The following is a 55549-nucleotide window of genomic DNA, read 5'->3' on the forward strand; positions in this document are numbered from 1 at the left end:
CGCGCCGCCGGCCTGGCATTACGAGTAGGGGCGCTCGCGCAGGCGGGTGTGGTGGTCGACCACGGTGTCGATCACTTCGCGCAGGATGGTTTCGGCTAGCGCGGGCGGCACGCCCGCCTCTTGCGCCAGGCGGCGGATGCGCGCGACCTGCTGCTCTTCGCGCTTGGGATCCACCAGGTCCATGCCAAGGTCGCGCTTGAGCTCGCCGATCATGTCCGTGCAGCGGAACCGCACGCCCAGCAGCAGCATGATCTGCTGGTCGATTTCATCGACCTCGGCGCGCAGCGACGCCAACTCGGCTTTGGAAGTATCGTTGTCGGCCATGAGTATCAACCCTGAACAATGTCGAGTTTGGCGATGCCCAGCGCCAAGGTCTTGGCGCCCACGTCGCGGAACTGGATTTCAGCCTGGGCGTCCTGCCCTGCTCCGCTCAAGCCGATGATCGTGCCCTCGCCGAACCGCGCGTGGTGCACGCCCTGACCTACACGATACTGCTTGTCGCCCACCGTGACGCCGGTGGTGACGCTGCGCGCTTGACGCGGCGCAATGGTATTGGTGGGCTTGCGACCGAAAGCGTCGCCGCGATTGCCGCCGCCCCAGCCAGCGCCCGTGCCGCCGACCTGGGCCAGGCCGGCCTTGGGCGACAGCCACTTCAGGTGCTGTTCGGGGATTTCTTCCAGGAAGCGCGAACGCATCGCGTAGCGCGTCTGGCCGTGCAGCATCCGGCTTTGCGCCAGGCTGATGTACAGACGCTGGCGCGCGCGCGTGATGGCCACGTACATGAGGCGGCGCTCTTCTTCCAGTCCGGAAGCTTCCAGGACGCTGTTCTCGTGCGGGAACAGCCCCTCTTCCAGGCCGGTGATGAAAACCGCGTCGAACTCCAGGCCCTTGGCGGCGTGCACGGTCATGAGCTGGACGGCGTCCTGGCCTTGCTGGGCCTGGTTGTCGCCCGCTTCCAGCGCTGCGTGCGACAAGAATGCCGCCAGCGGGGTCAGACCGTCGGACGCCACGACCGGCGCGTCGACCACGCCCGCGTTCAGCGTGGAGGCCGTGTCCTGTTCGGGCACCACGCCGGCAGGCATGCCGTCGTAGTTTTCCTCGGACGCGAACACCGCCGCTGCGGTGACCAGTTCGCTCAGGTTTTCCAGGCGTTCCGCGCCTTCGCGTTCGGCCTTGTAATGCGCGTTCAGGCCGCTGGCCTCGAGCATGTGCTCGACCATTTCCGGCAGCGGCAGGTCGCGGGTCTCTTCGATCAGGCGATGGATGAGTTGCGCGAACTGCGCCAGGTTGGAGCCGCCCTTGCCGGGCACCAGGGCCACGGCCGCGTACAGGCTGGTGTCGTGCGCGCGCGCGGCGTCGCCCAATTGCTCCAGCGTGCGCGCGCCGATGCCGCGCGTGGGAAAGTTGACGACCCGCATCCACGAGGTGTCGTCGTGCGGGTTGGCCATCAGGCGCAGGTAGGCCAGCGCGTGCTTGATTTCCTGGCGCTCGAAAAAGCGCAAACCGCCATACACCTTATAGGGAATGCCGGCGGAAAAGATGGCGTGTTCCAGCACGCGCGACTGCGCGTTGCTGCGGTAGAGCACGGCGATCTCGCGGCGCAGGCTGCCTTCGCGTATCAGCGAACGGATTTCGTCCACGATCCACTGCGCTTCCATGCCGTCGGACGGCTGCTCGATGACGCGCACCGGCTCGCCGTCGCCCTGCTCGGTCCAGAGATTCTTGCCCAGGCGGCCGGTGTTGTGGCCGATCAGCGCGTTGGCCGAATCCAGGATGTGGCCGAAGGAACGGTAGTTCTGCTCCAGGCGGATCACGGTGCCGCGCGCATAGTCGCGCTCGAAGTCGGCCATGTTGCCGACGTTGGCGCCGCGGAAGGCATAAATCGACTGGTCGTCGTCGCCCACCGCGAAGATCGCGGCGCCGCCGCCAGCCAACAGGCGCAGCCACTTGTACTGCAGCGTGTTGGTGTCCTGGAACTCGTCGACCAGAATATGGCGGAAACGGCGCTGATAGTGCTCGCGCACCGGCGCATTGCGCGACAGCAGTTCGTAGGCGCGCAGCAGCAGCTCGGCGAAGTCCACCACGCCCTCGCGCAGGCACTGGGCCTCGTAGAGCTGGTAGATCTCGATCAGGCGGCGGCGATGGGCGTCATAGGCTTCCACGTCGGCGGGACGCAAGCCCTCTTCCTTGGCGCCGTTGATGAAGCGCTGCACATCGCGGGGAGGGTACTTTTCGTCGTCGACGCCGTTGGCCTTCATCAGGCGCTTGATCGCCGCGAGCTGGTCGGTGACGTCCAGGATCTGGAAGCTTTGCGGCAGGCCGGCATCGCGGTGATGCGCGCGCAGCATGCGGTTGCACAGACCGTGGAAGGTGCCGATCCACAGGCCGCGCGTGTCGATCGGCAGGATGGCCGACATGCGCGCAAGCATTTCGCGCGCCGCCTTGTTGGTGAACGTGACCGCCAGCAGCCCAAAAGGCGAGGCCTGGCCGGTTTGAATCAGCCAGGCCATGCGGGTGGTGAGCACCCGGGTCTTGCCGCTGCCCGCCCCGGCCAGGACCAGGGCGTGCTGCGGTTCTAACGTTACTGCGGCGCGTTGTTCAGGATTGAGCTTCTCTAGCATCATGCCGCGTAGCGGCGCAGACGTTGAGCGAATTGCTCGAGCCCGGCGATGCCGCTTTGCTGGGCGCGCTGGCACCAGGCCTGCAGGTCATGAAGAAGCTGTTCGCTGCTGGCGCTGGAGCTTTCCCAGATGCGGCCGAGTTCGCGGCGCATCTGCACCAGCGTGGCCAGCGACTTGTTGCGGGCGATGGCTTGATCCACGGCGGCAACCTGTTCGGGCTGGAGGATGTCCTCGTTGCGGTGGATGGCGCGGCGCACGCTGTGCAGCTTGGTCCAGTCGCACTCGGCGCTGTCCTTGTTGCGCGAATCCTTCAGCTTGGCCAGCTCTTCACGGGCGGCGCTCTTGATCACGTCCGCATAGCGGGCCATGACTTCGTAGCGGTGCGTGATCACGCCCTGCAGGGTGCGCAGGTCGATGCCGGTCTTGCTGTCGTCCAGCTTCAGCTTGGGCGCAACCTTCTTGATCTTGGCCAGGCCGAAGAACTTCAGGATGTTGATGTAGCACCAGCCGATGTCGAACTCGTACCACTTGGCCGAGAACTTGGCCGACGTGCCGTGGGCGTGATGGTTGTTGTGCAGCTCTTCGCCGCCGATCACGATGCCCCAGGGGAACACGTTGGTGCTGGTGTCCGGGCTGTTGTAGTTGCGGTAGCCCCAGTAGTGGCCGATGCCGTTGACGACGCCGGCGGCCCAGAAGGGGATCCAGGCCATCTGCACGGCCCACACGGTGACGCCGATGGCGCCGAACAGGGCGATGTCGATGGCGAGCATGGTCAGCACGCCCCACAGGCTGTGCTTGCTGTAGACGTTGCGCTCGAGCCAGTCGTCAGGCGTGCCGTGGCCGAACTTGGCCATGGTTTCCTTGTTGTTCGATTCTTCGCGGTACAGTTCCGCGCCGCGGAACAGCACCTTCCAGATGCCGAACAGGATGGGCGAATGGGGATCGCCTTCCTTTTCGCACTTGGCGTGGTGCTTGCGGTGAATGGCCACCCATTCCTTGGTGACCATGCCGGTCGTCATCCAGAGCCAGAAACGGAAGAAGTGCATGACGGCCGGATGCAGATCCAGACCACGGTGCGCTTGGCTGCGATGGAGAAAGACCGTGACCGACACAATCGTGATGTGCGTCACAACCAGAGTGAACACGACAACCTGCCACCAAGTGGCTTGGGTCAGACCGCCGGCAATGAAGGAAAGGATGTAATCCATAAAGCTGTAAGGAGCCTCGCTAGAGAAGTGCCTGGAGTTTAGCTTACCTTGGCTGACTTATGACAAGGTAGTTTCAAAATAGTTTTTGAGCGAAATCAAGGACTAAGCCCCGGTTTTTCAGGGCAAAAAGCCACTCTCGCAACCAAAAACGCAGGTTGCGAGGCCGAGCCTTGCGGCACGCGGCGCTAGGGCCGTCCTCCCCAGGGTAGGTGGGGGGCATACGCGAAGGCGCAAGGTTTGGGCTCGATTTCACCGTTAAAGTTCCTGTCAGCTTGGCGTCCGGTCTTGAAGCGGACTTGCGGCTGGCGCACACTGCGGGTGCTTTACCGACCAAACTGTCTCTTTTGTCCCACTGATGTTGCTGAAAAAAATCCGTCCCCAATTTTTTTACGCCCTGGCCGCGCTGGGAACCGCCCTGCCCGCGGCCGTTTCCGCGCAAACGCTGAAATCGGGCGACGTCGCCGTGCTGGCCTCGTACTACGAGATCCGCGGATCGGACTGCCTGGCGCTGCGCGCACCGCGCGTGTCGCTCACCATGACGCCGCGCCTGGGCAAGGCCAACATCATGCAGACGCGGGGCCAGTCCAGCGATTCCGGGCGTTGCGCCTACCAGACCGTGCCGGTGTCCCAGGTGGTCTACCAGGCTGACCAGGCGGGCAATGACAGCCTGGCCTGGGAAGTGAAGTACCAGAACAAGACCCTGGGCACGCGGCGCTACAGCGCCACGGTGGTGGTGACGCCGGGTCCCTGACCCGGCGCCCCCGATCAGGCCGGCTGGTCCTGCGGACCGGCCGCGTCGTCCTCGGACGTTGCTTCAGCCGCAGCCTCATCCGCTTCCGAGGCTACTTCGGCCGCGGTCGCCGCGCCCTTCTTCTTGCGCTCGAATACCGCGGCGAAAAAGCCGTCGGTGCCGTGCACGTCGGGGCGCAGCTGCACGTAGGGGCCGTCCAGCTTCAGGTTTTCACAGCGCGCGGCCAGGATCTCGGCCGCGTCCAGGCGCTCGAAATCGGGATGGCTGGCGAGGAAACGCTCGGCCTGGACCTCGTTTTCCTCGGCCAGCAGGCTGCAGGTGGCGTACACCAGGCGGCCGCCCGGAGCAACGCAACGCGCCGCGCTGTTGAGAATGCGTTCCTGCAGCTGACCCAGTTCGGCCAGCGCCTCGGGGTGCTGGCGCCATTTCAGGTCCGGATTGCGGCGCAGGGTACCGATGCCGCTGCAAGGGGCGTCGACCAGCACGCGCTGGGCCTTGCCGGCCAGACGCTTGACGCGGGCGTCGTTTTCGCTGTCGATGACCACCGGCACCACGTTGGACAGGCCGCTGCGCGCAAAGCGCGGCTTGGCGCGCTGCAGGCGGGCCGCGGACACGTCGAACGCGTACAGGCGGCCGGTGGAGCGCATCAGCGCGCCCAGCAGCAGCGTCTTGCCGCCCGCGCCGGCGCAGAAATCGATGATCATTTCGCCGCGGCGCGGCGCCACCAGCAGCGCCAGCAACTGGCTGCCCTCGTCCTGGACTTCGATGCTGCCGTTCTCGAACTGCGGCCAGCGGTTGATGGCCGGACGGCCTTCCATGCGGATGCCCCAGGGCGAATAAGGCATGGCGACAGGCTCGTAGCGCCCGGCGCCCTGCTGCAATTCGGCCAGCATCGCGTCGCGCTCGACCTTCAGCGGATTGACGCGCAGGTCCAGGCTGGCCTGGCGGTTCAGCGCCTCGATCAGCGTTTCCGGGCTGTCCATGGCGCCCAGGCGTTCGTCCAGCCAGTCAGGGATGCTGCCGCGCACGGCGCGCGGCAGGGTCGCCAGGTCGATCTGCGACACGCGCTGCAGCCATTCGGCTTCGCCGGCGTCCATGCCTTCGGCCAGCGCCTCGGCGCCCAGCGTCGCGGCCAGTCCCAGGATGGCCAGGCGGCGCGAAGCGGGACCGACGCCGCTTTCGCCGAACTGGCGGTAGCGGCGCAGATGGCGCAGCACGTCGTAGACGGCCTCGGCGACCTCGGAGCGATCGCGCGCGCCCAGATTCGGATGGTTGCGCAGCCAGTGCGACAGGGCCGCGTCGGCCGGATAGGTCCATTGCAGGATTTCGCCCAGGACGCGCTGGACCTGGTCGATGCGGATCGCCGCGTGCGATTGGCGCGGGCGGTTGAATTGAGGTTTGGGCGGACGGTCCTGGCCGCCGTCGCTGCCGCCGCCGCGCGGGCCGCCATACTGGCCGCGCTCGCCGCCGCGATCATCGCCTCGCGGCGAGCCATAAGACGGACGCGAGTCCGAGCGGCCATCACGACGATCCGAACCATAGGAGGCGCGCTCGCCGCCACGGCCTTCGCCGCGCGGAGCGTCATAGGACGGACGCTGGCCCGGGCGGCCTTCACGGCGTTCCGAACCGTAGGAAGCGCGTTCGCCGCCACGGCCTTCACCGCGCGGGGCGTCGTACGACGGACGCTGACCCGGACGGCCTTCACGGCGTTCCGAACCGTAGGAAGCGCGTTCGCCCCCACGACCTTCGCCGCGCGGGGCGTCGTACGACGGACGCTGACCCGGACGGCCTTCACGGCGTTCCGAACCATAGGAAGCGCGCTCGCCGCCACGGCCTTCGCCGCGCGGGGCGTCGTACGACGGACGTTGGCCCGGGCGGCCATCACGACGTTCCGAACCATAGGAAGCGCGCTCGCCGCCACGGCCTTCGCCGCGCGGGGCGTCATACGACGGACGCTGACCCGGGCGGCCTTCGCGGCGTTCCGAACCATAGGAAGCGCGTTCGCCGCCACGGCCTTCGCCGCGCGCCGGGTCGAAGGACGGACGCGGGCTCGGACGGCCTTCGCGGCGGTCCGAACCGTAGGAGCCGCGTTCGCCGCCACGGCCTTCGCCGCGCGGCGCGTCGTAGGACGGGCGCGGCGTCGGGCGACCGCCGGAGCGCTCGTCGCGGCTGCCGCCGGAACGGTCGTCACGGGCGCTGTCGCGTGCGATCGGCGCGCGCGCGTCGCCCTTGGGGCGCGAGAAGAAGGACCGACCGTCGCGGCCTTCGGACGCGGCCCTGGCGGCGCCTGCCGGACGGGAACGCGGGGATTGGGGTTTGGTCATGGTGTATTCCAGTGGGGCGGAGGGCTTCCGCCCGAAAAATTCGATTCGGGGCCGCTCAGGCGGCCGGCGACCAGGCGAAAAGGCGATCGGGATCGCCCTGCACGTTGACGCGGTGGTCGCTGGTCAGGGTAACCCGGCCTTCGGCCAGCCAGCGCACCGCCGCCGGGAAAGCCCGGTGTTCGACCGCCAGCACGCGCTCGGCCAGGGATTCGGGCGTATCGCCCGCCAGGACCGGCACGCAGCCCTGGGCGATGATGGGGCCGTGGTCCAGCACCGGCGTGACGAAGTGCACGGTGCAGCCGTGCACGCGCACCCCGGTCGCCAGGGCCTGGGCGTGCGTGTGGAGCCCGGGAAACGCCGGCAGCAGCGACGGGTGGATGTTGACCAGCCGGCCGGCGTAGTGATTGACGAAGCCCGGGGTCAGCACGCGCATGAAGCCCGCCAGGATGACGTAATCGGGTTCGTAGCGGTCGATTTCGGCGGCCAGCGCGGCGTCGAAGGCTTCGCGGCTGGCGTAGTCCTTGTGGTACAGCGCGCCGGTGGGGATGCCCTGCTGGGCCGCCCACTCCAGGCCGGCGGCGTCGGGCTTGCTGGCGATGACGGCGGCGACTTCGGCCGGCCAGCCTTCATTGCGGCAGGCCTCGGACAGCGCCTGCATATTGCTGCCGCGTCCCGAGATCAGGATGACGATGCGGCGCTTGGTGGTAGATATTTCCGGCAAGATAAGGAATTCCAAGGGAAATCGGGCCCGTCCGCCCTACGCAATCCCGCGCGCGGCGACAGCCTGGACGCGCGGCAAGTAAGGACAGGAACAAACCCGGAATCCAAAATTGTAAACTCTCGCTCGTGAAACCATCGCTGCGCATCTACCGATCCCTGCCCCCGCCCGACCGGCGCGCCCCTTGCGCGCTGACGATCGGCAATTTCGACGGCGTCCACCGCGGACACCAGGCCATGCTGGCGCGCGTCTGCCAAGTCGCGCGCGACCGCAACCTGACGCCCGCCGTGATGACCTTCGAGCCGCATCCGCGGGAGTATTTCGCCACCCTCAACCAACGCCCTGAGCTCGCGCCCACCCGGATTTCGGGTTTGCGCGACAAGCTGGCGGCGCTGGCGCGTTACGGCATCAGCCAGGTCGTGGTGGAGCGTTTCAACGCCCGTCTGGCTGAAATGTCGGCCAACGCCTTCATCGAACAATTGCTGGTCCAGGGCCTGCACGCCAAATGGCTGCTGGTGGGCGAAGACTTCCGCTTCGGCCACAAGCGCAGCGGCGACATCGACCTGCTGCGCGAGGCCGGCCTGCGCCATGGCTTCGAGGTGCAGACCCTGGCCGACGTGACCGACCAGCAAGGGCACCGGATATCCAGTTCCGAGGTGCGCACCGCGCTGGCGGTGGGCGACCTGGAACGCGCCCGCCACCTGCTGGGCCACCCGTACCACATCAGCGGCCACGTGATCCACGGCCAGAAGCTGGGCCGCACGCTGGGCTTTCCCACCATGAACCTGCGGGTGGCGGAGCGCTGCGCCGCGCGCTCGGGCATTTACGTGGTGCAGGTCTACGGCCTGGCCGAGCGGCCGCTGCCGGCGGTCGCCAGCCTGGGCGTGCGCCCCACGGTCGAAGACCGCGGCCGCGTGCTGCTGGAGTCGCACCTGCTCGACGAGACTGTCGACGCTTACGGTAAACTCGTACGCGTCGAATTCCTGCAAAAGCTGCGGGACGAAGAAAAATTTCCTGACCTCCCTTCCCTGACTGCCGCCATCGCCGAAGACGCGCGAAACGCGCGCGCCTATTTTGCCGTTCATGGACTATAAAAAGACCCTCAACCTGCCCGATACCTCCTTCCCCATGCGGGGCGACCTTGCCAAGCGCGAGCCCGCCTGGATTTCGCAGTGGGAGGAAAACCACGTCTACCAGGCGATCCGCGCCGCCAGCCGCGGCCGGCCGCGCTTCGTGCTGCACGACGGCCCGCCCTACGCCAACGGCGACATCCACATCGGCCACGCGGTCAACAAGATCCTGAAGGACATCATCGTCAAGAGCCGCAACATGGCCGGCTATGACGCGCATTACGTGCCGGGCTGGGACTGTCACGGCATGCCGATCGAAATCCAGATCGAAAAGAAGTACGGCAAGCACCTGCCCGTGGCGGAAGTGCAGTCCAAGGCCCGTGCCTACGCGCTCGAGCAGATCGACCGCCAGCGCAAGGACTTCAAGCGCCTGGGCGTGCTGGGCGAGTGGGATCGTCCCTACATGACGATGAACTTCAGCAATGAAGCCGACGAAATCCGCGCGCTGGGCCGCATCCTGGACAAGGGCTACGTGTTCCGCGGCCTGAAGCCCGTGAACTGGTGTTTCGACTGCGGCTCGGCCCTGGCCGAAGCCGAGGTCGAGTACGCCGACCGCGTCGACCCGGCGGTGGACGTGGCCTTCCCGTTCGCCGAGCACGCCAAGCTGGCCAGCGCCTTCGGCCTGGACTCGGTGGAAGACGGCGCCATCGTCATCTGGACCACCACGCCCTGGACCATCCCGTCCAACCAGGCGCTGAACCTGCATCCCGAAATCGAATACGCGCTGGTGCGCGTGACGCCGGTTCCCAAGTTCGGTCCGCTCCTGCTGATCGCCAAGGAACGCGTCGAAGCCTGCCTGAAGGCCTGGAACCTGGAAGGCGAAGTGATCGCCACGGCCCCGGGCGCGGCGCTGTCGGGCATCGAATTCCGCCACCCGCTGGCGCAGTTCAATGCCGCCTACGACCGCAAGTCGCCCGCCTACCTGGGCGACTACGTCACGGCCGACTCCGGCACTGGCGTGGTGCACTCGGCGCCGGCCTACGGTATCGAAGACTTCATCTCGTGCAAGGAGCACGGCATGAAGGACACCGATTTCATCAGCCCGGTCATGGGCGACGGCAAGTACGTGGACAGCCTGGCGCTGTTCGGCGGCCTGTCCATCTGGGACGCCAACCCCAAGATCGTCGAAGCGCTGACGGAAGCCGGCGCGCTGATGCACGTGGAAAAGCACAAGCACAGCTACATGCACTGCTGGCGCCACAAGACCCCCATCATCTACCGCGCCACCAGCCAGTGGTTCGCCGGCATGGACGTGGCCCCCAAGGACGGCGGCCCGACCCTGCGCGAATCGGCGCTGGCCGGCATCGACGCCACCGCCTTCTACCCGGCCTGGGGCCGCGCCCGCCTGCACGCCATGATCGCCAACCGCCCCGACTGGACCTTGTCGCGCCAGCGGCAATGGGGCACGCCGATGGCCTTCTTCGTGCACAAGGAAACCGGCGCGCTGCACCCGCGCACCGCCGAATTGCTGGAACAGGTTGCGCAGCGCGTCGAGCAAGGCGGCATCGAAGCCTGGCAGACCCTGGACCCGCGCGAACTGCTGGGCGACGAAGCCGATCAGTACGAAAAGAACCGCGACACGCTGGACGTGTGGTTCGACTCGGGCAGCACGCACGCCACGGTGCTGGGCGGCAAGGACGGCGACTTCGCCGGCTCGCACGGTGCTGAGCTCGCCTGGCCCGCCGACCTGTACCTGGAAGGCTCGGATCAGCACCGCGGCTGGTTCCATTCGTCGCTGTTGACCGGCTGCATGCTTTACGGCCAACCGCCCTACAAGGCCCTGCTCACGCACGGCTTCGTGGTGGACGGCCAGGGCCGCAAGATGAGCAAGTCGGTGGGCAACGTGATCGCCCCGCAAAAGGTGTCCGACTCGCTGGGCGCGGAAATCCTGCGCCTGTGGGTGGCTTCCACCGATTACTCCGGCGAGCTGTCCATCTCCGACGAGATCCTGAAGCGCGTGGTCGAAGGCTACCGCCGCATCCGCAACACGCTGCGCTTCCTGCTGGCCAACCTGGCCGATTTCGACGCCGTGACGCAGTCCGTGCCCTATGGCGAGCTCTTCGAGATCGACCGCTACGCGCTGGCCATGACCGCGCAGATGCAGGCGGAAGTCCAGGCCAACTACGAACGCTACGACTTCCACCCGGCCGTCTCGCGCCTGCAGACGTTCTGCTCGGAAGACCTGGGCGCGTTCTACCTGGACATCCTGAAGGACCGCCTGTACACCTCGGCCGTGGACAGCCGCGCGCGCCGCTCGGCCCAGACGGCCCTGCTGGACATCACGCAGACGCTGCTCAAGCTGATGGCCCCGATCCTGTCCTTCACTGCCGAAGAAGCCTGGAAGGAACTGGTCAACTCGGCCTTGAAGAATCAGGCCGACGCCGCCCGCACCACGATCTTCACCGAGGTCTACCACGCCCTGCCGCCGTTCGCCGACGCCGACGCCCTGTCGGCCAAGTGGACGCGCCTGCGCGCCATCCGCGCCGAAGTCCAGCGCAAGCTGGAAGAAGTGCGCACGGCCGGCGACATCGGCTCCTCGCTGCAGGCCGAAGTGGACCTGTACGCCAACGGCGCCGACCAGGAACTGCTGGCCAGCCTGGGCGACGACCTGCGCTTCGTGCTGATCGTCTCGCGCGCCACGGTGCACGCGGGCGAAGGCGAGACCCGCATCGAGGTCACGCCGTCCACGCACAAGAAGTGCGAGCGCTGCTGGCACTGGCGCCTGGACGTGGGCCAGGACGCGGACCATCCCGAGATCTGCGGCCGCTGCGTGTCCAACCTGTTCGGCTCGGGCGAAGCCCGCGACAAGGCTTGAGCATGGCCCGCCCCTCCGAACCCGGAGTGACGGGCGCCGCCGCCCCCGCCCGCGCCGCGCCTGCGCGCGTGGGCGGCTGGCTGGCGCTGGCACTGCTCATCATCGTGCTGGACCAGCTGACCAAGGTCTACTTCAACACCTCGTTCCAGTATGGCGAGCGCGTCAACGTGCTGCCGGTCTTCGACTTCACGCTGATGTACAACCGCGGCGCCGCCTTCAGTTTCCTGGCGTCCGAGGAAGGCTGGCAGCGCTGGCTGTTCACCGGCCTGGGCTGCGTGGCGGCGGTGGTCATCACCATCATCCTGCGCCGCACCCATGGCCAGCCGCGCTTCAGCCTGGCGCTGACCCTGATCCTGGGCGGCGCCATCGGCAACGTCATCGACCGCGTGGTCTATGGCCACGTGGTGGACTTCCTGCTGTTCTACTGGAACAACTCCTACTTCCCCGCCTTCAATCTGGCGGACGTAGGCATCACCTGCGGCGCCGTGCTGCTGGTGCTGGACGAACTCCTGCGCGGCCGCAAGGCCAAGACCCAGGCCTGAAGACGGCCCGGCCGGGGCGCGATGCCCCGGCTTGCTCCCGCATTTCCCACGGTTTTTGTCCTGTTTGATGCCCCCTGAACGCATCGCGAACGGCGCAATGCCGCAATGCAGAATAAAATCACCGTCCGTTCCTCGTTTACACGGCGCTGAACCCGCCGCCTCCCTCATGCTCGACCTCGCCCGCAAACGCATCGTCCTCGGCCTGACCGGCGGCATCGCCTGCTACAAAATCGCCGAACTGGTGCGGCGCATGACCGAACAAGGCGCCACCGTCGACGTGGTGATGACCGAGGCGGCTACGCACTTCATCACGCCGGTCACGATGCAGGCCCTGTCGGGCCGCCCGGTGTTCGTGGATGCCTGGGATGCCCGCGTGCCCAACAACATGGCGCACATCGACCTGACGCGCGGCGCGGACGCGGTGCTGATCGCGCCGGCCAGCGCCGACTTCATGGCCAAGCTGGCGCACGGCATGGCCGACGACCTGCTGTCCACGCTGGCGCTTGCGCGCGCCTGTCCCCTGCTGGTCGCGCCCGCCATGAACCGCGAGATGTGGGCCAACCCGGCCACGCAGCGCAATGTGGCGCAGTTGCGCGCCGACGGCATCAGCGTGCTGGGTCCGTCCGCCGGCGAACAGGCCTGCGGCGAAACGGGCGACGGCCGCATGCTGGAAGCGCATGAACTGCTGACCGACCTGATCGCCTTCTTCCAGCCCAAGCTGCTGGCCGGCCGCCACGTGCTGCTGACCGCCGGCCCCACGTCCGAACCCGTGGATCCGGTGCGCGTGCTGAGCAACCGTTCGTCGGGCAAGACCGGCTACGCGCTGGCGCGCGCCGCCCGCGAAGCCGGCGCCCGCGTCACGTTGATCACCGGCGCCACCTTCCTGCAGGTGCCGCGCGGCGTCACCGCGCTGTCAGTCACCACCGCGCGCCAGATGCACGACGCCGTGATGGCCAGCGCGGCCGACGCGGACATTTTCATCGCCGTGGCCGCCGTGGCCGACTGGCGCGTGAAGAACGTCAGCAACCAGAAGCTGAAGAAGACCAGCGAAGGCGGCGGCGCGCCCGTGATGGAATTCGAACCCAATCCGGACATCCTGGCCGAAGTGGCCAAGCTGCCCAACGGCCCCTGGTGCGTGGGCTTCGCGGCCGAAACCGAGAAGCTGGCCGAGCATGCCGAAGCCAAGCGCACGCGCAAGGGCATACCGCTGCTGGTGGGCAACCTGGCGCACAAGGTCATGGACGCGGACACCACCGAACTGGTGCTGTTCGACGAGCAAGGCACCCATCCCCTGCCCGCCGCCGACAAGCTGGACGCGGCGCGGCGCCTGATCGCCGAGATCGCCGCCCGCTTCCCGAAGTAAAAGCCAGGCCGCGGTTCCGGCCTGGCTGCTGACCAACCCCTGTTTCCGGACAGGGGTTTTTCTTTGCCGCGGGCTTGCCGCTCATGCGGCCGTCGTCAGTGGATATGCTCCTGCGAGGAACGATCCTCGCGCTCCATCTGCAGCGTCGTATGGTGCAGATGGAAATCCGCCTGCAGACGTTCCTCGATGGCGCGGCGCACCTGTTCGCCGTCGGCCCCGGCCGCCAGCACCACGTGGCCCGTCAGCATCGGATTGCTCTGCGTCACTGCCCACAGGTGTATGTCGTGAATCGAGACCACGCCGGCCGTGTCGGCGATGGCCTCGCGCACGGCCTGCAGGCTCATGCCCGGCGGCACGCCCTCCAGCAGGATGTTCACGCATTCGCGCAGCAGCATCCAGGTGCGCGGGAACACCATGAAGCCTATGCCGACCGCCAGCGCCGAATCCACCCAGCGCCAGCCCGTGAACCAGATGAGCACGGCGCCGAGGATCACGCCGATCGAACCCAGCATGTCGGCCCAGACCTCCAGGTAGGCGCCCTTCACGTTCAGGCTTTCGTCCTTGGCGCCAGCCAGCATGCGCATCGAGATCAGGTTGACGATCAGCCCGACCACGGCGACCGCCAGCATCCCCAGGGACTGGATGTCCGCCGGCGCCGACAGGCGCTGGTAGGCCTCGTACAGGATGTAGAACGCCACGCCCAGCAGCACCAGCGCGTTGACCGCCGCGGCCAGGATCTCGAAGCGGGCGTAGCCGTACGTACGCATCAAGTCAGCCGCCTTGCGGCCCGCGCGTATCGCCACCAGCGCCAGCAGCAAGGCCATGGCGTCGGTCATCATGTGCATGGCATCGGAAATCAATGCCAGGCTGCCCGTGATCATGCCGCCCGCGATCTCCACCAGCATGAAGGTGCCGGTCAGGCCAAAGGCGATCCAGAGGCGGGATTCGGGCAAGGCGCGGACGTCGCCGTGCTGATGGCTGTCGCTCATGGCTGTCCTGATCGTGGAAAGGCTCCATGACAAAGCCTGTAGCGGCTTCAGAGTCAAGCACGGCGGCGCGCGCCATGAAAAAACCCTCCGTGTTACCGGAGGGTTTTTGTTGGGCAACCCGGCTTACTGCTCCAGGCTGATGTTGGCCGCCTTGACGATGTCGGCCCATTGCTGGCGGTCCTTCTCCAGGAACTGGCTGAACTGCTCGGGCGTCATGCCGGTGACCGGCTCGGAACCCAGGCCGGCCATCTTCTCGACCAGCGCGGGCTGCTTCAGCACGTCCTGCATGGCCGCGTAGTAGGCGGCCAGCACGTCGGCCGGCAGGCCGGCGGGCGCGAACACGCCTTGCCAGGTCGGCATGTCGAAGCCCTTCAGGCCCTGCTCGTCCAGCGTCGGCACGTTGGGCAGTTGCGGCGCGCGCTTGATCGAGGCCACCGCGATGGCCTTGACCTTGCCCTGCGAAGCCAGCGGCGCGGCGGTGGAGATGTTGTCCATCGTCATGGCGATGTGGCCGCCCAGCAGGTCGGTGATGACGGGCGCGGCGCCGCGGTAGGCGGCATGCGGCACCTTCACGCCCAGCTTGTACAGCATGGTCTCGGCGATCAGGTGGTTGGAAATGCCCACGCCGGCGGTGCCGTAGGTGGCGGTCGGCGTCTTCTGGAAATATTCCTTGAGTTCGGCCAGGTTGTTGGCCGGCACATCCTTGTTGACGATGACCACGTTGGGCTGCACCGCGGCCAGCGTGATGGGCGTGAAGTCCGACGGTTTGTAGTTCGTGCCCTTGGGGTTCAGGACATGGGTGATGGCCATGGACCCGGCGGCGGCGATGCCGATGGTGTAGCCGTCGGCCGGCGACTGGGCCAGGCGGTAGGCCATGATGTTGCCGCCGGCGCCAGCCAGGTTTTCGACCACGACGGGTTGGCCCAGGCGTTGCGACAGGGGCTCGGCCAACAGGCGCGCCAAGGTGTCGGCGGAACCGCCGGGCGCGAAGCCCACCAGCAGGCGCACCGGCTTGACGGGCTTCCAGGCGTCGGCGGCGAAGGCCGGCGCGGCCGTCAGGGCTGTGACGGCGAACAGTGCGCCAGCGGCGCGATGCAGATTACGGCTGAACATGAAAAACACTCCCAACGATTGATTGACGAAGCCCGCTTCGTCTCCTCTCGCCGCTCGCCTGTCCCCGCCGCGCCGCGCATCGGTGTGCGCGGCAAGGTTGCGGGACGGGTTCGGCGGCGTTATTCCAATACTTGCGCCAGCGTCTGCGCCACCATGCGGTTGGACAGCAGCACCGGCCGGCCGGAGGCCTGCGCCACGGCCTGGCGCATGCGCTCGGCGTAGCCCATGCAATGCATGACGATCAGGTCGCAGGACGCGAGTTCGCGGCCCGCCCGCTCGAAGTTGAGCGCGGCCTGGGCCGCGTCGGCTTCGTAGGGGGAGGCATGCACGACCACGGTCTCGCAGGACAGCGGCACGACCATGTGGAAGGCGTCGACCTGCGCCTCCAGCGGCACCACCAGGCCCACCTTGCGGCAATGCTCGGCCAGGCCTGCGACCAGGTGGTCCACCACCTGTTGCGGCTCCACCACCAGCGTGCGCATCGGCGCGATCGCGGTGCCGGTGCACAGCGGCACCAGCACGTCGTAGCCCGCGGCGTCGGCCTGGCGCATGACTTCGGCCAGCCGCGCCTCGGCGGCGGCCGCGTCCAGTTCGATCTGCGAGCCGTCTCGCAGGCGGGTGGCAAAGCGGTATTCGCCCGGCTTGGGCGCGAGCGCGGCCAGGCCGGCGGCATCCAGTCCGTCGAGCGCGCCGAATTCGTCGATGCGCACTTGCGCGCCCAAGAGCGGCGCCATCTCGGGCACCACATCGCTGCGCGGCGACTGGCCGATGGTGAAGAACGCCACGCGGCGCGGCTGCGCGCTCATGCCTCGCCCGCGCTTTCGCGGCCCACGGTCTGCAGATGCGCCATCGAACCGTAGCGGCTCTGCAAGGCGGCCCATTCCTTGTCGTCGACGAAGCTCATCGCGCCTTGCCCGTAGAGCTTGGCGATCTCGATGCAGAAACGCATGGCGACGTCGGCGTCCACGGCGTTGGTCACGCCCGTGGCGCAGCCCGGCACGGTGGTTTGCGCGGTCAGCGCCACGCCCACCACCGGCGCGCCGGTGACGATCGTGGGCTGCATCAGCGAGTTCACGTGCTGCAGGCCGTTTTCGTAGGGCGTGATGTCCTGCGTGGTCAGCGGCAAGGTCAGCGGCAGCTCGCCGCTGACCCAGCCCATGACGTCCAGCATGGTTTCGGGGATGCGCAGCAGATAGCCCTGGCGCGCGACTGGCGTCAGCGCCACGCCGCGCTTGTTGACAAGGCGGTTGCCGCGCGTGGTGTCGACGGACAGGATCGCGTCCATGCGCGGGTCGACCTCATGCGACATCATCTCGCGCATCGGGAACGGCGAACGCATCATCGGCACCGGATGATGCGGCCGCGTGCCGGCGCGCGGACAGATGTGGGTGCGGATGCGCACCGTGCCCGGCATGACGTCGCCTTGGCGCGCCATGGCCATCAGCTTGAACGCCGCGGCAATCGCGACCACCGCGCCATCGCTGTCGGACACCAGGCCGGTGACCGCCGGACGCGCGCCGATGCCGCCAAGGCGGCCGACGATGCCGAGTTGCGGCGCGGTTTCGTCGAGGCCCGGAATGACGATGGACAGGAATTCGGTGGCCGCGCCGTCGCGCTCCAGCCGGGTCACTTCGACTTCGCAGTTGCCCGCCGCGCGCAGTTGCTCGGCCACGGCCTCGCCCGTGATGTAGGCGGAGGACAGCAGTTCGATGGCGTCGATCACATGCTTCATGCCGGGATCTCCACGGGGCCCGGACGGAACACGCGCGGCTCTTCGTTGCCGAGGAACAGCGGCGCATCGTGCGGGCCGACCAGGTCGATCCGGTTGCCGCGCACGCGCAGCGCGGAGCCTTCCGGCAGGCCCAGCACGGGCATCCGCGGATTCAGCGTGCAGAACTCGGCCAGGCGTTGGGCGCGGGTTTCGCCGCGATGTCCGGGAGGATGGGCATTGGTGTAGTGCGGATTGATCTGGAACGACAGCAGGTCCAGGGCGTCGAAGCCTTGCGGATCCGTGATGGGCATGTCGTTGGTGGTGCAGATGCTGGGGCAGCTCAGGTTGGAGCCGGCGCTCCAGCCCAGGTAGGCCGCGCCCTCGCGCACGCGGCGCGCCACGACGTCCAGCAGGCCTAGTCGGCGTAGCTGGCCCAGCAGATTGAAGGTGTTGCCGCCGCCCACGATGATGATGGCGGCGCCTTCCAGCGCGGCCACCGGATCCTCGGCGCGATGCAGCCCTTGGATGGCCAGGCCGGTATCCGCCAGCGCCGATGCCACCAGCGCGGTGTAGTCGTCCCAGTCGCGCGTGACGCCGGCGTACGGCACGAAGACGGCCGGCGCGCCTTGCGGCAGCGACGCGATCAGTTCGCGGATGTCGGGCAGCGCGTGGACCAGATAGCCGGCGTCGCTGCTGGAATTGCTGAGGAGCAGTAGGTTCATGTGGAGGATTTCCGTAAGGGGATTTTCTGGGTGTCCGGCGGCGCGGACGCATCTGTGGGCCTGAAAGCGTTCAGGCCAGCCAATAGGGATCGTTCAGTTCGCGGCCCAGCGCCCCCACCTGCCGCAGCACCGACTCGCGCAAGCGCGCGACGCGGGCGGCATCGGCCTGGAAGGAAACGAAGGACAGGCACAGGCCGCGCAGTTCGCCGGTGGCGGGATCGCGCACGGCGGCTGCCACCGCGCCTATGCCCGGCATGGCCTGGTCAATGGCCACGCCGCAATGGTCGGCGCGGGTCTGCGCGACCAGGCGGGCCAGTTCGCCGACCGTGGCGGGACAGTCGCGGCCTTCGGTGGGCAGCGGCTGGTCGGCGTCGGCGCCGTAGAGCGCCTGGAACTCGGTTTCGCTCAGGCGCGACAGCAGCGCCCGGCCCATGGCCGTGCCCGAGGCGGCGCGGCGCGAACCGGGCGGCGACAGCACCTGCACCGGGTGCGAACCGTTCAGGCGCTGCAGCACCACGGTTTCGCGCTGGTTCAGGGTGGAGAGATAGGCGGTCAGGCCGCTGTCGTCGGACAGCCGAGCCAGCACCGCGCGGCAGGCGTCGTCCAGCGGCGTGGCCGCCATGCCCGCGCGCACCGCCTGGGCCAGCATGGTCCCCGCGCGGTAACGGCGCGTGGCGGCGTCCTGGTCGAGCAAGCCGTAGTGCTGCATCTGGTTGAGCAGGCGCGACGCGCTGCTCTTGGGCATGGACAGGCGCGCCGCCACTTCCGTGAAGCTCAGCTCCGACGCGCCTTCCGCGTACAGCCCCAGCACGCGCTGGACGCCATCGAGAATACTCATGCTTGTTCCATAAAACGGAACTTATGTTCCTGTAACTTGAACAAGAATAATGCGGGGCTCGTCGGCGGTCAATACGGAAGGACCATGAAAAAGCCCCGGCGGTCGCCCCCGGGGCCTGGTCGCGGGAGCTGCGAGCGCCCGCGTTGACCAACGCAATGCTTCAGACCATCGGCCGCCCGTCCTGCGGCGCCTCGCAGAATTGCAGGAAGCGATGCAGCGGCGTCTGCCGTTCGGCGGCACGCTGCCACGCGAGGACCGTAGGCGGGTTCTGTACACCCAGCTCGACCGGCAGGATGACCGCCTCGGCCCCGACGGTCAGACGTAGTGCCGCGGCCAGCGGCAGCATGACCAGGTAATCCGTGGTGCGCACGAATTCATCGGTGAGCAGCAGATCGCTCACCTGGATGCCGCGCGGCGGCAGTTCCAGGTCGCATCCCAGGAACAGCGCGGTCAGCTTGTCGTGCATCATCGTGCCCGGACGCGGCTTGCACCAGGGTTCTGCGTGCAACTCGCGCAGCGTAAGGCGGCGGCGGGCGGCCAGCGGCGACAGCCGGGCGTTGGCGACGACCACCAGCGGCTGCGGCGGCACCAGCCGCAAGCGTCCCAGGCCAGGCGCTATCAGCTCGGGCGTGTCGTAACACACCAGCGCGTCCAGCTTGTCGTCCAGCAGCAGGTCCGCCATGGCGCGGTATCCGCCGGCCTGCACATCGAGCGCGACGCCGGGCTGCGCCTGGTTGAAGGCATGGATCAAGGGCGCAAGAGTCAGTTTGCCCATGTCGGTCGCCACGCCGATGCGCAAGTCGCCCAGACGGCCGCTGCGCACATCCGTAACGGCCTGGGCCAGTCCGCGGGATTGCGCCACCACGGCCTCCATCATGGGCAGAATCTGGCGGCCCATTTTCGTCGGACGCTTGGCATTGCCGATGCGCTCGAACAACTTGAAACCCAGCTGCGATTCGAGCTCGGCCAAGGTCTTGGAGACCGCGGACTCGCTCACGTTCGCGGCGGCGGCCACCTCCTTGGCCGACGGCGCATCGCGCAGCGCCAGCGCAATCTGCAAATGCCGCAGCTTCAGGCGCGAGGCCAGCGACTCGATAGGCTGCGGCTTGACCATTTTCTCAACCCCTTAGTCGAATAATTCACTATACGGTAAACCCTTGCGGACCGATGATAGCGGCATAGCGCGTGGCCATGAGCCGATCCGCGGCCGGCCAGGCCTCAGGAGCAATAGAGCGCAAACAGGAGACCGCCTTGCCAGCCCGACCCCGCCTTCTTGCCTTTATCCTTGCCGCCGCGACCGCGGCGGGCCTGCAACCCAGCGCGATGGCCCAGGAGCCAGCCAGCGGCGACAAGCTCGTGCGCCTGGTGGTCGGCTACGCCGCGGGCGGCGCCGCCGACGCGGTGGCTCGCGCCTATGCCGAACAATTGCAGGCGGCGGGCTACGCCAACGTCATCGTCGAAAACCGCCCCGGCGCATCGGGACGCCTGGGTTTCGACGTGGTGAAACGCGCCAAGGCGGACGGGCTCACCCTGTACCTGGGTTCGTCGCCGATGTTCGTGATCTTTCCGCTGACCTACAAGAAGCTGGGATACGACCCGGACCATGACCTGCGCCCCGTCGCCCTGGTGGCCGACGTGCCCACCGGCGCCGTCACGGGCGCCGCCCAACCCTACGGCAACATGGCCGAATACGTGCAATGGGCCAAACAGGCGCGCGCCAAGGCGACCCTGGGCCTGGCGACGCAAGGCAGCCCCGGCCAGTTGGGAACGATAGAAATGGGCGGCCAGAACGGCCTGGAGGTCGTGCCCGTGCTCTACCGCGGCGCGGCGCCGATGCTGGTGGACGTGGCGGGCGGCGAAGTGTCGATGGGCTGGGATGCCGTCGCCAGCATGCTGCCGCTGTACAACGCCGGCAAGGTGAAATTCCTGGGCGTGGCAGGCAGCCGCCGCCTGCCCACGCTACCCAATGTGCCGACGCTGCTGGAACAGGGCTACCCGCAGTACCAGCATGCCGCCAGCTGGTATGGCGTGTACGCGCCCGCGGCCACGCCGGACGCCACGATCGCCCAGCTGGAACAGGCTTTCGTCGCGGCCGGCAAGCGGCCAGCGCTGGTGGAAAAACTGCAGACCGCGGGCTTCCTGGTCGAACCCCAGGACGCGCAGGCCGCCAAGCGCCGCATCGGCGTCGAACGCGCGCACTGGGCCCCCATCGTCAAGGCCGCCGGCATTTCCTTCGACGAATAAGGCGGAACGTGGTTTCGATGAGCGACTCTCTTTGCGACTTGAGCGCGGTCGAGGCCGCGCGCCTGGTCCGAACCAAGGCGGTGTCTCCGGTCGAGCTGGTGCGCGCCTCCCTGGAACGGGCCGAGCGGCTGCAGCCCGTCCTGAACTGTTTCATCACGCTGTGCGCGGAAGAGGCCATGGCCGAAGCCCGGCTTGCCGAAACCGCGCTGATGCGCGGCGATGCTGCCGGCCTCTTGCATGGCCTGCCCTACACGGTGAAGGACCTGGTCAATACCGCGGGCGTGCGGACCACCTTCGGCGCGTTGCCGTTCAGCGCGAACGTGCCGGCCGAAGACGCCGTGGCTGTCGCGCGGCTGCGCCAGCAAGGCGCGGTCCTGATAGGCAAGACCACGACGCCGGAGTTCGGCTCCAAGTCCATGACGGATTCGCCGCTGTTCGGCCATACCCGCAACGCCTGGAACCTGGAACGCACCTGCGGCGGTTCCAGCGGCGGCGCAGCGGCGGCGACAGCGGCCGGCATCACGGCGCTGGCGGTGGCCAGCGATGGCGGCGGCTCCACCCGCATCCCCGCGGCGTGCAACGGCGTGGTGGGATTCAAGCAAAGCCTGGGCGCGATCCCGCACAGCCAGGCGCAGGACGCCATCGGCAACCAGACCTACGTGACGCCGACCACGCGCACCGTGGCCGATACCCGCTTGATGATGGCGGCCATGGCCGGTCCGCATGACTGCGATCCATGGTCGCTGGGCATACCCAGGGCCGACTACGCCGGCGCCGCGACCAGTCCCGAAACGCTGCGCGGCAAGCGCGTCCGCTATTGCCTCGCCCCGCCCGGCCGCCCCGTGGCCGCCGACGTGCGCGGCGCGTTCGAGGCCGCGCTGGCGCGCCTGGCCGATCTGGGCGCGGAAGTCGAACCGTTCGACGGCGCGGGCTTCGATGTCGAGCCCATCTGGCGCGTCATCAACCACACGGTCTGGCGCACCCGCTTTCTGCCGCTGATAGAACGCGAACCCGACGCCTACAGTCCCACCTTCCGGCGGCAGATCGCCACCGCCGCGGCGTTCAGCGCCCAGCAATACCAGGAAGCCATGTTTGCCCGCACCGCGCTCTACCGCAAGGTGCAGGCCCTGTTCGGCCAGGCCGACCTGCTGGCCATGCCGACCATGTCGCGCACCGCGTTGCCGCTGGGCACGGACATATTCGACACCATGGACATCGACGGCCGCCCGTACGGCGACATCCGCGCCCATTGGTATCCGTGGACCATGCTGTTCAACCTGACCGGCCACCCAGCCATCAGCGTGCCTTGCGGCCTGGGCCAGGATGGCCTGCCGATAGGCTTGCAGCTGGTAGCCCCTTGCCACGCCGACCTGCCGCTGCTGCAGGCGGCCGAAGCCTACGAGCAGGCCCGCGCGCCGCTGCCGCGGCCGCCCGCCATCGCGTAGATCGCGTCCCTACCTGGTCGACAACTCCGACCACTGCGCCAGCGGCAAGGGCGGCTGCGCATGCAGGATGCGGCCCAGCACCAGCTTCAGTTCGGCCCAGCCGCCGCGCTCGGTGGGCCAGCTGGACGGCGTCACCGCCTGCCAGTTGCCGCCCGCCGCGCGTTCGGCCATCTTGAAGCGGAAGGTGTAATGCCCCGCCATGCCCATGCGCAGGTCCGTGACCACCAACGCATTGCCGATGACGTCGTAGCGCAGCCAGTCGTCGGTGAACCAGCTAAGGCGCTGGTGCAGCGGCACGTCCGCCAGCGCCTGCGCCACATGCAGGTTGAGCGGCTGGCGCAGCCATTCCGGCGGATCGCTGTCGAACAGGCTGCTGACCGATTCGTAATAGTGGCCATCTGGCGTCTTGGCGATGACGCGCCACACCAGCGTGTTGAAAGGCATGGGCACCGCGCGCAGTTCGCTCAGCGCAATGCCCTGCCCCTGCATCGCCTCGCGCACGCGGTCCTCGGCGGCGATGCGTCCGGCCAGCCCGAATCCCAGATAGGCCGTGCTGAACACCAGCGCTGCGGCCAGCAGCCGGCGCGCCGTCAGCGTCATGCCGAAGCCGATGGCGAACAACACCGCCAGCAGCAACGGCACGGTATAGACCGGGTCAATGATGAACACGGCGGCCCAGCTTTCGGGGATGAGCGCCAGCGGCCAGAACAGCTGCGTCCCGTAGACCGTGAAGGCGTCCAGCACCGGATGCGTCACCAGCACCAGCCATAAGGTCAGGAACAGCCGGCGTCCGCTGTATGGCGCCTGCGGCCAGTATTTGCGGATCAGCCAGGTCAGGAAAACAGCCAGTCCGGTCAGCACGAACACCGAGTGCGAGAAGCCGCGGTGGTAGGTCATGAGCGACACCGGGTCCGGATAGCGCATCAGGACGTCCAGATCCGGCACCGTGGCCAGCGCCGCGCCATAGATCAGCGCCCGGCGCCCCTGCACCCGCCCCAGCAGGGCGCCCTGTATGCCCGCGCCCAGCACCGCCTGCGTAACCGAATCCATAACTCTCCAACAATTAGCTTCATCCAGACGGACTATACGGCGCACCGACAGTTCCGCAGGCGTTAACATACCTGATTGCATTCAGCTAATTTTCAACTTCGTAAATATGGACCAATACATCGACCAGATCGCGATGTTCATCGAGGCCAACCAGGCCTGGGCGGGACCGATCACCTTTCTGCTCACGCTGGGCGAATCCATGGTGCTGCTGGGCCTGTTCATCCCGGCCACGGCCTTGATGCTGCTGACCGGCGGCCTGATCGGCGCCGGCACCCTGAATCCCTGGGCCATCATCGCCTGGGGCATCGCCGGCGCCATCGTGGGCGACGCGCTGTCCTACTGGCTGGGCCGCTGGGCCGGCCCCGGCATCCTGCGCCGCTGGCCGCTGAAGCAGCAGCGCAGCGGCGTGGCGCGCGCGCGCCTGTTCTTCTACCGCTACGGCTTCGCCTCCGTGCTGATCGGCCGCTTCCTCGGCCCCATCCGCTCCACCATTCCCACCGTTGCCGGCGTCATGGGCATGGGGCACAGCCGCTTCCAGATGGCCAACGTCGCCTCCGCCATCCTCTGGATGCCGCTGATGCTGGCCCCGGGCTACATCACCGCGCGCAGCCTGGGCACGGCGGACAACGCGCAACAGATTGCCATGATGATCGGCGCGGGACTCTCGGTACTGCTAGGATGCGGGCTGTTGATAGCCATGCTGCGCAAGCGCCGGGTCCCGGCGCGCCAACGCCGCGGCAACTGAACCGGAGAGAGGGGCAATGGCCATAGACGGGGAACCCAGGAATGGCGATTTCGCGCGCTACGTCGAAAACCTGACGCGCGCCGGCGGCGCATCGCCGGGACAGGTTCCCGACAAGCGGACGGACTCCCGCCCGGCAGCGCCCCCGCCTCCTGCCTCGCCATCCGAAACGCTGTCCGGCGCTCCCTGGGGCAAACCGGCCCCGCCGCCCCTGCAATCGCGGCAAGCGCCCGCAGCCCCGGGCCAGACGGATGCCGCCGAGGTATCGATGGCCCGCCAAGCCACCCAGCGCAAGATCGGCGTCATCCTGACGGTGGGCGGCATCCTGGCCGGCTGGGCTGGCGCGCGCATCATCTTCGAAGCCCTGCGCGGCCCCGGCTTCGACCTGGACGAAGCCATGCCCGCCGTCTTCCTGTTTTTCTTCGCCATGATGCTGTTCAAGGCGGCCCGCAACGCGCGCAATCCGCGCAACAAGACGCCGCTGCCGCCGCTCAAGCGCTCCTCGTACCGCAAGGACGGCGGCGCCTGATTCCGCCATCGCGGCGGCGCGGCGCGGACGGGCAATGGTGCTAACATTTCCGCCGCTGTCGAAAGACCCATGAACCACGGAGTGAAAGTGAATAACGTAGTCGGATTGAACCAGGCCCAGGCGGCCACGATGCTGAAGCTGCAGGGCCACTTGAACAGCATGATCAATCCGGATTGGGTCAACGGCGGAGCCCGCTTCCTGCGCGCCGCCTTCGTCGAATCCGCCGAAGCGCTGGAACACTACGGCTGGAAGTGGTGGAAGAAGCAGACCATCGACCTGCCGCAAGTGCAGATGGAGCTGGTGGACATCCTGCACTTCTATCTGTCGCACACCATCGTCCAGTCCCGCGGCGACATCGCCGCCGCCGCCGGCGCGCTGGTCGCCGACCTGTCCGGCCCGGCTTCGGTCGCGCTGGACGGCAAGACCCACACGCTGGACCAGCTGAACGTGCCCGAGCTGCTGGAACTGATCGGCGGCCTGGCCGTATGCGGACGCGCCAGCTTCAAGGTGCTGGAACAGACCATGACGTCCTGCGAGATGAGCTGGAACGACGCCTACACGCAATACGTGTCCAAGAACGTGCTGAACATCTTCCGCCAGCAGCATGGCTACAAGGAAGGCACCTACATCAAGATCTGGAACGGCGAGGAAGACAACGTCGTGCTGGCCCGCCTGCTGTCGCAGCTGGATCCCGCGCGCGAGGATTTCGCCGACCAGCTGCACGGCGAGCTGGAGCAGGCTTATTCGCGCCTCTGAGCCGCGACGGTTCCTGCCCGCCCGAAGAACGCCGCATCCGCGGCGTTTTTTGTTTTGGGGGGATGCCAGCGCAACAAACGGAGTTTCAAATGGGCGGTGGATTTCTACACTGGCCTCGCCTGTAATCACAGGGAGGACCGGGCATGCGCGCCGCGGCAAGCGGGAACGAAGACATGACAGCAACAGCCTATGACTGGCAGAACGTGGAGCACGCGCTTGATGCCCACGGCAACGCCGTGCTGCTCGGACTGCTGACACCCGCGCAATGCCGCGCCCTCGCCGCCCTCTATCCGGATGAAGCGCGCTTTCGTTCGCGCATCGTCATGGCGCGGCATGGCTTCGGCCGCGGCGAATACAAGTACTTCGCCTACCCCCTGCCGCCGCTGCTCGATCAGCTGCGCCACGCGCTCTATGCCCGGCTGGCGCCGATCGCCAACCGCTGGAATCAGCGGCTGCGCGCGGACACGCAGTACCCGCCCGAACTGGACGCCTACCTGCAACGCTGCCACCGGGCGGGCCAGACGCGTCCCACTCCATTGATGCTCCAGTACGGCGCGGGCGACTACAACTGCCTGCATCAGGATCTCTATGGCGAGCATGTGTTTCCGCTGCAGGTCGCCATCCTGCTGTCGCAGCCGGGCAAGGATTTCACCGGCGGCGAATTCGTCATGACCGAACTTGCGGCCCGGAGCCAACGCGCCGACGTCGTGCCGCTGGACCAGGGCGACGCGGTGGTGTTCACCGTCAATCAACGGCCCGCGGCGGGCGCGCGCGGGCCGCGCAAGGTCGCCATGCGGCATGGCGTGAGCCGCGTGCGCAGCGGCCGCCGCCATACCGTGGGTCTTATTTTTCATGACGCGGCATGATGCCGCGTTCGCTTGCGACCATCGATGAGGACCCTATGCACGACAGCGGCATGAACGCCCCCGAAACCAGCCTGGACCGCCTGGACTGGACGGACATCGGATCGCAGCTCGACGCCGAAGGCTATGCCGTGCTGCCAGGATTGCTGGGCGCGGAACTGGCGCGCAGTCTGGCACGGCAGGCCGACGCGCCGCCTGCCCGACGGGTGAGCCTGGCATCTGCCGGCCTGGGCCGCGGCGACCTGTACTACTTCGACGCCGGCATGCCGCCGCCGCTGGAGCAATGGCGCGCGGCGCTGTACCGTCGGCTGGCCGTTCACGCCAATCGCTGGAACGAGCTTCTGGACGTTTCATCGCGCTATCCCGATGAGCTGGACGATTTTCTTCAGCGCAACCGCGACGCCAGCCAGACCCGGGCGCAATCGCACCTGAACCGGCTCGGCGTCGAAGATTACATGGCACTGCACCAGCGCACTGAAGGCGCACAGGTCTTCCCCATGCAGGTGGTCGCGCTCCTGTCCGAACCTGGAGACGGATTCCAGGGCGGCGAGTTCGTGATGACGGAGCAGCGCCCGCGCATGCAATCGCGTCCGCTGGTGGCGCCGCTAGCTTGCGGCGATGTCGCCATCATCGCCACGGGGGAACGCCCCTTTCACGGTTCCAAGGGTTATTACCGCGTCAACCTCAAGCATGCCGTCAGCCGCGTGCGCAAAGGAGTCCGCATCGGCCTTGAACTGTTTTTCCACGATGCGCCCTGACGCCAGCCCAAGCCATGCCCACATCGACCATGCTGCACGACCTGCCTGAAACCCGGATTGCGGATGCGGACTGGCAGGCTGTCGAAGACGACCTCGGCCGCGATGGCTACGCCGTGCTGCCGGGGCTGCTGACGCAGGCCCAGTGCGAGGAGCTTGCGGCCGGCTACGGCGAGCAAGCGCGCTTTCGCAGCCGCATCGTGATGGAACGCCATGCGTTCGGCCGCGGCGAGTACAAGTACTTCAGCTATCCGTTGCCCGATATCGTCGCGGGCTTGCGGCAGTCGCTCTATCCGCGCCTGGCGCCCATCGCCAACCGCTGGCATGCCGCCATGCGCCTCGAAGCGCGCTTTCCGGCGACGCATGACGAATTCCGGGAGATCTGCCACGCCGCCGGACAGCGCCGGCCCACGCCGCTGCTGCTGCGCTACCAGGCGGGCGACTACTGCTGCCTGCACCAGGACCTGTACGGCGACCACGTCTTTCCATTCCAGGCCATCTTCCTGCTCAACGAGCCGGGACGCGATTTCGAAGGCGGCGAGCTGCTGCTGGCCGAGAGCAATCCCAAGCAGCCCGGCCGGGCCGACGTGGTGCCCTTGCGGCAAGGCGATGCCGTGGTGCTTGCCGTCAACCACAGGCCTGTGCGGTCGGCGCGCGGCTATTACCGCGCGAATCTGCGGCACGGAGTCAGCCGGCTGCGCAAGGGCGAGCGGCACACGCTGGGCATCATCTTCCACGATGCCAGGTAGGCTGCGCGATCGTCAGGCCGCGCGCGCAGCCTCGATGGCGGCATCCCAGACGGAAGGCGAGCCGATCTGCCGCCGCAACTGCTCGGTGAAGGCGCGGATGCGCGCGTTGGCGCGCGGCATGGCGCGCAGCAGGTAGATGCCGCTTTCGGGTGGCGGGCTGGCGTCCTGCAACGTCAGCTGCACCAGCCGGCCCGCGCCCAGGTCCACGCCCGCGGACCAGTTGGGCATGAGCGCGATGCCCAGCCCTTCCAGCGCCGCGAACCGGCGCGCGTCGCAGTCGTCGCATTCCAGGACGAACCTGGCGTCCCGCGCCCATTGGCCATCCCCCAGCTCGCGCCAGCCGCGCACGCTGGTGCTATGGCGCCGGTCGATAAGGCGATGGCGCGAGAGGTCCGCCAGCGTGCGCGGCACGCCGTGGCGTTCCAGGTATGAGGGCGCGGCGCAGATCAGATAACGGTGGCTGCCGATGCGCTGCCCGATCAGGCTGCTGTCGGGCTGCTGCCCCACCCGCACCACCACGTCCATGCGTTCGACCACCGGATCCACCACGCGCTCGGTCAGTTCCAGCTCCACCTGCAATTGCGGATGGCGCTCACCCAGCTGCTGCAGCATGGGCACCACGTAGCGCCGCGCGAACGCCGGCAGGCAGCTGACCCGCAACAAGCCCTGCACGGTCTGCTCCAGCGAAATGACTTCGGAGCGCGCCTCGGTCATGTCGTGCAGGATCTTCACGGCGCGCTCGTACAGCACCTCGCCGGCCTCGGTGGGCATCAGCGCGCGGGTCGAGCGCACGAACAGCGGCACCTTGAGCTCGGATTCCAGCGCGCCGATCTGCCGCGCCACGGACGAGGCGACCATGCCGCGGCGGCGGGCCACCTCGGAAAAGCTCTGGGCGCGGGCGACGTCGACAAAGATGGACAGGCTCTCGGCGAATTTGACGGTTTTCATTTGTGCGTTCGGCGCAAAAGGCTTTGGCGTGGGACGCCAGCTTTCCTGGGAGGTTTGGCAATTACGATAGCGTGCATGGCCGCATTTTGGCAATTTTGACAAAGATAAACGGCCGACTACAACGACGACAAGCCCTGGAGACACGCATGCCCCCGACTACCGCCCCCCGCCGTTCGCACCGCGCCCTGCTGGCCAGCGCCGCCCTTGCCGCAGGCGCCTGGGCCGCCGCCCTGCCCGCGCTGGCGGATTCCTATCCCAGCAAGCCGGTGACAGTGGTGGTCCCCTTCGCCGCGGGCGGTACCGTGGACCGGGTGGCGCGCCAGGTGCAGCAGGCGCTGCAGGACAAACTGGGCCAGACGGTGGTCATCGACAACCGCGGCGGCGCCGGCGGCACCATAGGCACGGCGCTGGTGGCCAAGTCCGCGCCTGACGGCTATACGGTGGAAATGGTGTTCGATTCCTACGCCACCGAGCAGCACATCTACCCCAAGCTCTCGTATGACACGGCGCGCGACCTGACCGGCGTGTCTTACATGGTGCGCTCGCCCATGGTGCTGGCCGTGACGGGCAATGGCCCCTATCAGACGCTCGCCGACTATGTCGCGGCCGGCAAGAAGGGCAGCGTGTCCTACGCCTCGGTCGGCGCGGGCAGCTCCAACCATCTGGCGGCCGAAATGTTCCACCAGGCTGCCGGCACCAGCGGCATCCATACGCCCTACCGTGGCGGCGGCCCGGCCGTGTCGGACCTGATGGGCGGACATGTGGAGTCCATCATCGCCAGCCTGCCGCTGGTGCTGCCCCACATCCAGAGCGGCAAGCTGCGCGCGCTGGCCGTGACCGCGCCCAAGCGCGTCGCGGCCCTGCCGGACGTGCCCGCCATCGCCGAAAGCTATCCGGGCTTCGAGATCTATTCCTGGGTGGGCATGGTGGCGCCCGCGCAGACGCCGGCGGCGACGCTGGACAAGCTGGCCGACGCCACCATTGCCGCGCTGCGCGATCCGGCCGTGGCAGGACGCATCACCGAATCGGGATTCGAAGTGGTGGCCGGCGGCCGCGACGACATGAACCGGCTGGTGCAGGCCGAGTCCCAGCGCTGGGGCGAGCTCATCAAGCGCCGCGGAATCGTTGCACAATGACCGACATGCAGACGGAGAACGCCATGCACTCCTTCATCTACGCCAGCCGCGCCCAGCGCGTGGTCTTCGGACCGGGCAGCCTGGGCGGCCTGGCGGCCGAACTCGATGCGCTGGGACTGCGGCGCGCGCTGGTACTCTGCACGCCGCCGCAACGCGCGCAGGCCGAACGGGTCGCGGCGCTGCTGGGCGAGGCGCGGGTGGCCGGCATCTTCGACCAGGCCGTGATGCACGTGCCGATCGAAATCGCGCGCCAGGCGCGGGAGGCGGCGCGCAAGCTGGGCGCCGATTGCGCGGTAGCGGTGGGCGGCGGCTCCACCATCGGCCTGGGCAAGGCCATCGCGCTGGATTCCGGGCTGCCGGTCATTGCCGTCCCCACGACCTATGCGGGCTCGGAGATGACGCCGATCTACGGCCTCACCGAGAGCGGCCTGAAGAAGACCGGCAAGGACGACCGGGTACTGCCGCGCAGCGTGGTGTACGACCCCGAGCTCAGCCTGTCGCTGCCGGTATCGATGAGCGTGACCAGCGGCATCAATGCCATCGCCCATGCGGCAGAGGGCCTCTACGCGCAAGACGGCAATCCGATCATGGACCTGATGGCGCAGGAAGGCATACGCGCGCTGGCGCAGGCGCTGCCCGCCATCCACGCAGGCTCCCAAGGCGCGGAACTGCTGCAGGCGCGCAGCGACGCGCTCTACGGCGCCTGGCTGTGCGGCACGGTGCTGGGCAGCGTGGGCATGGCGCTGCATCACAAGCTCTGCCATACGCTGGGCGGCAGCTTCAACCTGCCGCACGCGGAAGTCCACACCGTGGTGCTGCCGCAAGCCCTGGCCTACAACGCCGCGGCCGCGCCCCGGGCCATGGAGCGCATCGCGGCGGCGCTCGGCGCGCCGGCTGCCGCGGCGGGCGTATTCGATCTGGCCAGCACGCTGGGCGCGCCCACGGCATTGCGCGACATCGGCATGCGCCAGGAAGACCTGGACCGCGCCTGCGACATCGCCATGCAGACGCCCTACCCCAATCCGCGCCCGCTGGAACGCGAGGCCTTGCGGGCGCTGCTGCAAAACGCCTACGAAGGAAAACGGCCGTGATGGGTCAAGCGCGGCGGCCTATGACAGCCTCTTTTCGGCGCTGACGGCGCGCTGCGCCCATCCCGCTCACCGTTGTCCGAAGCGCGTCTTGCCAAACAGCGCCTTCTGCTCGCGCGGCTGCGAGCGCCAGTACTGGCGCGGCGCGCTGACCTGGCCGCCCAGCTGCGCGGCGGCGTGCCAGGGCCAGCGCGGGTCGTACAGCATGCCGCGCGCCAGCGCGACCATGTCGGCCTGGCCGCCCTGGAGAATGTCTTCGGCCTGCTGCGCCTCGGTGATCAGGCCTACCGTGATGGTCGGCATGCCCACCTTGCGCTTGATTTCGTCTGCGAACGGCACCTGGTAATTCGGACCCACGGGTATCTTCTGCTGGGACGAGACGCCGCCGCTGGAGACGTCGATGAATTCACAGCCGCGCTCCTTCAGGGCTTGCGCCAGGACCAGCGTCTGTTCCAGGTCCCAGCCGCCTTCGACCCAGTCGGTGGCCGACACGCGCACACCCAGCGTCACCGACGGCGGAATGGCCTCGCGCAGCGCCTGGAAGACTTCCAGCGGAAAGCGCATGCGGTTCTCGAGCGAACCGCCGTAGGCGTCGTCGCGCCGGTTGGACAGCGGCGACAGGAACTGGTGCAGCAGATAGCCGTGCGCGGCATGCAGCTCGATCGCGTCGAAGCCCAGCCGCACGGCGCGCCGGGCGCTAGCCACGAAGGCGTCGCGCACGCGCGCCAGGCCCGCCGCGTCCAGCGCGTGGGGCGGCGGTTCCGACGCGTTGTGCGGCACGGCCGAAGGCGCCCAGCCTTGCCAGCCGCCGGACTCGGGCGGCACCAGTTGGCCGCCGTTCCAGGGCGCTTCGCTGGACGCCTTGCGGCCCGCGTGGCCCAGCTGTATGCCCAGCTTGATGGGCGCATAGCGGCGGATGGCGGCGACGACGCGGCCGATGGCCGCCTCGGTTTCGTCGGACCACAGGCCCAGGTCTCCCGGGGTGATGCGGCCGTCTGGCTCCACGGCGGTGGCCTCCACGAACAGCAGCGCGGCGCCGGACAAGGCCAGGTGCCCCAGGTGGATCATGTGCCAGTCGGTCGCCAGGCCGTCTTCAGCCGAGTACTCGCACATGGGCGCAATGACGATGCGGTTGGCCAGTTCCAGCTGGCCGATGGACGTGGGACTGAAAAGCAGGGACATGCTGGAGCCTCCGGGGCGTGGGATGCGACAGCATAGCGCCCCGGCCCGTCCGGGAACCTGAATACCGCAGCCCCGGGCGGGGTCAAGGCGCGTCCGCAAGCAATGCGCTACTGCCCTTCGATCACCGAGTCCAGGAACTGGCGCGTGCGCGGCTCCTTGGGCTGGCTGAACAGCACCGACGATTCGGCGTCCTCGACGATGTTGCCCTGGTCGAAGAACAGGGTCCGGTCCGAGCTGCGTTCGGCGAACTTCATCTGGTGGGTGACGATGATCATCGTCATGCTGCGCCGGGCCGACAGGTCGCGCAGGATCTGCAGGATGCCGCCGACCAGTTCCGGGTCCAGCGCCGACGTCACCTCGTCGAACAGCATGATGTGGGGGCACATGGCCAGCGCGCGGGCGATGCCCACGCGCTGCTTCTGCCCGCCCGACAACTGCGCCGGATAGACATCCAGCTTGTCGCCCAGGCCGACCATTTCCAGGTACTCCACGGCCTGTTCGCGCGCCTGGGCGCGAGGCATGCCCCGCACATGCAGCGGCGCTTCCATGGCATTGGCCAGCGCCGTCATGTGCGGGAACAGGTTGAAATGCTGGAACACCATGCCGATCTTGCCGCGCACCTTGCGCAGGTGCTCCGAGTTGGGGCCGACAGAACGGCCTTGCGCGTCGGTCCACATGGGCACGCCGTCGATCTCGATATCGCCGCTGGTGGGCCGGTCCAGCGTCATCAGCACGCGCAGCAGCGTCGACTTGCCCGAACCCGAGGGGCCGATCACGGCCACGGTCTGGCCCGACGGTATCTCCAGGTTGATGCCGCGCAGCACCTCCAGTTCGCCGTACTGCTTGCGCAGGTTCTTGATGCTTATGCTGGCGCTCATCTTTTTCCTCCATATCGTTGCAGGCGGGCCTCCAGGCCGCGCACGCCCCAGGCCGCCGCCAGGCTCAGCGCCAGGAACAGCAGGCCCACCAGGGTCAGGGGCTCGGTGTAGCGGAAGGTGGCAGAGCCGATCATCTTGCTCTGCTGCAGCAGTTCCACCACGGTGATCGCCGACAAGAGCGGCGTGTCCTTGAACATGGCCACCAGGTAATTGCCCAGCGCCGGCACCACCGGCGGAATCGCCTGCGGCAGCACCACGCCCACCGCCGTGCGCCAGCGCGACATGTTCAGCGCGGTGGCGGCCTCCCATTGGCCGCGCGGCACGGCTTCGATGCCGGCGCGGTAGACCTCGGCGCAATAGGTCGCGTAGTGCAGGCCCAACGCGGTGATGCCGGTGGCCAGCGGCGACATCCGCACGCCGGTCAGCGGCAGCACGTAGAACAGGAAGTACATCTGCACCAGCAGGGGCGTGCTGCGCACGAACTCGATCACGAAGGCCGTGGGCAGGGACACGATGCGCAAGCGCGAACGCCGCAGCAGGGCCAGCGCCAGGCCCAGCGTGACGGCCACCAGCATGCCCAGCACCGTGGCCTGGATCGTGATGAGCAGCGCGGAGCCCAGCGTGGGCAGGATCTCCAGCGCGAAGGACCAATCGAATACCGGCTTCATCGCACGCGCACCTTGCGTTCCAGCAGACGCACGCCGCCCGTGATCAACAGGGCCACCGCGAAGTACATCAGCAGCATCAAGGTGAAGATCTCGGTGGTGCGCAGGGTCTCGCTGCGCAGCAGCTGGCCGCGGAAGGTCAGGTCGGTGATGGTGATGAGGGACACCAGCGCGGTGTTCTTCAGCAGCTCGATCAGCAGGTTGCCGGCCGGCGGCAGCATGGCCGGCACGGCCTGCGGCACCACGATGCGGCGCATGATCTGGCCGCGCGTCAGGTTCAGCGCGATGCCGGCTTCGCGCTGCCCTGGCGGCACCGCTCGGATCGCGCCGCGCACCACTTCCGCGCCATAGGCGCCGGCGTTCAAGGCCAGCACCACGATGCCCACCAGCATGGCCGGCAGCTGCACGCCGAACAGCGGCAGCACGAAGTAGAACCAGAACAGCTGCACCAGGGCCGAGGTGCCGCGAAATACCTCGACGTAGACCGCCGCGATCCAGCGCAGCGGGCGCAGGGGCGACAGGCGCCCGATGCCCGCGGCCAGCGCCAGCGGAACGGCCAGCACCACGGCGCCGGCCATGATCTCCAGGGTCACCGCCAGCCCCTGCAGGAGCGGCGGCGCCAGTTCGGCGAAATGCTCGGATATCAACCGCATGCGCGCCCCCTTACTGGCCGGCGCACAGCTTGGCGGCCGTGACCCCCTTGGGCAGTTCCTGCGCGGTGAAGCCGAAAGGCGTCACGAGTTTCTGGTGTTCTTCGGTGCCGATGAACTTGGCCAGTTCGGCGTTGAAGGCGTCGGCAAACGCCTTGTCGTCGCTGCGGAACGCGTAGGCGCCGTAGCCGCGCACGTCCTTTCCGTCGATGACCGGGTCCTTGAACGGATCGGCCTTCTCCAGGCCGCTGGCCGCGCTGGTCTTACCCATCAGGTCGTTGACCGTGAGCGCCGTGGCCGCATAGGCGTCGGCGCGCCCCGCCTGCACGCCGGACAGCGCGCTGACCGCATCCGGGAACACCACCACCTGGGCGGGCGGCACCTTGATCTTGGAGGCGTATTCCGCTTCGATCGCGCCCACCACCACGCCCAGCTTGGCGTCGGGATTCTTCATCACGTCTTCGTAGCTGTGCAGGTTCTTGGGATTGCCCTGCTTGACCAGGAAGGACTGGCCCACGCCATAAGTGGGGTCCGAGAACGCCACCTGCTGGCAACGTTCGGGCGTGACGTACATGCCCGCGGCGATGATGTCGAAACGCTTGGCCTGCAGGCCCGGAATGAGCGAGCCGAACTCGGTCAGCACGCCCTCCACTTCGTTGATGCCCATGCGCTTGAGCACCACCCGCGCGATCTCCACCGATTCGCCGGTGACCTTGCCCTCCTTGCTGTCCATGAACGCGAACGGCGCTTCGTTGGCGTAGCCGATGCGTATCTTGCCGGCGGCCTTGGCGGCTTCCAGGGTGGACGCGGCGGCGGGCTCGCTCGCTGCCGGCGCAGCCTTGTCGGATCCCGAGTCGGAACATGCCGCCAGTACTCCCAGGCTCAAGGCGGCCAGCATGCGTCTGGATCGGATAAGGCTCATGGCAGTTTCTCCTGTATTTATTTCGAGGTATATGGATTCACTAAAAATGATACGCTATTAAATGATTTCTACACGAATGATGTGTCCGAAAAAAAGCAGGCCGCAGCCTGCTTTTTGCGCCATCTCCCTATGGGAGGTCAGGACAAGTTACGAATGGCAGAGATATATGTCCCTACTTATTCCGCGTAGGAAAAACGGCCGTTCCTGACGATGCCCATGACGCGGGCACGCTCGTCGAAGCCCTGGTGATTGTCCTTGGTGATGTTGAGCACGCCATTGGGCACGACCAGGTCGCGCGTGTTTTCCAGCGCGTCGCGCAAGGCCGCGCGGAACTCCGGGGTGCCGGGCTTGGCGCCGGATTTCAGCGCGCGCGCCACCGCCGAGTCCAGCAGCATCCAGGCGCCATAGGCGTCGCCCGCGAACTGGGTCAGCGTGTTGGCGCCGTAGCGCGCTTCGTACTTGTCGGCGAAGGCCACCGCCACCTTCTTGACCGGGTTGTCGTCGGGCAGTTCGCGCGCCACCACGCCGGGGCCGGTGGGGAACAAGGTGCCCTCCACATCCGCGCCGCCGACCTGCAGGAATTCCAGCGTGCCGATGCCGTGCGTCTGGTAGATGGCGCCGGTGTAGCCGTGTTCCAGCAGCGTCTTCTGCGGCAGGGCCGACGGCGTGCCGGCGCCGGCGATCAGCACGGCGTCCGGCTTGGCGGCGATGACCTTCAGCACCTGGCCGACCACGGAGGCGTCGGTGCGCTGGAAGCGTTCCTGCGCCACGATCTTCAGGTCGGTCCCGGCAGCCGCCGTGAACTCCTTCCACCAGCTGTCGCCGTAGGAATCCGCGAAGCCGATGAAGGCCACGTTCTTCAGGCCCTTCTTCTTCATGTCCGCCACCAGGGCGGTAGCCATCAGCGAATCGTTCTGCGGCATCTTGAAGGCCCAGGCGCGTTTCGGATCCGACAGCGGCTCGACGATGACGCTGGAGGCGGCCAGCGCGATCATGGGCGTACCGGTTTCGGCCAACACGTCCAGGCCAGCCAGCGCGGCGGCCGTGGTGTTGGGGCCGACGATGGCGTCGACCTTGTCTTCCGAGGTCAGCTTGCGCATGTTCTTCACCGCGCGGCTGACGTCGGTGCCGTCGTCCAACACCACGTAGCGGGCCGGCTCGCCGCCCAGCGTGGCCGGCCACAAGCGGATCGCGTTATTGGTCTGGATGCCGATGGCGGCGGCCGGACCGGTGGTGGACACGTCCACGCCGATGACGATTTCAGCCTGGGCGGACAAGGCGGGGACGGCCAGCGCGATGGCGCAGGCGTAGCGGACGAGCTTGTAAGACATGACAGCAGTTCTCGGCGAGGTTTGAGCAGATGCCCGTATTTTGCCTGATGGGTGAGCGCCGCCTTGCGACCCGGATCAAGAAAGCGGGCCTGCGGTTACATCGGCTTGCCGTTGCGCGCAGACGCTTTCCGCGCCGGACGCATGCGTCCGCCGTATCATCGTCCATGCCATCTCAGGCAAAGCGCCCCGCCCCAGCCGGCGGCCCGCGCCCTCCCACACCGGCCGCGCACGCGACGGGCGCGGCCCTTCTACAGGAGTCACGCATGAAGAAAACCGCAAGCGCCCACTGGTCGGGCGATCTGAAGACCGGCAAGGGCACGATCTCCACGCAGAGCGGCGCGCTCAAGGAACAAGCCTACGGCTTTAACACCCGTTTCGGCGACACCCCGGGCACCAATCCCGAGGAACTGCTGGGCGCGGCGCATGCCGGCTGCTTCACCATGGCCCTGTCCAACATCCTGTCCGAGGCAGGCATGGTGGCGCAAAGCCTGGACACCAAGGCCGAGGTCACGCTGGACAAGGCGGACGGCGGCTTTGCCATTACCGCCGTGCACCTGACCGTGGAAGCCGTCATCCCCGGCGCCAGCGCCCAGGCCTTCGAGGACGCGGCCCGCAAGGCGGAAAAAGGATGCCCCGTGTCCAAGGTGCTGAACGCCAAGATCTCCATGGACGCCAAGCTCAAGTCCTGATCCTCTCCCGACCCGTGGCCCGTCCACCAAGGGCGGCGCCACGGGATCCATTGGGCCGCCCTATCCCCTGCTTGCCCAAAATCAATTTGACGACCGCTGTCTCCAAGAGGATGATGAGAATCATTCTCAGGAGTGAGCATGGGCCAATTCATCTACGCGATTTCCGGCGGCAGGACCGCGCTGGCACAGGACGTCCAGGTATCGGCGGGCCTGCGCCGCATCGCCGGCCCCGGCATCCTGGTGGCCGTGGGCTATATCGATCCGGGCAACGGGGCCACCGACATCGCGGGCGGCAGCGGCTTCGGCTACGGGTTGCTGCTGGTCGTCGTCAGCTCGGCCCTGCTGGCGCTGGGCTTCCAGATCCTGGTGTCGCGCCTGGCGCTCGCCACCGGACAGGACCTGGCCACGCTGACGGCCCGCCACCTGTCGCCGCGCGTGGCCAAGGCCGCCTGGCTGGCCGGCGAGGCGGCGATCCTGGCGACCGCCCTGGCCGAACTCATCGGCGGCGCGATCGCGCTGCGCCTGCTCTTCGGGCTGCCGCTGATCGCGGGCGTCGCGATGACCGGCGTCGGTACTTTCGCCGTGCTGGCGCTGACACGCGGCAACGCCGACAAGCATGAGCGCTTCATCGCGCTGCTGCTGTCGGTGGTGGCGATGTCCTTCGTGTTCCTGCTGTTCAAGGCCAACCCGGTCTGGACGGAGGTGGCGCACGGGATCACGCAGACCGGCCGCGCGCTGCGCGACCCGCAGGGCTTCCTGATCGCGCTGGGGATCCTGGGCGCGACCCTGATGCCGCATAACCTGTACCTGCATTCCGGCTCGCTCGCGCAACGGGCGCAGCAATTGCCGCCGGCCGCCCGCGACCTGGCCATGCGCGTGGCGCGCAACGACACCGTCGTGTCGCTGGGCCTGGCCATGCTGATCAACGCCGCCATCATGATCGTCGCCGCCGCCTCGCTGTCGGGCTCGGGCATCATCGTTTCCAGCCTGGACGACGCGCATGCCGTGATCGCCCAGACCCTGGGCATCGGCGCGGCCATCGTGTTCGCCGTGGCGCTGTATGCCGCGGGACAAAGCTCCACCATTACCGGCGTGCTGGCCGGACGCATCCTGTCCCGGGGCTTCCAGGTGCGTAGCGGCTGGTCGGACCGCCGCCGCGCCCTGGCGACGCGGCTGGTGGCCGGCGCGGCCGCCGTTGGCCTGCTGGCGTTCACCGGCGGCCAGGATCCGGACGGTCTGCTGGTGCTGAGCCAGGTCATCCTGAGCCTGGCCCTGCCCTTCGCGCTGGGGCCGCTGGTGCTGCTGGCCTGCCGCAAGAGCCTGATGGGCAGGTACGTGCTGCGCGGCGCCTGGGCCTGGGCGGCGGTTGCGGCCACGCTCGGCATCCTGCTGCTGGATGGCTATCTGGTGGCTGACATGCTGGTCTGATCCCCAGGGATAGCCAAGCATAAAAAAACGCCAGCAATGCTGGCGTTTTTCTCGTACCCGCTATCGGGCTCAGTGATAGGCGGAGACCACGGGGTGCTGGCGACGGCCGGCGTCCATGTCGTGCAACACCTCGCCGACGGCGCCGCCGAAGGCGGCCAGGCGCACTTTCAGGCGCAGCCAGCGCGAACCGGAAGCGTGGCCGGACAGGCTTTCCGCGATGATCGCGTCATGGATCAGGGTACGTTCCAGCTCATCCGACATGCGGGCATTCTTCAGCGCGGTATCGCTCATGGTTCTCTCCTTGAGAAAGCGATGTGGAACAACACGAGTCCATCTTAGACCTGTGCTTGCTGCGCCGCAATAAATTTCTTAAGCATTTTTTTGTGCGTTGCGCAATGGGGACAAACACCAAAAATGGTGCACATGTGCACTGCTGCCCGCACCTTTCTTGTGCCGCCCTTTCCCGGGCGCCTGATCAGCGCTGCGCAAGATGCGCCTGGATCAGCATGTCCGCCATCTGCGCGACCCGGCCGGCAGGCCCGCCTTCGCCAAATAGCTGGCTGGAAACAAAGGCCCCCTCGGACAACAGCAACAGGCCATCGCCCAGCGCGTCGGGATCGGCCGCCCCCATTTCCGCCGCCATGGCGGCCAGGCGCCGCCGCAGTTCGGCCTTGTGTTCCACCGCCACGGCGCGGGCGGGATGGCCGGCTTCGGGGTATTCCACCGCCGCGTTCGTCAGGCCGCAGCCGCGGTAGCCGTTCTGCACCGCGCGCACGCCCAGACCGGTCAGGTAGGCCAGGATCTGGGCCCGCGGGTCGCCCGGATGCGCCGCGCAGGCCGCGTCGAAGCGCGCCCAGAACTCCGCGTCGTAGTCGCGCAGATAGGCCGCCGCCAGCTCGTCCTTGGACGAAAAGCTGCGGTACAGGCTGGGTTTGGTCACGCCCGCCTCGTTGACGATGGCGTCCACGCCCACTGCCCGTATCCCGTCCCGGTAGAACATTTCCCGCGCAGTCTTGCGGATGCGCTCGGCCGCCAGCGGCGGCTTGGATGCGGGCCGGTCGGCGGCAGAGGTTTTGCTGGCCATGAATGGGCTCCTTTTCCGGTTGGCGGATACGGCGAAAAACTGCTTGACTATGTTACTGACCGGTACGTACTATTCGCAAACTCCATTACGTACCGGTCAGTAACATGAGTATAGCCCACCCTCCCGTCCCTTTCCGGCGCGCCGGCCAGAAGTACGCTTTCGTCGTCGTCGCGGTCATTTTCCTGTCCTTGCTGGTTTCAGCCGGCCTGCGTTCCTCGCCCAGCGTGTTGCTGGTGCCTCTGGAGGAGACCTTCGGCTGGAGCCGCAGCACCATCTCGCTGGCCGCCGCGGTCGGCATCTTCCTGTATGGCATGGTCGGGCCGTTCGCGGCCGCCGCGATGGAGCGTTTCGGCTTGCGGCGCGTGCTGATCGGCGCGCTGATGCTGATGGCCGCATCCAGCGCGGCCAGCGCCTTCATGACCCAGTCCTGGCATCTGCTGCTGACCTGGGGCGTGTTCTCGGGCCTGGGGTCCGGCGCGGTCGCCGTGGTGCTGGGCGCCACCGTCGTCAACCGCTGGTTCACCAAGCACCGCGGCGTAATGATGGGCCTGCTGACCGCCAGTTCCGCCACCGGCACGCTGGTGTTCCTGCCGGTGCTGGCGGCGCTGGCCTCGTCGGGCGACTGGACGCGCGTGGTGTGGACGGTCGCGGCCGCGGCGGCGGCGCTGGTGCCGCTGGCCTGGTGGCTGGTGCCGGACCGCCCGTCCAGCGTCGGGCTGGTCCCCTTCGGCAGCGATCCGCATGCGCCGCCCGCGCCTGCCGCGCCGCGCACCGGCATGCTGGCGGCCACCTTCGGCGCACTGGCGCGGGCCTCGCGCACGCGCACCTTCTGGTTCCTGTTCGCGACCTTTTTCGTTTGCGGTTTCACCACCAACGGCCTGGTCGGCACGCACCTGATCGCGCTTTGCGGCGACCACGGCATGCCCGAGGTGCAGGCCGCGGGCCTCTTGGCATTGATGGGCATCTTCGACCTGATCGGCACCACGGCGTCCGGCTGGCTCACCGACCGCTACGATCCCCGCAAGCTGCTATTCGTCTACTACGGCCTGCGCGGCTTGTCGCTGATCTACCTGCCCTATTCCGACTTCTCGTTCTACAGCCTGTCGATCTTCGCCATCTTCTTTGGGCTGGACTGGATCGCCACGGTGCCGCCCACGCTGCGCCTGACGACCGAAGCCTTCGGCGAGCGCGACGCTTCCATCGTGTTCGGCTGGATCGTCGCCGGCCACCAGCTGGGTGCGGCCAGCGCCGCCTGGATGGCGGGCGCCGTGCGCGAAGCGCAGGGCAGCTACCTGATGGCCTTCGTCATCTCCGGCATGACGGGCCTGATCGCCGCCGTCATCGCACTGATGATAGGCAGGAAGCGCGTGGTGGCGCAGCCAGCCTGAATGCGCCCGCAGTCGGACAGTCGAGCCCTGGGCCCGCGCTGTCCGCGCAGATGACAGAACTCTTCAAGCCTTGGATGCCCCGCCCGCGCGCCCGCGCAAGTTGTAGGTCTTCTTGCTGCCCACATGCTTGCGGATGAGCGACTCCGCAAGCTCGCCGTCGCGCTGCATCAGCGCCTGCACAAAGGCCTCGTGGTCGGCCACCGCCGCCGTCCATTCGTCGATATCGAAATTCGACTTGTAGCGCAGCGCCTGCACCTGCAGGTTCAAGCGATCGTAGGAATGCGTCAGCGCCGGGTTGTGCGCCGCCCGGTTGATGGCGATATGCGTGCCCATGCTGGCCGCGAAATACGCGCGGATGTCGCGCTGTTCATACCCTTGCAGCATCTGCGCGTGCAGTTGCGCGATATGCGCCAGTTCCGCGTCCGTCGCGCGCTCGGCGGCGCTGCGCACCGCCAGCCCCTCCAGCACCGACAGCACGTCGAAGATGTTCTCGACGTCGTCCGTCGACAGCTCGATCACCATCGCGCCGCGCTTGGGCTGCAGGGTCACCAGGCCGTCGGAAGCCAGCATGCGGTAGGCCTCGCGCAGCGGCGTGCGTGAAATCTTGAGCTGATCGCACAGGTCCCGCTCGTTCAGCCAGGTGCCCGGCTTGAAGGTGCCGTCAATGATCAGCTGCCGCAGTTTTTCCGCCACCACGGCCGGCAGCGTCGGGTGATGGATGGCCAAATCGGGGACGGACTGGTCCATAACTTCAGGGTTAGCCATGAGTTGTTGCCACTCGCTAATTCGACTATTTTTGTATCTGGTATACCAAACACCAAAGGCATACCAACCTGACCCCATCATAGAGCAAGCAACACGCGGGCAGGCTGACAACCACCAAAGGAGACCCACATGCACAAGCACGCTCGCGCCTGCGCCGGCGCCCTGGCGCTGACTGCCGGCCTGGCCGCCGCCAGTCCCGCCCTGGCGCAGGACGCATCCAAATGGCCGGAACGGCCGGTACGCCTGATCGTCGGCTTCGTGCCCGGCGGCGGCACCGACGTGTCTGCACGCATCCTGTCCGCCCGCCTTTCGGCGTTGCTGGGCCAGCAGGTCGTGGTCGAGAACAAACCCGGCGCTTCGGGACTGATCGCGGCCGACTTCGTGGCCAAGGCCGATCCGGACGGCTACACCCTGCTGCTCGCCAACATGCAGTCGACCGTCGCCGCGCCCTATGTGGTGCAGTCCAACGTCGACCCGATCAAGGACTTCACGCCGGTGCGCTACATCGGATCGGTACCCAACGTGCTGGTGGTGAATCCGGCCAAGCACAGCTACGCCAGCGTGCAGAACCTGGTGGACGACGCCCGCGCCAAACCCAAGCAGCTGACCTACGCGTCTTCCGGCATGGGCAGCCCGCAGCACCTGAGCGCCGCGCGCTTCTCGCAGATCGCGGGCGTCAGCATGGAGCATGTGCCGTACAAGGGCAGCGGCCAGGCCATGACCGATCTGCTGGGCGGCAGCGTGGACATGAACTTCGATACCCTGCCCGGCGCCATCAACCAGATCCAGGCCGGCAAGCTGCGCCCGCTGGCCGTGACCAGCACCGAACGCAGCAAGCGCCTGCCCGACGTGCCGACGCTGGCCGAGTCTGGCATCAAGGGCCTGGACATCGTGCAGTGGTACGCGGTGCTGGCGCCGGCCAAGCTGCCCAAGCCGGTGCTGGACAAGCTCGACCAGGCGCTCAGCCAGACGCTGGCCGATCCCGAGATCAAGGCCAAGCTGGCCGACCAGGGCATGGAACTGGGCGGCGGCCCGGCCACCCCCGCGGCCTTTGCCAGCTATGTGCAGGACGAATGGAGCAAGTACGGCAAGCTCACCGCCAGCCTGGGCCTGACCAAGCAGTAAGCCCGCAGCAACCCGGCGGGGGTGCGCCCCCGCCCACGCAAAGGAACACCATGAGCGCTACCCCCACTTCCGACGCATCCCCCATCCTGTGCCAGCGCGACGGCGACATCGCGACCGTGGTGCTGAACCGCCCTGAAAAGCTCAACGCCTTCACCATAGATAGCTGGCGGCTGCTGGGCGACGTCTTCCTGGAGCTGGACGCCGACGACAGCGTGCGCTGCGTGCTGCTGCGCGGCGCGGGCGAGAAAGCCTTCTCTCCGGGCAACGACATCAGCGAATTCGAGACCGCGCGCAGCAACAAGCGCCAGGCCATCGAGTACGGCGCCGTGATGCGCCGGACCATAGAAGCCATCGGCAATTGCCGCCATCCGGTGGTGGCGCAGATACACGGCATCTGCGTGGGCGGCGGACTGGAGATCGCCAGCCTGGCCGATATCCGCATCTGCGGCGAGAGCTCGCGCTTCGGCGTGCCCATCAAGAACCTGGGGCTGGTGATGTCGTACTCGGAACTGGCGCCGCTGGTGCGCCTGGTGGGTCCGACCGCCGCGCTGCAGGTGCTGCTGGAAGGCACCATCTTCGACGCGCGGGAAGCGCTGCGCCTGGGCGTGGTCACGCGCGTGGCGCCCGACAGCCAGGTCGCCTCCGAAGCCCAGGCCGCCGCCCGCCGCATCGCCGATGGCGCGCCGCTGGTGGCGCGCTGGCACAAGAAGTTCATCCGCAACCTGGTGAACGGCAAGGCCTTGACCGACGCCGATCGCGACGAGGCCTTCGACTGTTTCGACACCGAGGATTTCCGCACGGGCTACCAGGCCTTCCTGGCCAAGGCCAAGCCGCAATTCAACGCCCGCTGAACCCCATTGCAAGGAGGACTCATGCATAACGATACCCAGGGCGATACCCCGCGCCCCGCCGGCGCGCTCGCCGGCATGCGCGTGATCGAGCTGTCGCAGATCATGGCCGGCCCGACCTGCGGCATGATGCTGGCCGACATGGGCGCCGACGTCATCAAGGTCGAAAAGATCGACGGCGGCGACGACTCGCGCCAGTACCGCGACCCGCAGATCAACGGCATCTCGGCGCCCTATCTCATGCTCAACCGCAACAAGCGCGCCATCGCGCTGGACTTGAAGCACCCCGAGGGCAAAAAGGTGCTGCTGCGCATGATCCGCGACGCCGACGTGGTGACCGAGAACTTCCGCAAGGGCACCATGGAAAAACTGGGCCTGGGCTACGAACGGCTGCGCCAGGAGAACCCCGGCCTGATCTACTGCGCGGTGTCGGGCTACGGCACCACCGGCCCCTATGCCGACAAGGGCGGCTTCGACCTGGTGGCGCAGGGCTTCTCCGGCCTGATGGCGATCACCGGCGAACCTGGCGGGCCGCCGCTACGCACCGGCAACTCCGTCGCGGACATCAACGCCGGTCTGCTGGCGGCCTTCGGCGTGCTGGCCGCCTATCAGCACAAGCAGCGCACCGGCGAAGGCCAGATCGTCGAAACGTCATTGCTGGAAGCGAGCCTGCAGCAGCTGTACTGGCATGCCGCCATCTATTTCGGCAGCGGCGTGTCGCCCGGCCCCACGGGATCGGCGCACGTGCTGAGCGCGCCCTACCAGGCCTTCCCCACCGCCACCGACTGGATCATCATCGGCGGCGCCAACGAGAAGAACTGGCAGCGCATCACCCAGGCGCTGGGCAAGCCGGAATGGGCCGAGGATACCCGCTATGCCCGCAACCGCGACCGCATGCAAAACCGCGATCAGCTGGTGGAGGAAATGTCCGCCATTCTGAAGACGCGTAGCGCGGAGGAATGGCTGGACGTATTCGACGATGCCGGCGTGCCCGCGGGTCCGGTGCATTCCATCGCTCAAGCGCTGTCGCACCCCCAGACGCTGGCGCGCGGCATGGTGGTGGAACAGGAGCACCCGGTCGCGGGCACGGTGCGCACGGTAGGCATGCCGGTGAAGCTGTCGGCCACTCCCGCGCAATACCACCGCGCGGCGCCGCGGCTGGGCGAGGACAGCATCGCGATTCTCGGGGAATTCGGCTACGGCCAGCAGGAAATCGACGCATTGATCGAGGCTGGCGTGGTCACTGCCGTGGACCGTGAACGCGCGCCGGCCTAGGACATTTTTGGCTGATTTGATGGCGTTTGGTTTTGTACGGCTGGGGTTCTTAAGCCGCCGGCGTCCGGACTGCGGGATTCCGATGCTCGCCCCGGTGGGGCTGCGCTTCGGATCCCTCCGTCCAGCCAACGGCTTACGGCATCTGCCCATGAACGGGGGCTGAAACCAATGCATTAGGCGACTGTCAGCCGAGGCGGCCCGGAGCGATCCGAAGCGCAGCCCCATTTGGGCGAGCATCGGAATGGCGCAGGGCTGCCTTGGCGGTTAAAGAACCCTGACATCTGCAAGCTCGAAGCCCTGCCGTCTCGGTTTTGTGCGACGGGGTTCTTGAGTCGCCGGCGTCCGGGCTGCGGGATTCCGATGCTCGCCCCGGTGGGGCTGCGCTTCGGATCCCTCCGCCCGGCCACCGGCTCACGGCATCTGCCCATGAACGGGGGCTGAGACCAATGCATTAGGCGACTGTCAGCCGAGGTGGCCCGGAGCCATCCGAAGCGCAGCCCCATCGGGGCGAGCATCGGAATGGCGCAGGGCTGCCTTGGCGGCTAAAGAACCCTGACCTCCGCCAACTCGAAGCCCCGCCCCCGGGATCCTGGCCGCGCCCTACTCGGACTCGCCCAGATAGGCCGCACGCACCTTGGGGTCGTGCAGCATGTCGCCGGCGGGACCGGACAGGATGATCTCGCCCGATTCCATCACGTAGCCGCGATGGCTGTTTTCCAGGGCCAGGCGCGCGTTCTGCTCGATCAGCAGGATGGTCACGCCTTCGCTGGCGATGGTGCGCACCACCTCGAAGACCTTCTCCACCATCAGCGGCGCCAGCCCCATCGAGGGCTCGTCCAGCAGCAGCAGTTTGGGGCGCGCGATCATCGCGCGGCCCATCGCCACCATCTGCTGTTCGCCTCCGGACAGCGTGCCGGCCGCCTGCTTGCGGCGCTCGGCCAGGCGCGGGAACAGCGTGAAAACGCGGTCGGTGTCCTGGCGAATCTGGGCCGCATCGCGACGGATGTAAGCCCCCATCGCCAGGTTTTCCTCGATGGTGAGCTGGCCGAAGATGCCGCGCCCTTCCGGCACCATGACCAGGCCGCGGCGCACCAGTTCATGCGACTTCTGGCCGCCGACGGACTGGCCGCCGTAGACCACTTCGCCGCCCGCCAGCGGCACCAGTCCGCAGATGGCGCGCAGCGTGGTGCTCTTGCCGGCGCCGTTGGCGCCGATCAGGCAGACCAGCTCGCCTTCGTCCACGCGCAGGTCGATGCCGCGCACCGCGCGGATGCCGCCGTATGAAACCTGCAGGCCCCGCAATTCCAGCAGGGGTTGGGATGCTGCTGCCGTCATGCCGGGCGCTCCTGATGAATCTGCGGATCCTGCGCGGCGCCGGCGCCCAGATACGCTTCGATGACCTTGGGATCGCGCTGCACCTGGGCGGGTTTGCCCATGGACAGCACCTTGCCGTATTCAAGCACCAGCACGCGGTCGCACAGGCCCATGACGAGCTTCATGTCGTGCTCGATCAGCAGCACGGTGATGCCGTCGGCGCGGATCTTCTCGACCAGCTTGCGCAGCACCACGGTTTCCGATGCGTTCATGCCGGCCGCCGGTTCGTCCAGCGCCAGCAGCTTGGGATCGGTGGCCAAGGCCCGCGCGATCTCCAGGCGCCGCTGGTCGCCGTAGGGCAACGAACGCGCCACGTCGTTGGCGCGATGGCCGATGCCGACATAGTCCAGCAGCTCTTGCGCCCGCGCTTCGGTGGCGGCCTCTTCGGCCCGCGTGCCGCGCGTGCGCAGCACGGCGCCGAACACGCCTGACTTGGTGCGCATGTGGCGGCCGATCATCACGTTCTCGATCGCGCTCAGGTTGGCGAACAGGCGGATGTTCTGGAAGGTGCGCGCCAGGCCCGCGTAGGCGACTTCATGCGGCTTCTTGCCGGACATGGATTCGCCATTGAAGGTGCAGCTGCCCTCTTCCGGGATGTACAGGCCGGTGAGCACATTGAACAGCGTGGTCTTGCCCGCGCCGTTCGGGCCGATCAGGCCGTAGATCTCGCCCTGCTCGATGTCGAAGCTGACGTCGGACAGCGCCTGCAGGCCGCCGAAGCGCTTGCCCAGTCCCTGGGCTTGCAGCAGTTTGCTCATGCTCCGCCTCCCTGGGTCTTGGTTGCGAGTTCACGCTTGCGCACCGCCGACGGCCACAGGCCGGCCGGACGGAACAGCATCACGCAGACCATGGCCAGGCCGAACAGCAACATGCGTATGCCCTCGGGGTCCAGCACCACGGCGCCGAACAGCATGTGTTGCACCGGTTCGACCACCGCGCGCAGGAATTCGGGCAGCGCGGCCAGGATCAAGGCTCCCAGGATGACGCCCGGGATGTGGCCCATGCCGCCCAGCACCACCATGCACAGGATGGAGATGGATTCCATCAGCGAGAAGCTCTCGGGGCTGACGAAGCCCTGCATCGAAGCGAACAAGGCGCCCGCCACGCCGCCGAAGGACGCGCCCATCGCGAACGCCAGCAGCTTGATGTTGCGCGTGTTGATGCCCATGGCCTTGGCCGCGATTTCGTCTTCGCGGATCGCTTCCCAGGCGCGGCCGATGCGCGAATTCTGCAGCCGCACGCAGACCACCACGATGATCAACGTCAGCGCCAGCAGCAGGTAGTAGTACTTCTCCGGTCCGGTCACGCGGATGCCTAGCAGGCTTTCCGTGCGGCCGAAGGCGAACTCGCCCACCTTGAACGTGTCGATGCGGTTGATGCCCTGCGGTCCGTTGGTGATGTTGACCGGCGCATTCAGGTTGTTCAGGAAGATGCGGATGATCTCGCCGAAGCCCAATGTCACGATGGCCAGGTAATCGCCTCGAAGCTTGAGCGTGGGCGCGCCCAGCAGTACGCCGAACAGGCAGGCCACCGCCAGCGCGATCGGCAGGATCGCCCAGAACGGCAGATGCAGGCCGAAATGCGGCGAAGCCAGCAGCGCCCAGGTGTAGGCGCCCACCGCGTAGAACGCGATATAGCCCAGGTCGAGCAGGCCCGCGAAGCCCACCACGATGTTCAGGCCCAGCGACAGCATCACGTACAGCAGGGCGAAGTTCAGGATGCGCACCCAGCTTTGGCCGGCCATGCCGATCACGAAGGGCAGCACCGCCAGCACCACGCCGATCAGCGCGATGCCGATCAGGTTGCGGGTCGAAAACCCGCTGCTTTTCAGGGTTGCGTTCATGCCCGGTCTCCCACGCGTTCGCCCAGCAGGCCGGACGGACGGAAGATCAGCACCAGCACCAGCACGAAGAACGCGAACACGTCCTGATAATGGCTGCCGAGGAAGCCCCCGGTCAGGTCGCCGATGTACCCGGCGCCCAATGACTCGATGATGCCCAGCAACAGGCCGCCCGCCATGGCGCCGACCAGGTTGCCGATACCGCCCAGCACCGCGGCCGTGAAGGCCTTCAGGCCCAGCATGAAGCCCATGGTGTACTGCGACACGCCGTAATAGGTGGCGACCATCATGCCGGCCACCGCGGCCAGCGCCGAGCCGATCAGGAAGGCCGCCGAAATCACGGTGTTGATGTTCACGCCCATCAGCCCGGCCACTTCGCGATTCTGCGCGGTGGCGCGCATCGCCGTGCCCAGGCGGGTCTTGTGCACCACGGCCAGCAGCCCGCCCATGATCAGCGCCGCGATCACCACGATGGCGATCTGCAGCGAGCTGATGCGCGCACCGGCAATCTCGAACACCTGCGGCGACAGCACCTGCGGGAAGTTCAGGTAGTTGCGGCCCCAGCCCATCATGGCCACGTTCTGCAGGATGATGGACACGCCGATGGCGGTGATCAGCGCTGCCAGGCGCGGCGCGCGGCGCAGCGGCCGGTAGGCCACGCGCTCGGCGGTCCAGCCCACGGCCATGCACAGCGGCACGGACACCAGCAGGCCGACGCCCAGCACCACGAAGGCGGACGTGGAAGGATCGCCGCCCACCAGCGAGATGGCGATGGTGGTCGCCGCCATCGCGCCTATCATGACGACGTCGCCATGGGCGAAGTTGATCAGCCCGATGATGCCGTACACCATGGTGTAGCCCAGGGCGACCAGGGCGTACACGCTGCCTAGCGTGACGCCGTTAATCAGTTGTTGAATGAAGATATCCATAGGGGCCGCTGAATAAGCCTGGAAAAATCGCGCGTATCTTGCGGTGACGGCCCTAGGCCTGCCACGGCGCCGCGCGTGGCGCGCGCCTGACGGCGCGCACGCTGCAATACGGGCGGGACGCGGCGCGCAGCCGCCTTCCCGCCCCGGTCCAGCCGCCTTAGTTGGCCTGGCTGACCATCGTCTCAACCATCTCCCACTTGCCGTTCTTGACTTCGTAGATGGTGACCGAGATTTCCTTCAGGTCGCCCTTGGCGTCGTAGGAAATGTGCTCGCTGGTGGCGCCCTTGCGGTTCAGCTTGGCCAGCGCCGGCAGGTACTTCTCGGGCTTGGCGGAGCCGGCCTGCTCGATGGCGGTGATCATGTTCCAGGCGCCGTCATAGGCGTAGGGAGCATAGACGCCGGGGGCCTTCTTGAAGCGGGCCTGATAGCGCTGCTCGAAGTCCTTGCCGGCGGCCATCTTGTCCAGCGGCACGCCGGCCAGCGAGGCGTAGGTGCCGTCGGCGGCGTCGCCGGCCAGCTTGATGAAGGTGTCGCTGCGGGTCATTTCGCCCGAAACCAGCGGCGCCTTCAGGCCCAGGGTGGCCAGCTGGCGCTTCATCGGGCCGGATTGCGCGTCCAGGCCGCCGTAGAAGATGGCGTCGGGCGCCGAGCCCTTGATGTTGGTCAGGATGGCGGTGAAGTCGTTGGCCTTGTCGGTGGTGTACTCGCGGCGCACGACCTGGCCGCCTGCGGCCTTGACCGCCTTCTCGACCTCGTCGGCCAGGCCCTGGCCGTAGGCGGTGCGGTCGTCGATGATGGCGACCTTCTTGGCCTTCAGGCTTTCCACCATGAACTTGCCGACCGCGGCGCCCTGCTGGGTGTCGCTGGTCATCATGCGGAAGGTGGTTTCGTAGCCTTGCTTGGTGTACTCAGGCGAGGTCGCCATGGCGATCTGGGGCAGACCGGCTTCATGGTAGACGCGCGAGGCGGGGATGGTGGTGCCCGAGTTGAAGTGGCCCAGGATGCCGACCACGTCCTGGTCGACCAGCTGCTGGGCAACCTGCACGCCCACGCGCGGATCGGCCTGGTCGTCGCGCGACACCAGCACGAACTTGGCGGTTTCGCCGTCGACCTTGATGCCCTTCTTGTTGGCTTCTTCCAGGGCCAGGTTCAGGCCGTTCTGCATGTCCTCGCCATAGTGCGATTGCGGGCCGGTGAGCGGTGCGGCAAAACCGAACTTGACGTCGGCAGCCTGCGCGGAGGCGGCCATGCCGGCGGCGGCGATGCTGGCGGCGAGAAGCTTCAAAGTGGTGCGGAACTTCATGGGTATCCTCCGAGTGTCGGACTTAAGACCTTGTTATACCTGAGCTTTTAGCCAGGCTTTTGGTTTTTCACTACGGCAAGCCCGATGTAGCGGGAGCTTGCGCACGCATATTCTGCAAAATCCGGAAGCCGGGTTGCGACTTCCGGATTTAAGGTGCGACCGGATTTTCGTTCCAGTGCAACCTCGCCCGATATTGGAGATAACCCTTGGATGCCTGAGGGTAGTCCTATATCAGACTCAACCTATGGTCATGAGGCTGGCGTTGCCGCCCGCCGCTGCCGTATTGACGCTGACGGAGCGCTCCGCCAGCAGGCGTTCCGGCACGTAGCCGGCGCCCGCCGCGATCGCGTCGGGGGTCAGGCCATGGACCGACAGGATGGCGCCCGGGCGCTGCGCGATGCGCTGGTTCAGCGCCTGCAGCGCGTCGCCGTCGCCTTCGAACAGCACGGCCTGATAGTCCGCCTGGTCGACCTCATCGTCGGCCAGGATGCCCGCCTGCTCCTGCTGGCCGGCGTCCAGCGACGCCAGCAGCGCCTGCGCCGCGGGCGTGTCCGCGAACCAGGCATGGTTGCCGGTCAACCTGGCGACGGACCACTGCGCCCGCGCGCCCGCTTCGGTGGCGGCCACGCAATACACGGCGCCGCGCGGCTCGACCACATAGGTATTGGTCTCGCCGGTCGGCCCGGGCAGCGCAATGCGCTGCGGCAGCGCCGCCGCCGCGTCCAGCGCCGGCGGCAGACCGGCCGGCCGCGTGCCCAGCAGACGGTACATATAGAGCGGACCGCCGGCCTTGGGGCCGGTGCCGGACAAGCCTTCGCCGCCGAAGGGCTGCACGCCCACCACCGCGCCCACGATATTGCGGTTGACGTAGACATTGCCCGCATGAACCTGGCCGGTCACGTGTGCGATGGTCTCGTCGATGCGGGTGTGCACGCCGAAGGTCAGGCCGTAACCGGTGCCGTTGATGGCATCCAGCAAGGCGTCGAGCTCATCGCGCTGGTAGCGCACCACGTGCAGCACGGGCCCGAACACTTCGCGCGTCAATTCGCTGATGTGGTCGATTTCGATGATGGTCGGCGGCACGAAAGTACCGTGGCGGCATTCGCCGTTGAGTTCCACCTGGTCCACGCGATGGCCCGCGGTGCGCATCGTTTCGATGTGCCGCTGGATGCCGTTGCGCGCTTCCGTATCGATCACCGGCCCCACGTCCACCGACAAGCGGTCGGGGTTGCCCACGCTCAGTTCGCGCATCGCGCCGCGCAGCATGGTCAGCACGTGGTCGGCGTTGTCTTCCTGCACGCACAGCACGCGCAGCGCCGAACAGCGCTGCCCCGCCGAATCAAACGCGGAGGTCAACACGTCGAACACGACCTGTTCGGACAGGGCCGAGGAATCCACCACCATGGCGTTCTGGCCGCCCGTTTCGGCGATCAGCGGAATGGTGTGGCCGGCATCGTCCAGGCGGTCCGCCAGCGTGCGCGCGATGATGCGCGCCACATCGGTGGAGCCGGTGAACATCACGCCGCGCACGCCGGGGCTTGCGACCAGCTGCGCGCCCACGGTTTCGCCGCGGCCCGGCAGCAGCTGCACGGCGCCGGCAGGCACGCCTGCCGCGCGCAGGATGGCCACGGCTTGCGCGGCGATCAGCGGCGTCTGTTCGGCGGGCTTGGCCACCACCGTGTTGCCGGCGGCCAGGGCGGCCGCGACCTGGCCGGTGAAGATGGCCAGCGGGAAGTTCCAGGGGCTGATGCACAGCACCGTGCCCAGCGGGCGGTGCGTGTCGTTGCTGAATTCCGTTTCGGCCTGGTCGGCGTAATAGCGCAGGAAGTCCACGGCCTCGCGCACCTCGGCGATGGCGTTGGGCAATGACTTGCCGGCTTCGCGCACGATCAGGCCCAGCAGGGTCTGCATCTGCTCTTCCAGCAATTGCGCGGCGCGGCGCAGGCACTGGGCGCGTTCGGCCACCGGCGTGGATTGCCAGATGGGAGCGGCATTGGCGGCGGCGCGCAGCGCGATCTCGGCCTCGTCTGCCTGCGCTTCGACCACGTGGCCCACCACGTCGCGCAGATTGGCGGGGTTGCGGACTTCCATGGCGCGCGAGGCATCCCAGGCCCCTTCGCCCTCGCCCAGCATGGGGCCGGCGCGCCACGGCATGGCGGCGCTGGCCAGCAGGGCCGCGGACAGCGAACCCAGCCGATGCTCGTTGCTCAGGTCCAGGCCCGCCGAGTTGGCGCGGGCGCCCTCCTGCGGATCGCCATAGAGTTCGCGCGGCAGCGGAATCTTCTCGTGCGGCGCGCCCAGCGGCGCGATGCGCGCGGCGGCTTCCACCGGGTCGGCCACCAGTTGCTCGACCGGAATGCTGTCGTCGCCAATCAGGTTCACGAACGAGGTGTTGGCGCCGTTTTCCAGCAGGCGGCGCACCAGGTAGGCCAGCAGCGTTTCATGCGTGCCGACCGGCGCGTAGATGCGGCACGGACGGTTGAGCTTGCCCTGCGACAGCGCGCCCACGACTTCGTCGTACAGCGGCTCGCCCATGCCGTGCAGGCATTGGAACTCGTATTGGCCCGGGTAATAGTTCTGCCCCGCCAATTGGTAGATCGCGGACAGGGTGTAGGCATTGTGCGTGGCGAACTGCGGGAACACGGCTTCCGGCGCGCCCAGCAGCTTGCGAGCGCAGGCCAGGTAGGCCACGTCCGTGTAGACCTTGCGGGTATAGACCGGATAGCCTTCCAGGCCGTCGACCTGGGCGCGCTTGATCTCGCTGTCCCAGTACGCGCCCTTGACCAGGCGCACCATCACGCGATGGCGGCTGCGGCGGGCCAGGTCGATCACGTAGTCGATCACGAAGGGCGCGCGCTTCTGGTAGGCCTGGATGACGAAGCCGATGCCGTTCCAGCCGTCCAGCTCGGGCTCGAAACAAAGCGCCTCCAGCAGGTCCAGCGAGATCTCCAGGCGATCGGCTTCCTCGGCGTCGATGTTCAGGCCGATGTCGTAGCTGCGCGCCAACACGGTCAGCGCCTTCACGCGCGGCAGCAGTTCGGCCATGACGCGTTCGCGCTGGGCGCGCGAATACCGCGGATGCAGCGCCGACAGCTTGATCGAGATGCCCGGGCCTTCATAGATGCCGCGGCCGGCCGCGGCCTTGCCGATGGCGTGGATGGCTTGCTCGTACGAGGCGTAATAGCGGTCGGCGTCCTCGGCCGTGGTCGCGGCCTCGCCCAGCATGTCGTAGGAATAGCGAAAGCCGCGGGCTTCCATCTTGCGGTTGTTGGCCAGGGCTTCGGAAATGGTCTGGCCCGACACGAACTGTTCGCCCATCATGCGCATGGCCATGTTCACGCCCTTGCGCACCAAGGGCTCGCCGCCCTTGCCGATCAGCCGGGTCAACGCCTTGGACAGCGACTGTTCGCTGCTCACGGCCACCAGCTTGCCCGTGATCATCAGGCCCCAGGTGGCGGCGTTGACGAACAGGGATTGCGAGCCGCCCATGTGCGACTTCCAGTCGCCGCGAGCCACCTTGTCGCGGATCAGCGCATCGCGCGTGGCGCGGTCGGGAATGCGCAGCAGCGCTTCGGCCAGGCACATCAGCGCCACGCCTTCCTGGCTGGACAGCGAGAACTCCTGGATCAGCCCTTCCACCCCGCCGCCGCTGCGCTTGCCGCGCAGCTTCCGGACCAGATCGGCGGCCATGGCGTGGATCTTTTCCAGATTGGGCATGCGGGCCTGGCCCAGCAGCAGCGGCACGCACTCGGGCTCGGGACGCCGGTAGGCGGCGGTGATGGCCGCGCGCAGCACCGACTGCGGCTGCACGTCCTGGCCGAATTCATAGAACGGCGGCGTGGGCGCGGAATGGCCCTCGCCCGCCTCGTCCTCGCCGCCCGCGTCCATGCCCAGGTGCGACATCTCGGCGGGCAGGTGGCCGCGCTCGATCTTGTCCAGGTAGGAAAGGATCGCCTGCTTGTGCAGCCAGTGCGGCGTGCAGTTGAGCTTTTGCGCGGCGGCCTTCAGCCGGTCGCGGAGCGCGTCGTCGACTTTAACGCCTAGGGTCGTGCTGGCCATAAGAGATTGCTTCCTGTCGCATGGCAAAGGTAGTACCGGGTCCTTGCGGGACCCGGTATGGGTAGGACCGTATGCTAGACAGGTTGCAACTTGCTTTGCACTATGGTTAACCCTAGGTTAACCATTTGAGATCAGGCGGGATTTTTGGCTGGACGATCAATCCTTGAGCGCCGCGCAGCCCAGCATCTGCACCGAGCCCGATCCCGCCGGGGTCTGCCCCCGTATGGCCGAGGCCATGGCGCCGGCCAGGCTGACCACGGCGCGCTGCTGCGCGGCGATCATGGCCGGCACGCCCTCTTCCGTCACCGGTTCCGTCACCACGCTGCGGCAAAGCAGGCCGGAACCCTTCATGTTGACCGGCCGCACGCGCCAGGTCGCATCGAGCTGGGCCATGCGGCCCGGCTCCAGCTCGAACCGCTGCACGTCGGTCTGCACGCGCCAGACCGCGGCGCCCGGCCCGGGCTTGACCAGTTGCACGTCCAGGGCGCCCAGCTCGCGCTTCAGCGCGTCCGACAGTGCGCCGCGCAGCTCGTCGCCCAGCGGCGAACTCCAGCGCTCGGAGTACAGCGCGGCCAAGCTGCCCTCGCCGCTGCGCACCATCAGCTGCGGCTGGTCCGCCTGCGTCGAAATGTTGACCGGTTGCACCTCGATCAGGAAGCTGGCG

51 protein-coding genes (1 of these 51 cut by a window edge) are annotated in these 55549 nt (G+C 67.5%); 21 read left to right on the forward strand and 30 right to left on the reverse strand.

Translation table 11 applies throughout. The annotated features are described in order from the left end of the window. Positions 1–18: 18 nt before the first annotated feature. From ACM1PE_RS16145 to ACM1PE_RS16155, 3 genes are read right to left on the reverse strand one after another with little or no spacing between them, the layout of a single operon-like run. On the reverse strand, positions 19–324 hold the full coding sequence (locus ACM1PE_RS16145) for a chorismate mutase (protein ID WP_054456030.1): 306 nt from the start codon (positions 322–324) through the stop codon (positions 19–21). A 5-nt stretch (positions 325–329) separates the two neighbouring features. Next, positions 330–2624, reverse strand: coding sequence for a UvrD-helicase domain-containing protein (locus ACM1PE_RS16150; protein WP_059373632.1), 2295 nt, complete (start codon positions 2622–2624; stop codon positions 330–332). Further along, on the reverse strand, positions 2621–3829 hold the full coding sequence (locus ACM1PE_RS16155) for a fatty acid desaturase (protein ID WP_054456025.1): 1209 nt from the start codon (positions 3827–3829) through the stop codon (positions 2621–2623). The genes ACM1PE_RS16150 and ACM1PE_RS16155 overlap by 4 nt, the downstream gene beginning before the upstream one ends. A 355-nt stretch (positions 3830–4184) precedes the next feature. Here ACM1PE_RS16155 and ACM1PE_RS16160 point away from each other — a divergent pair, with 355 nt between their 5' ends. Further along, positions 4185–4580: a hypothetical protein gene (locus tag ACM1PE_RS16160; RefSeq protein ID WP_059373634.1), complete on the forward strand. Its 396-nt coding sequence runs from the start codon at positions 4185–4187 to the stop codon at positions 4578–4580. Between the two features lie 14 nt (positions 4581–4594). Here ACM1PE_RS16160 and ACM1PE_RS16165 read toward each other — a convergent pair whose 3' ends face one another. Both ACM1PE_RS16165 and purN read right to left on the reverse strand, forming a co-directional pair. Continuing rightward, entirely contained in the window at positions 4595–5935 is a 1341-nt protein-coding gene (locus tag ACM1PE_RS16165; protein ID WP_118935084.1) for an RsmB/NOP family class I SAM-dependent RNA methyltransferase, read from the reverse strand. A gap of 1024 nt (positions 5936–6959) precedes the next feature. Then, positions 6960–7616 (reverse strand): phosphoribosylglycinamide formyltransferase, encoded by a 657-nt coding sequence (gene purN / locus ACM1PE_RS16170; protein ID WP_118932857.1) that lies wholly within the window; start codon positions 7614–7616, stop codon positions 6960–6962. Between the two features lie 134 nt (positions 7617–7750). Between purN and ACM1PE_RS16175 the strand changes: the two genes are divergently transcribed. The 4 genes from ACM1PE_RS16175 (at position 7751) to coaBC (ending at position 13472) form a co-directional block, all read left to right on the forward strand. After that, positions 7751–8716: a bifunctional riboflavin kinase/FAD synthetase gene (locus ACM1PE_RS16175; RefSeq protein ID WP_059380498.1), complete on the forward strand. Its 966-nt coding sequence runs from the start codon at positions 7751–7753 to the stop codon at positions 8714–8716. After that, positions 8706–11567 (forward strand): isoleucine--tRNA ligase, encoded by a 2862-nt coding sequence (gene ileS / locus ACM1PE_RS16180; RefSeq protein WP_118932853.1) that lies wholly within the window; start codon positions 8706–8708, stop codon positions 11565–11567. Before ACM1PE_RS16175 ends, ileS begins: the two co-directional genes overlap by 11 nt. Positions 11568–11569: 2 nt before the next feature. After that, complete coding sequence (gene lspA / locus ACM1PE_RS16185) at positions 11570–12109, forward strand: signal peptidase II (protein WP_059380496.1); 540 nt, start codon at positions 11570–11572, stop codon at positions 12107–12109. 166 nt (positions 12110–12275) lie between these two features. Continuing rightward, the gene (coaBC, locus tag ACM1PE_RS16190) at positions 12276–13472 is read left to right on the forward strand and encodes a bifunctional phosphopantothenoylcysteine decarboxylase/phosphopantothenate--cysteine ligase CoaBC (protein WP_059380495.1); all 1197 of its coding nucleotides are present in this window, start codon (positions 12276–12278) and stop codon (positions 13470–13472) included. Positions 13473–13567: 95 nt separating this feature from the next. Here coaBC and ACM1PE_RS16195 read toward each other — a convergent pair whose 3' ends face one another. The 7 genes from ACM1PE_RS16195 to ACM1PE_RS16225 form a co-directional block, all read right to left on the reverse strand. Next, a complete protein-coding gene (locus tag ACM1PE_RS16195) occupies positions 13568–14461 on the reverse strand; it encodes a cation diffusion facilitator family transporter (protein ID WP_306636877.1) in 894 nt (297 codons plus the stop codon). Between the two features lie 123 nt (positions 14462–14584). Continuing rightward, complete coding sequence (locus ACM1PE_RS16200) at positions 14585–15574, reverse strand: Bug family tripartite tricarboxylate transporter substrate binding protein (RefSeq protein ID WP_059380503.1); 990 nt, start codon at positions 15572–15574, stop codon at positions 14585–14587. A gap of 119 nt (positions 15575–15693) precedes the next feature. Then, positions 15694–16380 carry an AroM family protein gene (locus ACM1PE_RS16205; RefSeq protein WP_118932851.1) on the reverse strand — a complete coding sequence of 229 codons (687 nt, stop codon included), beginning with the start codon at positions 16378–16380 and terminating at the stop codon, positions 15694–15696. Next, positions 16377–17306, reverse strand: coding sequence for a DUF1177 domain-containing protein (locus tag ACM1PE_RS16210; RefSeq protein WP_419343783.1), 930 nt, complete (start codon positions 17304–17306; stop codon positions 16377–16379). The genes ACM1PE_RS16205 and ACM1PE_RS16210 overlap by 4 nt, the downstream gene beginning before the upstream one ends. Further along, a complete protein-coding gene (pepE, locus tag ACM1PE_RS16215) occupies positions 17303–18007 on the reverse strand; it encodes a dipeptidase PepE (RefSeq protein ID WP_059380491.1) in 705 nt (234 codons plus the stop codon). Before pepE ends, ACM1PE_RS16210 begins: the two co-directional genes overlap by 4 nt. Before the next feature lie 70 nt (positions 18008–18077). Continuing rightward, entirely contained in the window at positions 18078–18845 is a 768-nt protein-coding gene (locus ACM1PE_RS16220; protein WP_118932849.1) for an IclR family transcriptional regulator, read from the reverse strand. Between the two features lie 160 nt (positions 18846–19005). Next, on the reverse strand, positions 19006–19959 hold the full coding sequence (locus ACM1PE_RS16225) for a LysR family transcriptional regulator (protein ID WP_118932848.1): 954 nt from the start codon (positions 19957–19959) through the stop codon (positions 19006–19008). Positions 19960–20096: 137 nt separating this feature from the next. Between ACM1PE_RS16225 and ACM1PE_RS16230 the strand changes: the two genes are divergently transcribed. Beyond that, positions 20097–21089: a Bug family tripartite tricarboxylate transporter substrate binding protein gene (locus ACM1PE_RS16230; RefSeq protein ID WP_118932847.1), complete on the forward strand. Its 993-nt coding sequence runs from the start codon at positions 20097–20099 to the stop codon at positions 21087–21089. A 17-nt stretch (positions 21090–21106) separates the two neighbouring features. Further along, the gene (locus ACM1PE_RS16235) at positions 21107–22534 is read left to right on the forward strand and encodes an amidase (protein WP_419343784.1); all 1428 of its coding nucleotides are present in this window, start codon (positions 21107–21109) and stop codon (positions 22532–22534) included. A 9-nt stretch (positions 22535–22543) separates the two neighbouring features. Here ACM1PE_RS16235 and ACM1PE_RS16240 read toward each other — a convergent pair whose 3' ends face one another. Further along, entirely contained in the window at positions 22544–23584 is a 1041-nt protein-coding gene (locus tag ACM1PE_RS16240) for a metal-dependent hydrolase (protein ID WP_118932845.1), read from the reverse strand. Positions 23585–23690: 106 nt separating this feature from the next. Between ACM1PE_RS16240 and ACM1PE_RS16245 the strand changes: the two genes are divergently transcribed. The 6 genes from ACM1PE_RS16245 to ACM1PE_RS16270 all read left to right on the forward strand — a co-directional run bounded on the left by ACM1PE_RS16245 (position 23691) and on the right by ACM1PE_RS16270 (position 27978). Continuing rightward, entirely contained in the window at positions 23691–24329 is a 639-nt protein-coding gene (locus ACM1PE_RS16245) for a DedA family protein (protein WP_054455998.1), read from the forward strand. Between the two features lie 16 nt (positions 24330–24345). After that, a complete protein-coding gene (locus tag ACM1PE_RS16250; protein WP_059380485.1) occupies positions 24346–24855 on the forward strand; it encodes a hypothetical protein in 510 nt (169 codons plus the stop codon). 69 nt (positions 24856–24924) lie between these two features. Beyond that, entirely contained in the window at positions 24925–25611 is a 687-nt protein-coding gene (locus tag ACM1PE_RS16255) for a dUTP diphosphatase (RefSeq protein WP_419343785.1), read from the forward strand. 173 nt (positions 25612–25784) lie between these two features. After that, on the forward strand, positions 25785–26477 hold the full coding sequence (locus tag ACM1PE_RS16260; protein ID WP_419343786.1) for a 2OG-Fe(II) oxygenase: 693 nt from the start codon (positions 25785–25787) through the stop codon (positions 26475–26477). Between the two features lie 50 nt (positions 26478–26527). Further along, positions 26528–27232, forward strand: coding sequence for a 2OG-Fe(II) oxygenase (locus tag ACM1PE_RS16265; RefSeq protein ID WP_419343787.1), 705 nt, complete (start codon positions 26528–26530; stop codon positions 27230–27232). Between the two features lie 14 nt (positions 27233–27246). Then, a complete protein-coding gene (locus tag ACM1PE_RS16270; protein ID WP_223283242.1) occupies positions 27247–27978 on the forward strand; it encodes a 2OG-Fe(II) oxygenase in 732 nt (243 codons plus the stop codon). A gap of 12 nt (positions 27979–27990) precedes the next feature. Here ACM1PE_RS16270 and ACM1PE_RS16275 read toward each other — a convergent pair whose 3' ends face one another. After that, the gene (locus tag ACM1PE_RS16275; protein ID WP_059380482.1) at positions 27991–28926 is read right to left on the reverse strand and encodes a LysR family transcriptional regulator; all 936 of its coding nucleotides are present in this window, start codon (positions 28924–28926) and stop codon (positions 27991–27993) included. Positions 28927–29072: 146 nt separating this feature from the next. Between ACM1PE_RS16275 and ACM1PE_RS16280 the strand changes: the two genes are divergently transcribed. After that, positions 29073–30062, forward strand: coding sequence for a tripartite tricarboxylate transporter substrate binding protein (locus ACM1PE_RS16280; protein WP_118932840.1), 990 nt, complete (start codon positions 29073–29075; stop codon positions 30060–30062). Then, positions 30059–31153, forward strand: a complete 1095-nt coding sequence (locus ACM1PE_RS16285; RefSeq protein ID WP_419343788.1) for a maleylacetate reductase — start codon at positions 30059–30061, stop codon at positions 31151–31153. The genes ACM1PE_RS16280 and ACM1PE_RS16285 overlap by 4 nt, the downstream gene beginning before the upstream one ends. Before the next feature lie 66 nt (positions 31154–31219). Here the strand turns inward: ACM1PE_RS16285 and ACM1PE_RS16290 are convergent, their stop codons facing one another. From ACM1PE_RS16290 to ACM1PE_RS16315, 6 genes are all read right to left on the reverse strand, one after another. Then, complete coding sequence (locus ACM1PE_RS16290) at positions 31220–32332, reverse strand: NADH:flavin oxidoreductase/NADH oxidase (RefSeq protein WP_419343789.1); 1113 nt, start codon at positions 32330–32332, stop codon at positions 31220–31222. 107 nt (positions 32333–32439) lie between these two features. Then, complete coding sequence (gene ehuA, locus ACM1PE_RS16295) at positions 32440–33210, reverse strand: ectoine/hydroxyectoine ABC transporter ATP-binding protein EhuA (protein WP_059380479.1); 771 nt, start codon at positions 33208–33210, stop codon at positions 32440–32442. Further along, positions 33207–33878, reverse strand: a complete 672-nt coding sequence (gene ehuD, locus ACM1PE_RS16300; RefSeq protein ID WP_118932839.1) for an ectoine/hydroxyectoine ABC transporter permease subunit EhuD — start codon at positions 33876–33878, stop codon at positions 33207–33209. Before ehuD ends, ehuA begins: the two co-directional genes overlap by 4 nt. Next, entirely contained in the window at positions 33875–34528 is a 654-nt protein-coding gene (gene ehuC, locus ACM1PE_RS16305) for an ectoine/hydroxyectoine ABC transporter permease subunit EhuC (protein ID WP_059380477.1), read from the reverse strand. The genes ehuD and ehuC overlap by 4 nt, the downstream gene beginning before the upstream one ends. Before the next feature lie 10 nt (positions 34529–34538). Continuing rightward, positions 34539–35447, reverse strand: coding sequence for an ectoine/hydroxyectoine ABC transporter substrate-binding protein EhuB (gene ehuB, locus ACM1PE_RS16310; protein WP_419343790.1), 909 nt, complete (start codon positions 35445–35447; stop codon positions 34539–34541). 176 nt (positions 35448–35623) lie between these two features. Further along, on the reverse strand, positions 35624–36778 hold the full coding sequence (locus ACM1PE_RS16315; protein WP_419343791.1) for an ABC transporter substrate-binding protein: 1155 nt from the start codon (positions 36776–36778) through the stop codon (positions 35624–35626). A 263-nt stretch (positions 36779–37041) separates the two neighbouring features. Here ACM1PE_RS16315 and ACM1PE_RS16320 point away from each other — a divergent pair, with 263 nt between their 5' ends. Together ACM1PE_RS16320 and ACM1PE_RS16325 are read left to right on the forward strand one after the other, a co-directional pair. Then, positions 37042–37467, forward strand: coding sequence for an OsmC family protein (locus tag ACM1PE_RS16320; protein WP_419343792.1), 426 nt, complete (start codon positions 37042–37044; stop codon positions 37465–37467). Between the two features lie 138 nt (positions 37468–37605). Next, entirely contained in the window at positions 37606–38895 is a 1290-nt protein-coding gene (locus tag ACM1PE_RS16325; protein ID WP_419343793.1) for an Nramp family divalent metal transporter, read from the forward strand. Between the two features lie 69 nt (positions 38896–38964). Here ACM1PE_RS16325 and ACM1PE_RS16330 read toward each other — a convergent pair whose 3' ends face one another. Both ACM1PE_RS16330 and ACM1PE_RS16335 read right to left on the reverse strand, forming a co-directional pair. Next, positions 38965–39186 (reverse strand): hypothetical protein, encoded by a 222-nt coding sequence (locus ACM1PE_RS16330; protein WP_054455972.1) that lies wholly within the window; start codon positions 39184–39186, stop codon positions 38965–38967. 184 nt (positions 39187–39370) lie between these two features. Continuing rightward, positions 39371–39979: a TetR/AcrR family transcriptional regulator gene (locus ACM1PE_RS16335; RefSeq protein WP_419343794.1), complete on the reverse strand. Its 609-nt coding sequence runs from the start codon at positions 39977–39979 to the stop codon at positions 39371–39373. A 104-nt stretch (positions 39980–40083) separates the two neighbouring features. On the opposite strand from ACM1PE_RS16335, the gene ACM1PE_RS16340 reads away from it, so the two are divergent. Further along, positions 40084–41367: an MFS transporter gene (locus tag ACM1PE_RS16340; protein ID WP_088159629.1), complete on the forward strand. Its 1284-nt coding sequence runs from the start codon at positions 40084–40086 to the stop codon at positions 41365–41367. A 63-nt stretch (positions 41368–41430) separates the two neighbouring features. Here ACM1PE_RS16340 and ACM1PE_RS16345 read toward each other — a convergent pair whose 3' ends face one another. Then, entirely contained in the window at positions 41431–42132 is a 702-nt protein-coding gene (locus ACM1PE_RS16345; RefSeq protein WP_280016631.1) for a GntR family transcriptional regulator, read from the reverse strand. A gap of 129 nt (positions 42133–42261) precedes the next feature. Here ACM1PE_RS16345 and ACM1PE_RS16350 point away from each other — a divergent pair, with 129 nt between their 5' ends. From ACM1PE_RS16350 to ACM1PE_RS16360, 3 genes are read left to right on the forward strand one after another with little or no spacing between them, the layout of a single operon-like run. Continuing rightward, the gene (locus tag ACM1PE_RS16350) at positions 42262–43257 is read left to right on the forward strand and encodes a Bug family tripartite tricarboxylate transporter substrate binding protein (RefSeq protein WP_059380470.1); all 996 of its coding nucleotides are present in this window, start codon (positions 42262–42264) and stop codon (positions 43255–43257) included. A gap of 50 nt (positions 43258–43307) precedes the next feature. Continuing rightward, a complete protein-coding gene (locus ACM1PE_RS16355; protein WP_419343795.1) occupies positions 43308–44108 on the forward strand; it encodes an enoyl-CoA hydratase/isomerase family protein in 801 nt (266 codons plus the stop codon). A 21-nt stretch (positions 44109–44129) separates the two neighbouring features. Next, the gene (locus ACM1PE_RS16360) at positions 44130–45380 is read left to right on the forward strand and encodes a CaiB/BaiF CoA transferase family protein (RefSeq protein WP_419343796.1); all 1251 of its coding nucleotides are present in this window, start codon (positions 44130–44132) and stop codon (positions 45378–45380) included. Positions 45381–45980: 600 nt separating this feature from the next. Here ACM1PE_RS16360 and ACM1PE_RS16365 read toward each other — a convergent pair. The 7 genes from ACM1PE_RS16365 to ACM1PE_RS16395 form a co-directional block, all read right to left on the reverse strand. Next, positions 45981–46715 (reverse strand): ABC transporter ATP-binding protein, encoded by a 735-nt coding sequence (locus tag ACM1PE_RS16365; RefSeq protein WP_059379867.1) that lies wholly within the window; start codon positions 46713–46715, stop codon positions 45981–45983. Then, complete coding sequence (locus tag ACM1PE_RS16370; RefSeq protein ID WP_059379868.1) at positions 46712–47512, reverse strand: ABC transporter ATP-binding protein; 801 nt, start codon at positions 47510–47512, stop codon at positions 46712–46714. Before ACM1PE_RS16370 ends, ACM1PE_RS16365 begins: the two co-directional genes overlap by 4 nt. Next, complete coding sequence (locus ACM1PE_RS16375) at positions 47509–48597, reverse strand: ABC transporter permease subunit (protein ID WP_059379869.1); 1089 nt, start codon at positions 48595–48597, stop codon at positions 47509–47511. The genes ACM1PE_RS16370 and ACM1PE_RS16375 overlap by 4 nt, the downstream gene beginning before the upstream one ends. Beyond that, entirely contained in the window at positions 48594–49523 is a 930-nt protein-coding gene (locus ACM1PE_RS16380; protein ID WP_059379870.1) for a branched-chain amino acid ABC transporter permease, read from the reverse strand. The genes ACM1PE_RS16375 and ACM1PE_RS16380 overlap by 4 nt, the downstream gene beginning before the upstream one ends. A gap of 157 nt (positions 49524–49680) precedes the next feature. After that, positions 49681–50826, reverse strand: coding sequence for a branched-chain amino acid ABC transporter substrate-binding protein (locus ACM1PE_RS16385; RefSeq protein WP_059379871.1), 1146 nt, complete (start codon positions 50824–50826; stop codon positions 49681–49683). A 237-nt stretch (positions 50827–51063) separates the two neighbouring features. Then, positions 51064–54885 (reverse strand): trifunctional transcriptional regulator/proline dehydrogenase/L-glutamate gamma-semialdehyde dehydrogenase, encoded by a 3822-nt coding sequence (gene putA / locus ACM1PE_RS16390; protein WP_419343797.1) that lies wholly within the window; start codon positions 54883–54885, stop codon positions 51064–51066. Positions 54886–55041: 156 nt separating this feature from the next. Next, a protein-coding gene (locus ACM1PE_RS16395) for a PqiC family protein (RefSeq protein ID WP_251881662.1) crosses the window boundary here: on the reverse strand, positions 55042–55549 show its 3' portion. It continues 200 nt past the right edge of the window; only the last 508 of its 708 coding nucleotides appear in the window; its start codon lies off the right edge, out of view; it ends in the stop codon at positions 55042–55044.

The sequence above is a fragment of the Achromobacter sp. PD1 genome, from assembly GCF_048541815.1.
Taxonomy (GTDB): domain Bacteria; phylum Pseudomonadota; class Gammaproteobacteria; order Burkholderiales; family Burkholderiaceae_B; genus Achromobacter; species Achromobacter bronchisepticus_A.

Excerpts from the sequence above, each read along its gene's own strand:
- ACM1PE_RS16145 (WP_054456030.1), bottom strand. The coding sequence starts at position 324 with ATGGCCGACAACGATACTTCCAAAGCCGAGTTGGCGTCGCTGCGCGCC.
- ACM1PE_RS16150 (WP_059373632.1), bottom strand. The coding sequence starts at position 2,624 with ATGATGCTAGAGAAGCTCAATCCTGAACAACGCGCCGCAGTAACGTTA.
- ACM1PE_RS16155 (WP_054456025.1), bottom strand. The coding sequence starts at position 3,829 with ATGGATTACATCCTTTCCTTCATTGCCGGCGGTCTGACCCAAGCCACT.
- ACM1PE_RS16160 (WP_059373634.1), top strand. The coding sequence starts at position 4,185 with ATGTTGCTGAAAAAAATCCGTCCCCAATTTTTTTACGCCCTGGCCGCG.
- ileS (WP_118932853.1), top strand. The coding sequence starts at position 8,706 with ATGGACTATAAAAAGACCCTCAACCTGCCCGATACCTCCTTCCCCATG.
- lspA (WP_059380496.1), top strand. The coding sequence starts at position 11,570 with ATGGCCCGCCCCTCCGAACCCGGAGTGACGGGCGCCGCCGCCCCCGCC.
- coaBC (WP_059380495.1), top strand. The coding sequence starts at position 12,276 with ATGCTCGACCTCGCCCGCAAACGCATCGTCCTCGGCCTGACCGGCGGC.
- ACM1PE_RS16195 (WP_306636877.1), bottom strand. The coding sequence starts at position 14,461 with ATGAGCGACAGCCATCAGCACGGCGACGTCCGCGCCTTGCCCGAATCC.
- ACM1PE_RS16200 (WP_059380503.1), bottom strand. The coding sequence starts at position 15,574 with ATGTTCAGCCGTAATCTGCATCGCGCCGCTGGCGCACTGTTCGCCGTC.
- ACM1PE_RS16205 (WP_118932851.1), bottom strand. The coding sequence starts at position 16,380 with ATGAGCGCGCAGCCGCGCCGCGTGGCGTTCTTCACCATCGGCCAGTCG.
- ACM1PE_RS16210 (WP_419343783.1), bottom strand. The coding sequence starts at position 17,306 with ATGAAGCATGTGATCGACGCCATCGAACTGCTGTCCTCCGCCTACATC.
- pepE (WP_059380491.1), bottom strand. The coding sequence starts at position 18,007 with ATGAACCTACTGCTCCTCAGCAATTCCAGCAGCGACGCCGGCTATCTG.
- ACM1PE_RS16220 (WP_118932849.1), bottom strand. The coding sequence starts at position 18,845 with ATGAGTATTCTCGATGGCGTCCAGCGCGTGCTGGGGCTGTACGCGGAA.
- ACM1PE_RS16225 (WP_118932848.1), bottom strand. The coding sequence starts at position 19,959 with ATGGTCAAGCCGCAGCCTATCGAGTCGCTGGCCTCGCGCCTGAAGCTG.
- ACM1PE_RS16235 (WP_419343784.1), top strand. The coding sequence starts at position 21,107 with ATGAGCGACTCTCTTTGCGACTTGAGCGCGGTCGAGGCCGCGCGCCTG.
- ACM1PE_RS16240 (WP_118932845.1), bottom strand. The coding sequence starts at position 23,584 with ATGGATTCGGTTACGCAGGCGGTGCTGGGCGCGGGCATACAGGGCGCC.
- ACM1PE_RS16245 (WP_054455998.1), top strand. The coding sequence starts at position 23,691 with ATGGACCAATACATCGACCAGATCGCGATGTTCATCGAGGCCAACCAG.
- ACM1PE_RS16250 (WP_059380485.1), top strand. The coding sequence starts at position 24,346 with ATGGCCATAGACGGGGAACCCAGGAATGGCGATTTCGCGCGCTACGTC.
- ACM1PE_RS16255 (WP_419343785.1), top strand. The coding sequence starts at position 24,925 with ATGAACCACGGAGTGAAAGTGAATAACGTAGTCGGATTGAACCAGGCC.
- ACM1PE_RS16260 (WP_419343786.1), top strand. The coding sequence starts at position 25,785 with ATGACAGCAACAGCCTATGACTGGCAGAACGTGGAGCACGCGCTTGAT.
- ACM1PE_RS16265 (WP_419343787.1), top strand. The coding sequence starts at position 26,528 with ATGAACGCCCCCGAAACCAGCCTGGACCGCCTGGACTGGACGGACATC.
- ACM1PE_RS16270 (WP_223283242.1), top strand. The coding sequence starts at position 27,247 with ATGCCCACATCGACCATGCTGCACGACCTGCCTGAAACCCGGATTGCG.
- ACM1PE_RS16275 (WP_059380482.1), bottom strand. The coding sequence starts at position 28,926 with ATGAAAACCGTCAAATTCGCCGAGAGCCTGTCCATCTTTGTCGACGTC.
- ACM1PE_RS16280 (WP_118932840.1), top strand. The coding sequence starts at position 29,073 with ATGCCCCCGACTACCGCCCCCCGCCGTTCGCACCGCGCCCTGCTGGCC.
- ACM1PE_RS16285 (WP_419343788.1), top strand. The coding sequence starts at position 30,059 with ATGACCGACATGCAGACGGAGAACGCCATGCACTCCTTCATCTACGCC.
- ACM1PE_RS16290 (WP_419343789.1), bottom strand. The coding sequence starts at position 32,332 with ATGTCCCTGCTTTTCAGTCCCACGTCCATCGGCCAGCTGGAACTGGCC.
- ehuA (WP_059380479.1), bottom strand. The coding sequence starts at position 33,210 with ATGAGCGCCAGCATAAGCATCAAGAACCTGCGCAAGCAGTACGGCGAA.
- ehuD (WP_118932839.1), bottom strand. The coding sequence starts at position 33,878 with ATGAAGCCGGTATTCGATTGGTCCTTCGCGCTGGAGATCCTGCCCACG.
- ehuC (WP_059380477.1), bottom strand. The coding sequence starts at position 34,528 with ATGCGGTTGATATCCGAGCATTTCGCCGAACTGGCGCCGCCGCTCCTG.
- ehuB (WP_419343790.1), bottom strand. The coding sequence starts at position 35,447 with ATGAGCCTTATCCGATCCAGACGCATGCTGGCCGCCTTGAGCCTGGGA.
- ACM1PE_RS16315 (WP_419343791.1), bottom strand. The coding sequence starts at position 36,778 with ATGTCTTACAAGCTCGTCCGCTACGCCTGCGCCATCGCGCTGGCCGTC.
- ACM1PE_RS16320 (WP_419343792.1), top strand. The coding sequence starts at position 37,042 with ATGAAGAAAACCGCAAGCGCCCACTGGTCGGGCGATCTGAAGACCGGC.
- ACM1PE_RS16325 (WP_419343793.1), top strand. The coding sequence starts at position 37,606 with ATGGGCCAATTCATCTACGCGATTTCCGGCGGCAGGACCGCGCTGGCA.
- ACM1PE_RS16330 (WP_054455972.1), bottom strand. The coding sequence starts at position 39,186 with ATGAGCGATACCGCGCTGAAGAATGCCCGCATGTCGGATGAGCTGGAA.
- ACM1PE_RS16335 (WP_419343794.1), bottom strand. The coding sequence starts at position 39,979 with ATGGCCAGCAAAACCTCTGCCGCCGACCGGCCCGCATCCAAGCCGCCG.
- ACM1PE_RS16340 (WP_088159629.1), top strand. The coding sequence starts at position 40,084 with ATGAGTATAGCCCACCCTCCCGTCCCTTTCCGGCGCGCCGGCCAGAAG.
- ACM1PE_RS16345 (WP_280016631.1), bottom strand. The coding sequence starts at position 42,132 with ATGGCTAACCCTGAAGTTATGGACCAGTCCGTCCCCGATTTGGCCATC.
- ACM1PE_RS16350 (WP_059380470.1), top strand. The coding sequence starts at position 42,262 with ATGCACAAGCACGCTCGCGCCTGCGCCGGCGCCCTGGCGCTGACTGCC.
- ACM1PE_RS16355 (WP_419343795.1), top strand. The coding sequence starts at position 43,308 with ATGAGCGCTACCCCCACTTCCGACGCATCCCCCATCCTGTGCCAGCGC.
- ACM1PE_RS16360 (WP_419343796.1), top strand. The coding sequence starts at position 44,130 with ATGCATAACGATACCCAGGGCGATACCCCGCGCCCCGCCGGCGCGCTC.
- ACM1PE_RS16365 (WP_059379867.1), bottom strand. The coding sequence starts at position 46,715 with ATGACGGCAGCAGCATCCCAACCCCTGCTGGAATTGCGGGGCCTGCAG.
- ACM1PE_RS16370 (WP_059379868.1), bottom strand. The coding sequence starts at position 47,512 with ATGAGCAAACTGCTGCAAGCCCAGGGACTGGGCAAGCGCTTCGGCGGC.
- ACM1PE_RS16375 (WP_059379869.1), bottom strand. The coding sequence starts at position 48,597 with ATGAACGCAACCCTGAAAAGCAGCGGGTTTTCGACCCGCAACCTGATC.
- ACM1PE_RS16380 (WP_059379870.1), bottom strand. The coding sequence starts at position 49,523 with ATGGATATCTTCATTCAACAACTGATTAACGGCGTCACGCTAGGCAGC.
- ACM1PE_RS16385 (WP_059379871.1), bottom strand. The coding sequence starts at position 50,826 with ATGAAGTTCCGCACCACTTTGAAGCTTCTCGCCGCCAGCATCGCCGCC.
- putA (WP_419343797.1), bottom strand. The coding sequence starts at position 54,885 with ATGGCCAGCACGACCCTAGGCGTTAAAGTCGACGACGCGCTCCGCGAC.